Origin of the sequence: Cellulomonas gelida (assembly GCF_006538725.1) — a bacterium.
Lineage (GTDB): Bacteria > Actinomycetota > Actinomycetes > Actinomycetales > Cellulomonadaceae > Cellulomonas > Cellulomonas gelida.
The window spans coordinates 1-50,853 of sequence record NZ_BJLQ01000026.1; the positions used below are offsets into that span (position 1 = coordinate 1).

General features: G+C 74.0%; 41 protein-coding genes, 1 tRNA gene and 1 pseudogene. 10 read left to right on the forward strand and 33 right to left on the reverse strand.

Annotation, left to right across the window (positions count from 1 at the left end; genetic code table 11):
- From CGE01nite_RS11690 to CGE01nite_RS11700, 3 genes are all read left to right on the forward strand, one after another.
- Positions 1-891, forward strand: an 891-nt coding sequence (locus tag CGE01nite_RS11690; RefSeq protein WP_141371115.1) for a polysaccharide pyruvyl transferase family protein, incomplete at its 5' end; no start/stop codon positions are given.
- On the forward strand, positions 888-2,132 hold the full coding sequence (locus CGE01nite_RS11695) for a Coenzyme F420 hydrogenase/dehydrogenase, beta subunit C-terminal domain (RefSeq protein ID WP_218022622.1): 1,245 nt from the start codon (positions 888-890) through the stop codon (positions 2,130-2,132). The genes CGE01nite_RS11690 and CGE01nite_RS11695, both read left to right, overlap by 4 nt.
- A complete protein-coding gene (locus CGE01nite_RS11700; RefSeq protein ID WP_141371117.1) occupies positions 2,129-3,613 on the forward strand; it encodes a lipopolysaccharide biosynthesis protein in 1,485 nt (494 codons plus the stop codon). Before CGE01nite_RS11695 ends, CGE01nite_RS11700 begins: the two co-directional genes overlap by 4 nt.
- A 65-nt stretch (positions 3,614-3,678) precedes the next feature.
- Here the strand turns inward: CGE01nite_RS11700 and CGE01nite_RS11705 are convergent, their stop codons facing one another.
- Complete coding sequence (locus CGE01nite_RS11705) at positions 3,679-4,608, reverse strand: glycosyltransferase family 2 protein (protein ID WP_141371119.1); 930 nt, start codon at positions 4,606-4,608, stop codon at positions 3,679-3,681.
- Positions 4,609-4,763: 155 nt separating this feature from the next.
- Here CGE01nite_RS11705 and CGE01nite_RS11710 point away from each other — a divergent pair, with 155 nt between their 5' ends.
- Together CGE01nite_RS11710 and CGE01nite_RS11715 are read left to right on the forward strand one after the other, a co-directional pair.
- Positions 4,764-5,939 carry a glycosyltransferase gene (locus CGE01nite_RS11710; RefSeq protein ID WP_229747256.1) on the forward strand — a complete coding sequence of 392 codons (1,176 nt, stop codon included), beginning with the start codon at positions 4,764-4,766 and terminating at the stop codon, positions 5,937-5,939.
- Complete coding sequence (locus CGE01nite_RS11715) at positions 5,936-6,802, forward strand: glycosyltransferase family 2 protein (protein ID WP_141371121.1); 867 nt, start codon at positions 5,936-5,938, stop codon at positions 6,800-6,802. Before CGE01nite_RS11710 ends, CGE01nite_RS11715 begins: the two co-directional genes overlap by 4 nt.
- On the opposite strand, the gene CGE01nite_RS11720 is transcribed toward CGE01nite_RS11715, so the two are convergent.
- The 4 genes from CGE01nite_RS11720 to CGE01nite_RS11735 form a co-directional block, all read right to left on the reverse strand.
- Positions 6,748-7,713, reverse strand: coding sequence for a glycosyltransferase family 2 protein (locus tag CGE01nite_RS11720; protein ID WP_141371123.1), 966 nt, complete (start codon positions 7,711-7,713; stop codon positions 6,748-6,750). The genes CGE01nite_RS11715 and CGE01nite_RS11720 overlap by 55 nt on opposite strands.
- Before the next feature lie 49 nt (positions 7,714-7,762).
- Positions 7,763-9,070, reverse strand: coding sequence for a hypothetical protein (locus CGE01nite_RS11725; protein WP_048342202.1), 1,308 nt, complete (start codon positions 9,068-9,070; stop codon positions 7,763-7,765).
- A 268-nt stretch (positions 9,071-9,338) separates the two neighbouring features.
- Positions 9,339-10,085 (reverse strand): CDP-alcohol phosphatidyltransferase family protein, encoded by a 747-nt coding sequence (locus CGE01nite_RS11730; RefSeq protein WP_307722641.1) that lies wholly within the window; start codon positions 10,083-10,085, stop codon positions 9,339-9,341.
- Positions 10,078-11,253: a DUF1972 domain-containing protein gene (locus tag CGE01nite_RS11735; protein ID WP_141371125.1), complete on the reverse strand. Its 1,176-nt coding sequence runs from the start codon at positions 11,251-11,253 to the stop codon at positions 10,078-10,080. The genes CGE01nite_RS11730 and CGE01nite_RS11735 overlap by 8 nt, the downstream gene beginning before the upstream one ends.
- Before the next feature lie 571 nt (positions 11,254-11,824).
- Here CGE01nite_RS11735 and CGE01nite_RS11740 point away from each other — a divergent pair.
- The gene (locus CGE01nite_RS11740; RefSeq protein ID WP_170210960.1) at positions 11,825-14,359 is read left to right on the forward strand and encodes a PKD domain-containing protein; all 2,535 of its coding nucleotides are present in this window, start codon (positions 11,825-11,827) and stop codon (positions 14,357-14,359) included.
- Between the two features lie 57 nt (positions 14,360-14,416).
- On the opposite strand, the gene CGE01nite_RS11745 is transcribed toward CGE01nite_RS11740, so the two are convergent.
- From CGE01nite_RS11745 to glmU, 6 genes are all read right to left on the reverse strand, one after another.
- On the reverse strand, positions 14,417-16,267 hold the full coding sequence (locus tag CGE01nite_RS11745) for a DUF4012 domain-containing protein (protein WP_141371129.1): 1,851 nt from the start codon (positions 16,265-16,267) through the stop codon (positions 14,417-14,419).
- A 2-nt stretch (positions 16,268-16,269) separates the two neighbouring features.
- Positions 16,270-17,664 carry a sugar transferase gene (locus CGE01nite_RS11750; RefSeq protein WP_229747257.1) on the reverse strand — a complete coding sequence of 465 codons (1,395 nt, stop codon included), beginning with the start codon at positions 17,662-17,664 and terminating at the stop codon, positions 16,270-16,272.
- 286 nt (positions 17,665-17,950) lie between these two features.
- Complete coding sequence (gene pth / locus CGE01nite_RS11755; protein WP_141371133.1) at positions 17,951-18,571, reverse strand: aminoacyl-tRNA hydrolase; 621 nt, start codon at positions 18,569-18,571, stop codon at positions 17,951-17,953.
- A gap of 102 nt (positions 18,572-18,673) precedes the next feature.
- The gene (locus CGE01nite_RS11760; RefSeq protein ID WP_048342206.1) at positions 18,674-19,264 is read right to left on the reverse strand and encodes a 50S ribosomal protein L25/general stress protein Ctc; all 591 of its coding nucleotides are present in this window, start codon (positions 19,262-19,264) and stop codon (positions 18,674-18,676) included.
- A 295-nt stretch (positions 19,265-19,559) separates the two neighbouring features.
- Entirely contained in the window at positions 19,560-20,546 is a 987-nt protein-coding gene (locus CGE01nite_RS11765; RefSeq protein WP_141371135.1) for a ribose-phosphate diphosphokinase, read from the reverse strand.
- Entirely contained in the window at positions 20,543-22,210 is a 1,668-nt protein-coding gene (gene glmU / locus CGE01nite_RS11770; RefSeq protein WP_048342208.1) for a bifunctional UDP-N-acetylglucosamine diphosphorylase/glucosamine-1-phosphate N-acetyltransferase GlmU, read from the reverse strand. Before glmU ends, CGE01nite_RS11765 begins: the two co-directional genes overlap by 4 nt.
- 276 nt (positions 22,211-22,486) lie before the next feature.
- Here glmU and CGE01nite_RS11775 point away from each other — a divergent pair, with 276 nt between their 5' ends.
- A complete protein-coding gene (locus CGE01nite_RS11775) occupies positions 22,487-24,385 on the forward strand; it encodes a carboxypeptidase regulatory-like domain-containing protein (RefSeq protein WP_141371137.1) in 1,899 nt (632 codons plus the stop codon).
- Here the strand turns inward: CGE01nite_RS11775 and CGE01nite_RS11780 are convergent.
- Together CGE01nite_RS11780 and CGE01nite_RS11785 are read right to left on the reverse strand one after the other, a co-directional pair.
- Entirely contained in the window at positions 24,357-24,932 is a 576-nt protein-coding gene (locus CGE01nite_RS11780) for a hypothetical protein (RefSeq protein WP_141371139.1), read from the reverse strand. The two genes, CGE01nite_RS11775 and CGE01nite_RS11780, sit on opposite strands and share 29 nt — an antisense overlap.
- A 92-nt stretch (positions 24,933-25,024) precedes the next feature.
- Positions 25,025-25,099, reverse strand: a tRNA-Gln gene (locus CGE01nite_RS11785).
- Between the two features lie 396 nt (positions 25,100-25,495).
- Here CGE01nite_RS11785 and CGE01nite_RS11790 point away from each other — a divergent pair.
- Positions 25,496-26,158, forward strand: coding sequence for a TetR/AcrR family transcriptional regulator (locus CGE01nite_RS11790; RefSeq protein WP_141371166.1), 663 nt, complete (start codon positions 25,496-25,498; stop codon positions 26,156-26,158).
- Positions 26,159-26,241: 83 nt separating this feature from the next.
- Entirely contained in the window at positions 26,242-26,763 is a 522-nt protein-coding gene (locus CGE01nite_RS11795) for a MarR family winged helix-turn-helix transcriptional regulator (protein WP_048342211.1), read from the forward strand.
- 78 nt (positions 26,764-26,841) lie between these two features.
- Here CGE01nite_RS11795 and CGE01nite_RS11800 read toward each other — a convergent pair whose 3' ends face one another.
- From CGE01nite_RS11800 to rsmI, 18 genes and pseudogenes are all read right to left on the reverse strand, one after another.
- Complete coding sequence (locus CGE01nite_RS11800; protein ID WP_371857583.1) at positions 26,842-28,215, reverse strand: ABC-F family ATP-binding cassette domain-containing protein; 1,374 nt, start codon at positions 28,213-28,215, stop codon at positions 26,842-26,844.
- 2 nt (positions 28,216-28,217) lie between these two features.
- Positions 28,218-28,683, reverse strand: a pseudogene (locus CGE01nite_RS17560) (ATP-binding cassette domain-containing protein); the annotation flags it as partial.
- Positions 28,684-28,723: 40 nt separating this feature from the next.
- Positions 28,724-29,188: an SRPBCC domain-containing protein gene (locus CGE01nite_RS11805; protein ID WP_048342213.1), complete on the reverse strand. Its 465-nt coding sequence runs from the start codon at positions 29,186-29,188 to the stop codon at positions 28,724-28,726.
- Entirely contained in the window at positions 29,185-29,520 is a 336-nt protein-coding gene (locus CGE01nite_RS11810) for an ArsR/SmtB family transcription factor (protein ID WP_141371143.1), read from the reverse strand. Before CGE01nite_RS11810 ends, CGE01nite_RS11805 begins: the two co-directional genes overlap by 4 nt.
- 60 nt (positions 29,521-29,580) lie before the next feature.
- Positions 29,581-30,528, reverse strand: coding sequence for a 4-(cytidine 5'-diphospho)-2-C-methyl-D-erythritol kinase (locus CGE01nite_RS11815; RefSeq protein ID WP_048342215.1), 948 nt, complete (start codon positions 30,526-30,528; stop codon positions 29,581-29,583).
- Positions 30,525-31,484 carry a 16S rRNA (adenine(1518)-N(6)/adenine(1519)-N(6))-dimethyltransferase RsmA gene (rsmA, locus tag CGE01nite_RS11820; RefSeq protein WP_141371145.1) on the reverse strand — a complete coding sequence of 320 codons (960 nt, stop codon included), beginning with the start codon at positions 31,482-31,484 and terminating at the stop codon, positions 30,525-30,527. Before rsmA ends, CGE01nite_RS11815 begins: the two co-directional genes overlap by 4 nt.
- Positions 31,485-31,584: 100 nt before the next feature.
- A complete protein-coding gene (locus CGE01nite_RS17475; RefSeq protein WP_141371147.1) occupies positions 31,585-32,826 on the reverse strand; it encodes a resuscitation-promoting factor in 1,242 nt (413 codons plus the stop codon).
- A 352-nt stretch (positions 32,827-33,178) separates the two neighbouring features.
- On the reverse strand, positions 33,179-34,384 hold the full coding sequence (locus CGE01nite_RS11830; RefSeq protein ID WP_048342218.1) for a resuscitation-promoting factor: 1,206 nt from the start codon (positions 34,382-34,384) through the stop codon (positions 33,179-33,181).
- Positions 34,385-34,625: 241 nt separating this feature from the next.
- The gene (locus CGE01nite_RS11835; RefSeq protein ID WP_048342219.1) at positions 34,626-35,555 is read right to left on the reverse strand and encodes a TatD family hydrolase; all 930 of its coding nucleotides are present in this window, start codon (positions 35,553-35,555) and stop codon (positions 34,626-34,628) included.
- Positions 35,555-37,339: a methionine--tRNA ligase gene (metG, locus tag CGE01nite_RS11840; protein WP_141371149.1), complete on the reverse strand. Its 1,785-nt coding sequence runs from the start codon at positions 37,337-37,339 to the stop codon at positions 35,555-35,557. Before metG ends, CGE01nite_RS11835 begins: the two co-directional genes overlap by 1 nt.
- A 169-nt stretch (positions 37,340-37,508) precedes the next feature.
- Positions 37,509-37,673: a hypothetical protein gene (locus CGE01nite_RS17010; protein ID WP_156186558.1), complete on the reverse strand. Its 165-nt coding sequence runs from the start codon at positions 37,671-37,673 to the stop codon at positions 37,509-37,511.
- A 54-nt stretch (positions 37,674-37,727) separates the two neighbouring features.
- Positions 37,728-38,855 (reverse strand): glycosyltransferase family 2 protein, encoded by a 1,128-nt coding sequence (locus tag CGE01nite_RS11845; RefSeq protein ID WP_141371151.1) that lies wholly within the window; start codon positions 38,853-38,855, stop codon positions 37,728-37,730.
- Positions 38,856-39,071: 216 nt separating this feature from the next.
- Positions 39,072-41,672: a helix-turn-helix transcriptional regulator gene (locus tag CGE01nite_RS11850; protein ID WP_141371153.1), complete on the reverse strand. Its 2,601-nt coding sequence runs from the start codon at positions 41,670-41,672 to the stop codon at positions 39,072-39,074.
- A 9-nt stretch (positions 41,673-41,681) separates the two neighbouring features.
- The gene (locus tag CGE01nite_RS11855; protein ID WP_053071565.1) at positions 41,682-42,536 is read right to left on the reverse strand and encodes a hypothetical protein; all 855 of its coding nucleotides are present in this window, start codon (positions 42,534-42,536) and stop codon (positions 41,682-41,684) included.
- The gene (locus CGE01nite_RS11860; protein WP_141371155.1) at positions 42,533-42,838 is read right to left on the reverse strand and encodes a hypothetical protein; all 306 of its coding nucleotides are present in this window, start codon (positions 42,836-42,838) and stop codon (positions 42,533-42,535) included. Before CGE01nite_RS11860 ends, CGE01nite_RS11855 begins: the two co-directional genes overlap by 4 nt.
- A gap of 172 nt (positions 42,839-43,010) precedes the next feature.
- Entirely contained in the window at positions 43,011-44,003 is a 993-nt protein-coding gene (locus CGE01nite_RS11865; protein ID WP_307722642.1) for a PQQ-dependent sugar dehydrogenase, read from the reverse strand.
- A gap of 443 nt (positions 44,004-44,446) precedes the next feature.
- A complete protein-coding gene (locus CGE01nite_RS11870; RefSeq protein WP_141371157.1) occupies positions 44,447-45,046 on the reverse strand; it encodes an isochorismatase family protein in 600 nt (199 codons plus the stop codon).
- A 196-nt stretch (positions 45,047-45,242) separates the two neighbouring features.
- The gene (gene rsmI / locus CGE01nite_RS11875) at positions 45,243-46,109 is read right to left on the reverse strand and encodes a 16S rRNA (cytidine(1402)-2'-O)-methyltransferase (protein ID WP_048342224.1); all 867 of its coding nucleotides are present in this window, start codon (positions 46,107-46,109) and stop codon (positions 45,243-45,245) included.
- Between the two features lie 165 nt (positions 46,110-46,274).
- Here rsmI and CGE01nite_RS11880 point away from each other — a divergent pair, with 165 nt between their 5' ends.
- Entirely contained in the window at positions 46,275-48,119 is a 1,845-nt protein-coding gene (locus CGE01nite_RS11880) for a dolichyl-phosphate-mannose--protein mannosyltransferase (RefSeq protein ID WP_229747258.1), read from the forward strand.
- Positions 48,120-48,146: 27 nt separating this feature from the next.
- On the opposite strand, the gene CGE01nite_RS11885 is transcribed toward CGE01nite_RS11880, so the two are convergent.
- Both CGE01nite_RS11885 and CGE01nite_RS11890 read right to left on the reverse strand, forming a co-directional pair.
- On the reverse strand, positions 48,147-49,637 hold the full coding sequence (locus tag CGE01nite_RS11885) for a beta-N-acetylhexosaminidase (RefSeq protein WP_141371160.1): 1,491 nt from the start codon (positions 49,635-49,637) through the stop codon (positions 48,147-48,149).
- 103 nt (positions 49,638-49,740) lie between these two features.
- On the reverse strand, positions 49,741-50,748 hold the full coding sequence (locus CGE01nite_RS11890; RefSeq protein ID WP_307722643.1) for a bile acid:sodium symporter family protein: 1,008 nt from the start codon (positions 50,746-50,748) through the stop codon (positions 49,741-49,743).
- Between the last annotated feature and the right edge of the window lie 105 nt (positions 50,749-50,853).

The window sequence follows — 50,853 nt, forward strand, 5'->3', positions numbered from 1 at the left end:
GAGCCGCTGCGCGACTGGCTCGCCGGGTTCGACCTGGTGGTCGACACCCGTGCGGGTGACAGCTTCAGCGACATGTACGGCCTGCGGCGGCTGGCCACGCACAGCCTGCTCGCCCGGCTCGTCGCGAGCACCAGCACGCCGCTGGTCATGGCGCCGCAGACCATCGGGCCGTTCGCCTCGCGCCGGGCCCGGGCGGTCGGGCGTCGTTCCATGAAGGACGCCCGACTCGTCATGTCGCGCGACTCGGCCAGCGCCGCGTACGCGCGCTCGCTGCGCCGCCCGGTGGACGTCGAGTCGACCGACGTCGTGTTCGCGCTGCCCCGGCCCGCCGTCGCGACGAGCCGCGACGTCGTGCTCAACGTCTCGGGGCTGCTGTGGGCCGAGAACCCGCACGTCGACCACGTCGCGTACCGGCGCGCGGTCACCGACGTGGCGCGCGGGCTCGTGGCCGACGGCCGGCGCCTGAGCCTCCTCGCGCACGTGCTCGACTCGCCCGTCGCGGACAACGACGTGCCCGCGGTCAAGGAGCTCGCCGAGCTGCTCGACGACGGCGACGTCGAGCTGGTCGTGCCCGACGACCTCGACGACGTCCGCGCGGTCACCGCCTCCGCGCGTCTCGTCGTCGGCTCGCGCATGCACGCGTGCCTCAACGCGCTGTCGACCGGCACGCCCGCCGTCCCCCTGGCGTACTCGCGCAAGTTCGAGCCGCTGCTGAAGGACCTCGGGTGGCAGCACACGGTCGACCTGCGCACGGCCGAGGACCCGGCCGCCGCGGTGCTCGCCCTCTCGCGCCTGGACCTCACGAGCGAGGTCGACCACACGCTGGCCCGCGCCCAGGAGCTGCTCGGGCGCGCGGTGGTCGCGCTCGGGGAGGTCGGGGGCGTCAGGTGAGCGAGCCCGCCGCCGCACGCCTCGACGCCCTGATCGACCGCGTCGTGGGGACCGGGTGCTGCACGGGCTGCGGGATGTGCGCGCAGCTCGACGACGGCCTCGCGCTCACCCTCGACGCGCACGGCTTCGCCCGACCGCACCGCGTCGGCGCCTCGACCGCCGACGACGAGGCGGTGCGGACGTTCCGCGCGGCGTGCCCCGGGATGACGGTGCGCGCGCAGCGGCCCGGGCGCGGGGCCGCCCCCGCCGCGACCTACCACCCGCAGCTCGGCCCCGTCCTGGCGTGCTGGGAGGCGGCGGCCACCGACCCGGATCTGCGGCACCGCGGGAGCTCGGGCGGCGTCCTCAGCGCGCTCGCGGCGTGGGCGACGAGCACCGGCGAGGTGGCGCAGGTCGTCGGGGCGCGCGCGGCGGCCGATCCCCGCCGGACCGTGTCGGTGACGATCCGCACGCGCGCCGAGGCGCTCGCCTCCGCGGGTTCCCGCTACGAGCCCGCCTCGGCGGCCGCTCACCCGCTCGCCACCGACGCGGGCGGCGCGACGATCGGCAAGCCCTGCGAGGCCGCGGCCCTGCGTGCACTGTCGCGCGCGCAGGGCGCCCCCGCGCCGCTCCTGCTGTCCTTCTTCTGCGCGGGGACGCCGTCGGCGCACGCGACCGACGCTCTCGTCGAGCAGCTCGGGCTCGCGCCCGGACAGGTCCCCGACGAGCTCTGGTACCGCGGTCGCGGGTGGCCCGGCCGGTTCACGGTGCGCGGGCCGGGCGGCGAGCAGGTGTCGGCCTCGTACGAGGAGTCGTGGGGCGGCGTGCTGGGCCCCGCCGTCCAGTGGCGGTGCCGGACCTGCCCGGACGGCATCGGGGAGAGCAGCGACGTCACGGCGGGCGACTTCTGGCGCGCCGACGAGCGCGGTTACCCGGTGTTCGACGAGTCCGACGGCTGGAGCGCGCTCGTCGCACGCACCCCGCGCGGCCTCGACCTCGTGCGGCGCGCAGTCGCCGCGGGGGTGCTGACGGTCCGCCCGATCACGCCCGACGAGGTCATGGCCGTGCAGCCGTCGCAGCGCAAGCGTCGCCGGACGCTCGCGGGCCGGTTGCTCGGCGCGCGCGTCGCCGGTGCGCGGGTGCCGCGCTACCGCGGCTTCGGCCTGGTGCGGCTCGGCGGGCAGCACCTGCGCGAGTCGGTGCAGACCGCCCGCGGCACGTTCCGTCGGGTGCGCTCAGGCGCGCTGCGGCGGTCGGCATGACCGTGTCGCTGCAGCAGAGCGCGGCCCGCGGCGTCCTGCCCACGGGCCTGGGCCTGGTCGCGCGCCTGCTCATCCAGGTGCTCACGGTCGTCGTCCTGGCGCGTCTGCTCGACCCGCGCGACTACGGCCTGGTCGCGATGGTCGTGGCGATCGTCGGCGTGGGCGAGATCCTGCGCGACTTCGGCCTGAGCTCGGCCGCGATCCAGGCCGCGACGCTCAGCCGCGAGCAGCGCTCCAACCTGTTCTGGCTCAACTCCGGGATCGGCGCGGCGATCGGGGTCGTGGTGTTCGCGCTCGCCGAGCCGCTCGCCGCGCTGTACGACGAGCCCGCGCTCGTCGCGATCACCCGCGCACTGTCCGTGACGTTCCTGCTCAACGGGATGATGACGCAGTACCGCGCCGACCTGGTGCGCGCGATGCGGTTCGGCGCCGTGGCCCGCACCGACGTGCTCGCACCAGCGCTCGCGCTGGCCACGGGCGTCGCGCTCGCTCTGGCCGGGGCTGGGTACTGGGCGCTGGTCGCGCAGCAGCTGACGCAGTCCGTCGTCGCGCTCGTCGCCTTCGGCGCCTCGGCCCGCTGGCTGCCCGGCCGGTACGACCGCAGCGCCCCCATGCGCGGCCTGTACCGGTTCGGCCGCAACCTGCTCGTCAGCCAGCTGGTCGGTTACCTCGCGAACAACGTGGACTCGCTCACGATCGGGTACCGGTTCGGCCCCGCGCCGCTCGGCATCTACAACCGCGCGTTCCAGCTCCTGATGAACCCGCTCAACCAGGTGCGCGCACCGAGCGTGACCGTCGCGCTGCCCGTCCTCAGCCGGGCGGGCATCTCCCCCGCGTTCGACCAGGTCGTGCGCACGGGCCAACTCGTGCTCGCCTACCCGGTGACCGTCGCGCTCGCCGTGCTGACGGGTGTGGCCGTCCCGCTCGTCGCGATCCTGCTGGGCGACCCGTGGGCGCAGGTGCCGCCGGTGCTCCGCCTGCTCGCGGTCGCCGGGATCTTCCAGACGCTGTCGTACGTCGGCTACTGGGTGTACCTCGCCCGCGGTCTCACGCGCGACCTCATGCAGTACACGCTCGTGTCGGCCGCGATCCGGATCGTGTGCATCGTGGTCGGCAGCACGTGGGGCGTGGTCGGCGTGGCCGCCGGGTACGCGATCGCCCCGATGCTCGCGTGGCCGATCTCGCTGTGGTGGCTCAGCCGCGTCACGCCCGTGCCGGTCCGCAGCCTGTACGGCGGCGCCGGGCGCGTGCTCGCGGTCGGCGCGCTCACCGCGGCGGCGACGTGGCTGGCCGTGGACCTGCTGCACGAGGCGGGACCGTGGTGGCAGTGCGTCGTCGGGGCGTCGGCCGGGCTGGCCGCCGCTGCCGTGTGCGCGCTCGTCGTCCCCGCGCTGCGGCGTGACGCGCAGACCCTGCGGCGGGCGGGCACGCTCGCGCTGCGCCGCACCGGTCGCGGCACGACGCCGGCGACCGACGGCTGAGGGCTGACGGCTGAGAGCAGCGGGCCGCGGGGCCCGTCGGCCCCGTTCCGGCAGGCCGACGCGCGTCAGACCCGCTCGTACTCCGAGACCACTCGGCCCGCGGCACCCGCGAGCATCCCGACCCCGCGCTGCGTGGTGCGTCGTCCCATGAGCTGCTCGACCGGGTCCCGCCGTACGGCCCCGAGCGCCGTGCGCACGAGCCCGCCCGCGACCCGCACACCACCGCGCACCGCGTAGCGCACGACGACGAGCGCCCGCTCGACGCCCGGCCGCGCGACCGCGTGCTCGGCACGAGCCGCCGAGTTGCCGCTGCGCCGTGCGCGCCGCAGCACCCACCCGGCCGTCATGCGGTCGGCCGGGATGCGCTCACGAACCACGGCCTCGTCGCAGGTCACCAGGCGCAGGCCCCGGGCGACGAGCGTGCGCGTGAACATGGTGTCGCTGCCACCGCTGAGCCCGAACCGCTCGTCGAACCGCACGCCGAGCGGTCGCACCGCGCGCAGGTCGAGCAGGAGGTTGCCCGTGCCGGCGGCCTCGAGCTCGGTGCCGGTGCGCAGCCGGCGCCGACCGAAGAACGGGGCCGCGGTCATCCACCCCTCGGGCGGCTGCTCGTAGTCCGCGACGACCGCCCCGACGACCACGGGCGCCCCGGTGCTGCGGTGGTAGCCGAGCATCGCCTCGAGCCAGCCCGGCTCGGGCCGTTCGTCGTCGTCGACGAACACGAGCACGTCGGCGTCGGCCGTCTCGTCGAGCGCGCGGTTGCGCGCCGCGGCGATGCCGGGACGCGGCTCGTGCGCGTACCGCAGCCGTGCGTCGTCGTAGGCCGTGACCCACGCACGCGCCGACCCGTCGGGGTCGTTGTCGACGACGAGCAGCGTCGCGCCCTCGTCCTGCGACGCCGCGAGGAAGGCCGGGACGGCCTCGCGCAGGTCGTCCGGTCGTCGGTACGTGAGCATCGCCACGACGACGCGCTCCGTGCCGCACCCACCCTGCATCGTCCCGCTCCCCGCCTCGACCACCCGTCTGACCACCCGTCTGACCACCGAGTTCACCCTCGACGGCCCGGTGGGGACAGTACCGACTTCGATAGCATCCAGCGGTCCCCTTCGCCCGCTTTCCGCGGAATTCGCCCGCTCACCGGAGGTTCACCGTGGGATCGCGCACGACGAGCGGGACGCGTCGGCTCGTCGTCGCCCACCCGTCCACCGAGCTCTACGGGGCGGACCTGCAGATGCTCGAGTCCGTCCGCGCGGCGCTCGCGGCGGGGTGGACCGTCACCCTCGTGCTGCCGGCCGACGGCCCCCTCGCGGAGCGCGCGCACGGGCTGGGCGCGGACGTGGTGATCGCTTCGTTCCCGGTGCTGCGCAAGTCGCTGCTGAGCCCACGCGGTCTCGTCGGGCTCGCGGCACGGTCGGCGACGGCCCTGGTGCGCGCGGCCAGGTTCCTGCGCTCGACGCACGCCGACGTGCTCTACGTGAGCACCGTGACGATCCCCGTGTGGCTCGCGGCCGCCCGGCTCGCGCGCGTGCCGTCGCTGTGCCACGTCCACGAGGCCGAGGAGGACCAGCCGCGCGCCATCACCGCAGGCCTGACCGCCCCGCTCCTGCTCGCCGACGCGCTCGTCGCGAACAGCGCCGCGGCGCAGCGCGCCCTCGGGGGCGCGTTCCCGAGCCTCGCGCGGCGCACGACCGTCGTCGTCAACGGGGTGCCCGGCCCGCCGGTGGACCCGTCGCCGCGCGAGCAGGACGGCCCGCTGCGCGTCGTGCTCGTCGGCCGGCTCTCACCGCGCAAGGGCACCGACGTCGCGGTCGAGGCCGTGCACCGGCTCGTCCGTGACGGCTACGACGTGCGCCTGCGCCTGGCGGGCAGCGTGTTCGAGGGGTACGAGTGGTTCGAGGACGACCTGCGCCGGCGGATCGCCGAGCACGGGCTCGGCGACCGCGTCGAGCTGCTCGGGTTCGTCCACCCGGTGTGGGACGAGCTCGAGCGGGCCGACGTCGCCCTGGTGCCCTCGCGCGTCGAGCCGTTCGGCAACGCCGCGGTCGAGGCCCTGCTCGCGCACCGCGCGGTCGTCGCGTCGCGCGTGCAGGGGCTCGCGGAGATCGTGCGGGACCACGAGACCGGCCTGCTCGTCCCGCCCGACGACCCGACCGCGCTCGCTGCCGCGGTGCGCGCGCTCGCGGACGACCCCGACCTGCGCCGACGCCTGGCGGCCCAGGGCCGCGCGGACGCGCTCGCGCGGTTTGGCACGCAGCGCTACGGCGACGCCGTGGCGTCCGCCCTCGACGCCCTGGCCGGCCCGCGGGTCGCGGCGGACGTCTCATGAGCCTGCCGCGCGTGCTCGTCGTGGTCCCGGCGCACGACGAGGAGCAGGTGATCGCCCGCTGCGTCGGTTCGCTGCTGGCCGCGCCCGGCGTCCAGACGCGGGTCGTCGTCGTGGCGAACGGGTGCACGGACGGCACGGCCGATCGCGTGCGCGAGCTGGGCGAGCCACGCGTGACGGTCGTCGACCTGCCGACGAGCGGCAAGGCCCAGGCGGTACGCGCGGGGCTCGCGCACGCGGCGGACGAGGACGTGGTCGCGGTCGTCGACGCCGACGTGGTGCTCGACGACGCAGCACTGCCCGGGCTCGCGGCCGCGCTCGCCGGCACCGAGCCGCGCGTCGGGGCGCCTGCGCTCGAGCTCGACCTGTCCGCGTCCTCGTGGGCCGTACGCCGGTACTACGCGGCATGGCTGCACGAGCCGCACGTGCGGACGGGCGACATCGGCGCGAGGGGCGTCTACGCCGTGAACCGCGCGGGCCTGCCGCGCCTCGCGGACCTGCCCGACGTCATCGCCGACGACGGCTGGGCGCGCGCGGTGTTCGCCCCGCACGAGCGCGTCGTGAGCGCGGGGACGTCGACGGTCCGCCCGCCCCGGACGCTGCGCGCCCAGGTGCGCCGACGCGCGCGCATCATCGCCGGCGGCCGTGAGCTCGCCCGGGTCCTGCCGCCCGACCGCCGTCCGGCCTCCCCCACCCAGGGCGCGTTCCCGCGCGCCCCGCGCACGTGGCGGTCCCGGCTGGCCGACGACGGCCTGGTCGGGACGGTCGTCTGGTACGCGGTCGAGCTACCCGCGCACGCGATCGACCGTCGTCACCGGCGGCGCGGCTCGGCCACGCCGTGGGGCCGGGACTCCACGACGCGCTGATCGCCGCCGGGCGCGCGTCGCCCGAGCAGGAGCCAGGCGCCCGCGCACGACCCCCGCAGCGCGGGCCACAGCGTGGTCGCCGGGTGCCGCAGCGCGTGCCCCCGGCCACCGCCGCGCGTCCCCACGTCCCAGGCGTAGCCCGGCGCGCCCGCGAGCCAGCGCAGCGCTGCGCGACGCGGGAGGTTGCGGCGCGCGAACAGCAGGCGGTTGCGGCAGTTGTAGTAGCGGTACAGCGCCGACTTGCCCGTGCCCTGCGTCCCGCCGACGTCATGGGTCGCCACGACGTCGTCGCGCACGACGAGGCGAGCGCCCGCCCGGTTGGCGCGCACGCTCAGCTCGAGGTCCTCCCAGTACATGAAGTACGCGGCGCTGAAGCCGCCGATCCGCTCCCACAGGCCGGCGGACAGCGCGAGGCACGCGCCCGTGAGCCACGGCTCATGGTCCGGGTCGAGCGGGCCGCGGGTCGCCAGCGCACCGGTGCGCAGGTCGAGCGTGCCGCGCGAGAACGCGGGCCGCCCGTCGCCGTGCCGCACCGCGGGGGCGATCATCAGGGCGTCGTCGGCGGCAGCCTGCGCGAGCAGGTCGGCGGCGGCGTGGGGGTCGATCTCGACGTCGGGGTTGAGCAGCAGCAGGGCCCGGCTGCCGAGCGCCAGCGCGCGTGCGGCGCCGGCGTTCATGCCCGCCCCGAAGCCGACGTTCGGCTGGGTGACGAGCTCCCAGCCGTGCCGGTCCGCGAGCGCGGTGATCGCTGCGCGCTCGTCGGGCGAGCTCAGGTTGTCCACGACCACGACCCGCACACCGGGGGTCGCGGCGAACGCGCTCAGGTTGCGCGCGAGCAGCGCGGACGAGCCGTAGTTGACGACGACGACCGCACCGTCCGCGGGTGTCTCGTCAGGGGCGGTCTGCGGCATGTGCCCGATCGTAACGACGCGACCCCGGGGCTGGTCGTGGATCGGTCGGTCAGCTGCGCGGCCGCGCCTTGACGGCTGTCCCGTCGGACCAGACGTTGCCGGACAGGACGAGCGCGTTGAGCGTCGCCTGGTCCGCGACGATCGCGCAGCCGGCGTGGATCTGGGTCCGGGTGAACACGTTGCTCTTCAGCGCCACGGGGCTGATCTGGCCGTACCCCTTCTCGGCGAGGTTCACCGCGCAGCCTCCGTCGCTGATGTGGTTGCCCACCATCGAGAGGTTGCTGACCGCACCCTGGTCCTGCGTGACCATCACCGACGCACTGTGCGAGCCGGAGAACGTGTTGCGCAGCAGCTTGATGCCGTCGCCCTTGCTGATCTGGACGTTGTCGTCGTGCGTCCAGTCACCGCCCTGGTTCGGGTCGTTCGCGAACCGCACGTTGTCGTGCAACCACGAGTCCTGCACCAGGACGTCGCCGTCCGTGACCATGAGCTGGTCGGTCACCGTGTGGATGTCCACCCGCGTGAGCGTGAAGTTGCTGCCGATGACGCCGCGCAGGTGAGGCGAGGGGATCCGCGCGTAGAGCTCGGAGTCCTCGATCGTGACGCTGCCGCTGCCCTGCACCATCACGAGGGCGATGCTGGCGCTGACCGCACGGCCGTTGATCACCGAGTTGCGGATGACCGTGCCGGGCGCCTGGACCCAGACGATGCCGCGGATCTCCTTGCCGTCGATGACGGTGCCGGGCTCGGTGACCTTCACGTCGCCGTCGACGACCGTCAGGCGCGTGCCGGTGGGGACGCCCGTGTTGCCGGGCCCGGGACGCCCGGTGGACGGCGCGCTCGGCGACGGGCTGGGCGTGCTCGGCGGGCGCGTCGGGGACGTCGTCGGCTGCGGGGCCGGGCTGGTGCTCGGCGCGGGCGACGGCGTGGCCGAGGCTGTCGGGCTCGGCGACGCGGTCGCGCCGGGGCTGGGGGTCGTCGACGGGCTCGGGGCCGGGGTCGTGATGCCCGGCCGGTTCCGGGAGATCGGCTGGTCGACGCCCTCGCACCGCCAGAAGCGGACCAGGCAGACGGTCGCCTGGTTGCGTCCCTCGTCGGCGTTCTCGAACCGCACCTCGGTACCGAGGGACCCGGCCGCGGACGAGCCGCCCGCGGCTCCCGCAGCGGCACCGCCGTCGGTCGCACCGGCCGGTGCGACGCCGTCAGCGAGGGGCGCCGGACGGGCGGCGACGTGGGGCGCCGGGGCACCGACCTCGTCGAGGACGACCTGGGCCGAGGCCATGCCGCCGGCGACCATGCCGACCAAGAGCGCGCCGACGACGGTCGCGACCGCCGAGAGTGCTCGTTGTCCGATCATCGCCCCAGGTTCTCTGTCCGGCTGCTTCACTGTCCGACTGCGCGACGACGGCGCTGCGAGGGCGCCGTCGTTGGTTCGGGAGCCTAGGGCGAGCACACGGACGAGTGAATGGGACCCGGCGATCGGGTGTCCTGATCGCCGGCGGACGGGCGAGCGCCTGGACGCGCGCCACGCGGGCCCACCAGGCATGACGGCGCAATCGTGACATCGCCGACATCGAGATGTGACCTTCGTCACAGCCGTTATCGAATTGCGACCAAACCGACAATCAGGAGAGCTCGCGGAACCACTTCACCAGGGCCGCGAGGACGAACAGGGTCGTGGCCAGCACGAGAGCGCCGTACACGACGAGGAACGCGACGGGCAGACCGAGCAGCAGGAACGACAGGCACAGGACGCCGTAGTCCGTGGGCACCAGGAGCAGTGCGCGCAACCGGCCCGCCTGCCCCGGCTCCGCGACGCTCGTCGTCCCGCGCGCGCGGCGCATCTGCTCAGTGAGGATCATCGCGAAGAACAGCACGGTGCCGACGACCGCGTGCAGCAGCGGGATCGCGAGCCACCCGTCGTCGACGGCGTCGAACCGGTAGAGCCCGACGAGCAGCGCGAGCGGCAGTGTCACGACCTTCGTGGCATCCACGACGTGGTCGAGCCACTCGCCCGCCTGGCTCGAGGTGCCCGACAGCCGCGCGACCTGCCCGTCGGCCGAGTCGAGCGCGTAGCCCAGGACGAGCGCGCCGGCCACGACGACGCCCAGCCACCACGTCTGCGGCAGCAGAGCGAGCAGCGCGATGCCCGTGAACGTCGCGAGCGCGCTGAGACCGGTCACCTGGTTCGGGGTGAGCCCGCGGGAGTACGCCCACGCGGCCAGGAACCGCCCCAGACGCCGGTTGACGAACCGCGAGTACGCGGGTGCGCCACGTGCGGCCGTCTTCTGCGCCGCGACCAGGCGCGCGTACGCCTCGCGGTACGAGCTCGACCGGTCGGCCGCGGGCACGGGCGCGGTGCGCTCACTCACCGTGCGCCACCGCCGTCACGGCGACGGACCGGGCACCGTCGCGTCCCGCGTCGCCCCGCCTCCGCACCCGCTGCGGGCCGGGCGCGCTGCGCGCGACCAGGTCGCGGGCCAGCGACTCGTACCCCGTCGCGACGTCGTCCCAGTCGAAGTCCCGCGCCCGCTCGCGCAGCGACGCACCCGCCGACGCGGTCGCGGTCGGGTCGGCCTCCGCGGCCTCGACCGCACGGGCCACTCCCGCGGCGTCGCCGAAGTACTGGCCGTGCTCGCGCAGCACGTCGCGGTTGAAGGAGACGTCGTAGGCGATCGTGGCCGTTCCGGCACCGATCGCGCGCAGGAGCGACGGGTTCGTCCCGCCGACGCTGTGGCCGTGCACGTACGTCGCGGCGTTGGCGTAGAGCTGGTCGAGCAGCTCGGCGTCCCACACCCCGCCGAGGAAGCGCACGCGCGGGTCGTCGGCGGCCGCCGCGTGCACCCGGTTCGTGTAGTCGTCCGCGTACGGCGCCGAGCCCACGACGACGAGAGGGCGCTCCGCCGCGCTCGCGACATACCCTGCGACCGCGAGCTCGACGTGGTTCTCCGGCTCGAACCGCGCGACGACGAGGTGGTACCCCCCGGGCGTCAGGTCGAGCTCACCGAGGCGACTCGACTCCTGGGCGATCACCGGCGCGCCGTACGCGAGGTACCGGGTCGGCACACCGAACTCGTCGGTGTAGTAGCGGGCGATCCCCGGCGCGTCGGCGATCAGCGCGTCCGACCAGCGCACCGCGAGCTCCTCGGCGCGGCGGTAGTAGCGCTGTCCCGTGGGACCCCACTTGGCACGCTTCCACTCCAGTCCGTCGACGTGGGTCGCGACCGGGATCCGCGCGGTGCGCAGGGCCGGCAGGAGCGGGGCGTTGGCGGCGTTGAAGACGAACGCGGCGTCGACCCGGTGGCCGAGCACGTGGCCGACCGAGAGCGCCGTGTGGCTCAGCGTCTCCAGGGAGCGCTTGCGCAGCGCGGGCAGCACGACTCGGCGCATGCCCAGGTAGGTCGGCAGACCCTCGTCGTCCGGGTGCGAGCGGCAATAGACGACGACGCGGTGCCCCCGCTCGGCGAGCCGGCGGCCGACCTCCTCGACGGCCGTCTCGAAGCCTCCGTAGCGCGCCGGGACACCGCGCGTGCCGATCATCGCGATCGACAACGGTGCCGGCCGCGGACCGGCCCCCTGCCGTGCCCTGCCCAACGTCATCAGCTCCTGAGGTAGGCGACCTGGTGAGGATATCGACCACTTTGGCGCCGTTCACTGCACCTTGTCCGGTTTCACCCGCTTGGCCCCGTGCCGAGCCCGGGTACGCCGGCGCCCGGGGGCCCCGCCGCGGCCGGCGGCGCCCCCATTCTGTGATGCACGTCACTTCTTGACGGGTGCGCATTTCGTGATTCAGGTCACGGGTCAATTCGGACAGATCGCGCAATAGGAGCGATTTGGTGCCGGTTTACGCGATTCGTCGGGGACGGGCACGGGATCTCCACAAGTCCGAATTGCTCCGCGGTTCGGCGCCTTGACCTGCGGCGTTACCTCCCGTGCTGGGCGAGAAGGGCGTACATAGGCCTTTAGGGCCAGAAATCCCGTCCTTACAGACCGGTAACTTTTGAGTCGGTTCCACCGATTGATCCGCCAAGAGGTGCATTTCCTCGGGCGAGGCGACAAAGGCGTCGCGCGTCAATTTCACCCGTTCTTTCACCCCCTCATGGAGCACGCAATGAAGCACGTCCCCCTGCCCCGCGTGAACGCCGGCACACCGGCCGCGCGGCGCATCGGCGCCACCGCGGTCGCGGCACTCCTCGCGACCGGGCTCGCGCTGCCCGCACAGGCGGCCGCGACGTCCGCGACCACCGCGACCCCGACCGCGACGGTCTCCCCCACCGTCCGCCACGAGTGGCGCACGGTCGCGGCCGACACGTTCTCGCGCACGACCTCCGACGGCTGGGGCGCAGCCGAGACCGGCGGCGACTGGCGGCACACCGGCACCGCGACGCAGTTCTCGACCGTGGGCGGCAAGGGCGTCCTGACGGTGACGCGCGCCGGGTCCACGATCACGTCCGCCCTGCCCTCGGCGACGTCGACGAGCACCGTCCTGACCGCGACGACGACCGCACAGGCCGCGCAGACGGGCAGCGGGACCCACCTGTCGTACCTCGCACGCCGCGTCGGCGCCGCGAGCTACGGCGCCAAGGTCCGGCTGCAGGCCTCGGGCGTGAGCACCCTCGCGCTCGTCGAGAGCGGCACGTCGCTGACCACCGCGACGCTGCCCGGGACGTTCGGCGCCGGGGACCCGATCACGGTCCGCGTCGAGGCCGCGGGCACCAGCCCGACGACGCTGCGCGCGAAGGCCTGGCGCGCAGGCACCGTCGAGCCGAGCGACTGGACGCTCACCGCGACGAGCTCGACCGCGGCGCTGCAGACCGCGGGCGACGTCGCTGTGAACTCCTACCTGTCGGGCTCGGTCACGAACCTGCCGCAGCCGTTCGCGTACGACGACGTCACGGTGTCGCAGCTCGTCGACGTGCCGAACGCCCTGCCGAACGCGCGCTTCACGAGCACCTCGACGGACCTCGCCGCGACGTTCGACGCCACAGCCTCCGCGGACGACGACGGCACGATCGCGCAGTACAGCTGGGCGTTCGGCGACGGCGAGATCGCGACCGGTGCCACCGCCGAGCACAGCTACGCGCAGGCCGGCACCTACGCGGTGACGCTCGCGGTGACCGACAACGACGGCGACACGTCGACCACCACGCAGGACGTCGTCGTCACCGAGCCCGCGCCCCCGGCGCTCGCCGCGGACGACTTCGACGTCACCCGCACCGGTGGCTGGGGCACGGCCGACGAGGGCGGCGCCTGGACGCACGCCGGCTCGGTCGCCAACTACGCGGTCGCCACCCCGAACGGCCGCCAGGTCGTCACGGCGGCCGGGTCCACCCGGACGTCCGAGCTCACCGCGGTGTCCAGCACCGAGACGGACCTCACCACGACGGTGAGCGTCGACAAGCCGGCGACCGGCTCCGGGGTGTACCTCGCGGCGATCGGCCGCAAGGTCGCGACCAACAGCTACAGCGCCCGCGTGCGCCTGCTCGACACGGGTGCGGCGCAGCTCGGCGTGGCGATGAACTCCACGACGCTGTCCTCGACCAGCCTCCCCGGCTACTCGACGGGCGACAAGCTGCAGGTCCGCGTGCAGGTCTCCGGCACCAAGCCCACGACTCTGCGCGCCAAGGCCTGGCGCCAGGGGACGACCGAGCCCGCCGACTGGCAGGTCGTCGCGACCGACAGCACCGCGTCCCTCCAGACGGCCGGCGGCGTCGGCGTCAGCACCTACGTCGCCAGCAGCGCCACCAACGCGCCGCTGACCGCGCAGTGGACGGACCTGCTCGCGACGTCGATCGACGACGACCCGGCCGTGAGCCCGGAGCCCTCGCAGCCCGACGACGACAAGGGTGAGCAGACGCCCGAGACCGGTGCGGCGCAGCCCGGTCCCACGAACACCGGCGCACGCCAGAGCGTGTTCTCGAAGGTGCACGAGGGCAACCTCGTGATCAGCACCGACGGCACCGTGATCGACGGCTGGGACATTCGCGGCTACGTCAATGTCAAGGCGAAGAACGTGGTCATCCGCAACTCCATCATCCGTGGTTCCGTTCCTGCTCAGCGCAATGATCTGGTGCGCGTCCAGGGCGACGACTACTCGGTGACGATCGAGGACTCGACGTTGCGCCCGAGCGAGCTGTCGCCGAACGTCGACGGCGTCAAGGGCTGGAACTTCACCCTGCGTCGCGTCGACATCTCCGACGTCGTCGACCCGGTGCACATCCACGGCGACAACGTGACGGTCGTCGACTCGTGGCTGCACGACAACTCGCACTACGACAACGACCCGAACTGGAGCGGTGGCCCGAGCCACGACGACACCATCCAGATCCAGGGTGGTGCGAACATCACGATCCACCACAACACGCTGGAGGACTCCTACAGCGCGGCACTGATGATCACGCAGGCGACCGCAGCGGTCACCGGCATCAGGATCACGGACAACTGGATCGACAACGGCGGGTGCAGCATCAACATCGCCGACAACGCGACGCGCGGCGCCCTGGCCGGTGCCGTCATCACGGGCAACACGTTCGGCCGCGGCCAGACGTACAAGAACTGCGCCATCCGGGTCCCCACGGCCTGGACGCTCGACGTGGCCGGGAACGCCTACGTCGACGGTGTGGCGGTCGCGCGCACCAACTTCTGACGCCGACCGACGAAGGGCGGGCGCGCTCGAGGGCGCCCGCCCTTCGTCATGCGCGGATCAGGCCCCGCACGCCAGCTGCGGGCCGTGCCGGCCGGCATCGAGGGTCGGCGTGCGCTCGATCTCGAGAGTCTCGACGCCCGACGCAGTCGTGACGCGCGCCTGCACGCTCGTCGTCTGCCCCGGCGTCAGCACCACGTCGAGCGCCGCCACCTGGCGGCCGTCCTGCTCCTGCCGGCGCGGTCCGACCGTCACCGGCGCACCGCCGTCGACGCTCACCGTGACCTCGTCGAGCGTCCCGCCGCGCGGCGCGTACAGGAGCACCTGCGTCGCGATGCTCCCCGCGGGCACGCCGTTGACCCCGCCCCCGGTGACGTAGACGGGCAGCGTGCCGGCGGCGTCGGCGGGCGCGTTGCTGGTCAGGGTCAGCTCGAGCTGCGTGGCGGCGCCGGCGGACGAGCACGTCAGGGCATCGGCCGCCAGGTCCGTCGCCAGGTAGTAGTCCATCTTCGAGATCGTGCGGTCGTTGAGGAACACGCCCGCCGTGCGCGCCGCGCGCTCGGCGTCGCCGAGGAAGTCCCGCAGCAGCCCCGCGTCCCGGAGCCGGGCGGTGACCGCGTCGTCGGCGGTCCAGACCGCGGCCCGCCCGTCGCCGGCCGCCTCCCGGACCGTCTCCACCAGGGCCGTCCCGTCGTACCCCCCGGCGAGGGTCGCCGCGGTGACGGCCTGCGCGACCGCCGCGAAGTACGCGTCCGAGTCGTCGCCGTCCGGGTACTGCAGGTACACGCCCGACAGCAGCGTCTCGAGCGCGTTGCCCGCGTCGAGCACCGCGCCGTCGGGCGTCGTCGTCGGGCCGATCACCGACAGGAGCGAGCCGAGCACGACGGGGTCGACCGTGATCACGCCGTCGACGTCGCGCCCCGTGTCGAGCGTCCACAGCGCGCGGGCGAGCTCGGCGGTCCGGCCGAAGTCGGGCGTGGCCGTGACGGACTGCATGAACCGCGCCGGTGCGTCGCCGAACAGCGTGAGCTCCGCGGCGCTCCACGGCAGCACCGTCGCCTCGGGCCGGGCCAGGGAACGCGCCGGTCGCTGGTCGCCGAGCTCGATCTGGCCGTCGACGGCGTGCACCTCGAGCACCGAGCCGACGATGCCACCCGCGCTGCGGAGCTCGGCGGGGTTGAGCACGAGGACCAGGTAGCTGCGCGGCCCGTCCGCACCCAGCAGCGTCGGGATGGTCGCGAGCGCGGTGTCGGCGCCGTCGAGCTGCGTCGCCAGGTCCGCGAGCTCGTCGCGCACGGGGACGAACCTGTCCGCGAGCGTTCCCACGAGTGCGTCGACGTCGACGTCGCGCAACCTCGCGACCGCCGCGTCGGTCGCGGCGCTGGCCTGTGCGACCGCGGGCGCGGCCGTCCGCAGCGCGGCGACGTCGATGCGACCGTCACGCGGCACGAGCGCGTCGAGCGAGAGCCCGTCGGACGCCTCGACGAGCGGCGGGAGCGCCCCCGTGGCCATGCCCTCGAGCGCGTCGGCCACGGCGGACGCCGCACCGAGCTGCTCACCGAGGAACGGCACGTGCTCCGCGACGCGCCACACCGGGTCACCGGTGGCAGCGCTCGCGCGCGCAGCCGCGTCCTGCAGACCGGGGACGAGCGGGTCGAGCGCGGCGACGTCCCCGTCGGAGACCGCGGCGCGCGCGGCCGTCAGGTCGTCCTGCGCGTCCCGCAACGCGCCGACGAGCTGGATGCCGCGCCACACGAGCCAGCCGCCCGCGACGACCAGCACCAGCAGGACGACGCCCAGTCCTCGACGGACCAGGCGGGTCCACCCCCGTCGAGGGCTGGGCGCCGGGTCGACGTCCGAAGCCCCGGCGACGTCCCCGGGAGGATCGCCGACGGACGCCTCGGAGTGCACGGTCAATACGCTCCCGTCCCTGCCAGCACGGCGCGTCCGGTCTTCCACAGGATCATGAGGTCCATCGCGACCGACCAGTTGTCCACGTACCGCAGGTCGAGCCGGACCGACTCCTCCCAGTCGAGGTCGGAGCGGCCGCTCACCTGCCACAGGCCCGTCAGCCCGGGCTTGACGTGCAGGCGGCGCTGGACGCTGTCGTGGTAGTCGGCGACCTCGGACTCGAGCGGCGGGCGCGGCCCGACGATCGACATGTCGCCGCGCACGACGTTCCACAGCTGGGGGAGCTCGTCGATCGAGAACCGCCGCAGCACGCGTCCGACGCGCGTCACGCGGGGGTCCTGCCGCATCTTGAACAGCACGTCGTTGCCCTCGGAGAGCTCCTGGAGCTCCGAGCGGCGCCGGTCCGCGTCCACGTACATCGTGCGCAGCTTGTAGATCGTGAACGTGGAGCCGTCGATGCCGACGCGAGTCTGCTTGTAGAACGCGGGCCCGCGCGAGTCGAGCCGGATCGCCACGGCGCTGACCAGCACGATCGGCAGCGCGACGATGCTCGCCAGGACGGACACGGCGAAGTCGAGCAGGGACTTGCCGATGAGCTTGCGCCGCGGCTGGTCGACCTGGACCTCGAGCAGCGAGAGCCCGGCGGTGGGACGCACCGACAGCCGCGGCCCGGCGACCTCGACCAGGTCGGGCGCGACCACGAGGTGCGCACCCGCGCGGCCGAGCGCCCACGACAGCCGACGCAGCGCCTCGCCGTGGACCGAGGCACCGGTCACGACGACGACCTCGGCGGCCCGGTCCGCGACGACCTGGACGACGTCCGCGATCGCGCCGACCACGGGCACGCCCTCGACGAGATCCGCGTCGTCGACGGACGGCAGGCACACGCCGTCGACCCGGTAGCCGTGGTGGACCGCGGCGGACAGGTCCCGCACCACCCGGCCGGCCGACTTCTGGTCGCCCACGACGATCGTGCCCATCATCGCGGTGCCCGAGCACCGCTGGCGGTGCAGCCGCAGCCGCATCGCGTACCGCTGGAGGCCGGCGAGCACGACGACGCCGGGGATGCCGAGCAGCACGACGTGCCGCGGGACGTCGACCCACGTGAAGTAGGCGAGCGCCATCACCACGACGCCGAGGGTCACCGCCGCGCGACCGAGCGCCTGGAACTCCGTCGGCCCGTCACCCAGCACGTTGCGCCCGTACCCGCGGCACAGGCCCACGGCCGCGACGAACAGCGGCGCGGCGAGCAACGCCACGACCGCGGTGCGCGAGGTCGGGACCGCCGAGACGGCGACCGCGGCACCCACGAGCGCCGCGGCGACGACGTCGCTCAGCATCGCCAGCAGCGCGTAGCGCACCCCCATGTGCTGCCACAGCACGCGGCGCGCGCTCATCGAGTTGAAGATCGTCTCCCGGGGGACGAACGGCTCCGGTGACGCCCAGGACCGGCGTGGCTCGACCGCACGTCCTCGGCGGTCGGGCAGTCCTGGAACAGCGGCCGGGGCTCTCCCCACGGTGAGCGTCATCAGCGATCTCTCCCCCATCAGCACCTGGAACGTCCCGCACGACGTTCCAGTGACAGAAGGAGGCTATTCGCCCGCTTAGATACCGTCAGCGTTCTTTGTCCGTTTTCACCCGGTTCGCGACCCGTTTGGACCCCATCGGGTGAGGGGGCGGGCGTCAGGCCTTGGTGTGGTACCTCTGCTGCGCGGCCTCGAGCCCCTCGAGCACCACGGCCTCGACGGCGTCCGCGGCGTGGTCGAGCAGCCAGGGCAGCTCCTTCGCCTCGGTCTTCGAGAAGTCCTTGAGCACGAAGTCGGCCGGGTCCTGGCGGCCCGGCGGCCGCCCGACGCCCACGCGCACCCGCACGTAGTCCTTGGTGCCGAGCGCCTTGCTGGTGTCCCGCAGGCCGTTGTGCCCGCCCTCGCCGCCGCCGCGCTTGAGCCGCACGTCGGCGAACGGGATGTCGAGCTCGTCGTGCACCATCACGACGCGCTCGGGCTCGACGCCGTAGTACTTCGCGAGCGCGGCGACGGGGCCGCCCGACACGTTCATGTACGTGGTCGGCTTGGCCAGGACGACGCGCGGGCCGGGGGCGCCGCCGGGCAGCACGCCGAGGCGCGCCTCGGCGACCGCGGCCTGCGGGCGGCGCGACAGCAGTCCGCCGGCACGCGCCCCGAACGGCACGCCCGTGCGCCGCGCGAGCTCGTCGAGCACCATCTGCCCGACGTTGTGCCGGTTGCCCGCGTACTGCGGCCCGGGGTTGCCGAGGCCCACGACGAGCCAGGGTCCGTCGGTCACGGAGGTCCTCCAGGTGGGAGCGTGGCGGGTCCGGACGCACGGACGCCCGGTACCGCGTGTGACGGTACCGGGCGTCGGCGTCGATCAGGTGCGAGCGGAGGCTCAGGCGCCTGCGGCCTCGGCGGCCGCAGCGTCCTCGGCGAGGTCCTCGGCCGACGCGCGCGGCGTCGAGATCGCGACGATCGCGAGGTCCGCGTCGTCCGACAGCGTCGAGCCCGTGGGCAGCGGGATGTCGCTGGCCTTGACGATCGTGCCGTCGGCCAGACCCGTGATGTCGACCTCGACGGACGAGGGCAGGTGCGTGGCCTCGGCCTCGAGCGCCAGCGTCTGCGTCTCGACGACGTGGATCGTGCCGGGGGCGGACTCGCCGACGACCACGACGGGGATCTCGACGAGGACCTTCTCGCCCTTCTTCACGATGAGGAGGTCGACGTGCTCGATGACGTTGCGGACCGGCTCGCGCTGGACGTCCTTGGCGAGGGCGAGCACCGGCTTGCCGTCGATCTCGATCTCGAACAGCGCGTTGGCCTGCTTCACCGCGAGCATCGTCTGGTGGCCCGGCAGGGCGACGTGCACCGGCTCGGTGCCGTGCCCGTACAGGACGGCGGGGATCTGACCCGCGCGACGCAGGCGGCGCGCGGCACCCTTGCCGAACTCGGTGCGGGCGGTGGCGGCGAGCTTGACCTCGGACACGATGACTCCAGTGGTGCAGGGCGCACGGTGGCGCGCGGAACTGACGAAGGCTGGCGCTTGGGCCGGTGGTCCCACGAGGGGACGGAAGTTCAGGCGCAGCCTCGACGCGGGGCGCAGGACGGGCGTCACGCACACACGCGGAGGCGCTCGCCCAGTCGATCACGGACTGAACGGTGCGGTGGGTGGTGCTCCAACCGGCCGTCCGACGTCCCTCGCCGAGGCAACCCGAGGATCTTACAGGCTGCAGGGACCAGGCCCCAACCGGGGCCCGGTCACCGACCGGGCGACGTTCGGCTCAGGCGTTGCCGTCGAACAGGCTCGTCACCGAGCCGTCGTCGAACACCTCACGGATCGCGCGGGCGATCAGCGGGGCGATCGACAGGACCGTGAGCTGCTCGAAGCGCTTCTCGTCCTCGACCGGCAGCGTGTCCGTGATGACGACCTCACGCACGCCGCACGAGCTGAGGCGCCCCACGGCCGGCTCCGACAGGATGCCGTGCGTCGCGGCGACGATCACGTCCTTCGCGCCGGCCTCCTTGAGCACCCGCACGGCTTCGGCGATCGTGCCGCCCGTGTCGATCAGGTCGTCGACGAGCACGCACGAGCGGCCCTCGACGTCACCGACCACGCGGTTGGCGACCGACTTGTTGGCGGTGCGCACGTCACGCGTCTTGTGCACGAACGCGAGCGGGCCTCCGCCGAGCTTGGCGGCCCACTGCTCGGCCACGCGGATGCGACCGGCGTCGGGTGAGACCACGGTGACGTTCGTCAGGTCGACGCGCGAGCGCACGTAGTCCACAAGGATCGGCATGGCCCACAGGTGGTCCACAGGGCCGTCGAAGAAGCCCTGGATCTGCGACGTATGCAGGTCGACCGACATGATGCGGTCCGCACCGGCGGTCTTGAACATGTCGGCCAGCAGGCGCGCCGAGATGGGCTCACGGCCGCGGCTCTTCTTGTCCTGGCGCGCGTAGCCGTAGAACGGCGCGACGACCGTGATCGTCTTGGCCGAGGCGCGCTTGAGCGCGTCGACCATGAGCAGCTGCTCCATGATCCACTTGTTGATCACGGGCGAGGCGTGCGGCTGCAGGACGAACGCGTCCGCACCGCGCACCGACTCCCCGAACCGCGTGTAGATCTCGCCGTTGGCGAAGTCGTACGCGGTGGTCGGGACGAGCTCGATGCCGAGCTCCTCGGCCACCGATTCGGACAGCTCGGCGTGCGCCCGGCCCGAGACGACGACCAGTCGCTTCTCGCCGTCGTGGGAGATGATCCCGGTCATCGCGTGTGCGTCCCCTCGGTGCCGTTCTCGGTGGTCCGTGCCGGGTCCGGCAGGTGGGCGGGCTGGTCGGGCAGGGTCGGCGGCGGCGTCACCGGGATGCCACGGGCCGCGGTCGCGGCGCGCTCGCGCTCGGCACGGGCCTGCGGCGACAGGTCGTCGTCACCCGTCGAGCCGGTCGCCTTGGCGGCGGCCTCGGCCGCGGGGGTGCCCGCGCGTGAGCGCTGCACCCAGCCCTCGATGTTGCGCTGCGCACCCGCGCTCACGCCGAGCGCCCCGGCGGGGACGTCACGGCGGATCACCGAGCCGGCGCCGGTGTACGCGCCGTCGCCGATCGTGACCGGCGCGACGAACATGTTGTCCGCGCCCGTGCGGGCGTGCGAGCCGATCGTCGTGCGGTGCTTGTGCACGCCGTCGTAGTTGACCGTCACCGACGCGGCGCCGACGTTCGAGTGCTCGCCGATCGTCGCGTCCCCGATGTACGACAGGTGCGGGACCTTCGAGCCGTCGCCGATCTGCGCGTTCTTGGTCTCGACGAACGTGCCGATCTTGCCCTTGCGGCCCAGGACCGTGCCGGGGCGCAGGTAGGCGAACGGTCCGACGCTGGCCTTCTCGCCGATCACCGCGAGGCTGCCGTGCGTGCGCGACACCGTCGCGCCCTTGCCGACCTCGACGTCGGTGAGCGTGGTGTCCGGGCCGATCTTCGCGCCCTCGCGGACCACCGTCGCGCCGTGCAGCTGCGTGCCGGGCAGGAGCGTCACGTCACGCTCGAGCTCCACGTCGACGTCGACCCACGTCGTGGCCGGGTCGACGATCGTGACGCCCTCGCGCATCCAGTCCTCGAGCAGGCGGCGGTTGAGCTCGGCTGCGAGCGCCGCGAGCTGGACGCGGTCGTTCACGCCCTCGACCGCATACGGGTCGTCGGTGCGCAGCGCACGCACGTGGCCGCCGTCCTCACGCGCGATCGCCAGCACGTCGGTCAGGTACACCTCGCCCTGCGCGTTGTCGCGGCCCAGACGCCCGAGCGCGCTGCGCAGCACCGCGGCGTCGAACACGTAGATGGAGGAGTTGATCTCGCCGATCGCACGCTCGTCGTCGGACGCGTCCTTGTGCTCGACGATCCGCAGCACGTCTCCCGTGCCGGGCTCGCGCACGATCCGGCCGTAGCCGGTCGCGTCCTCGAGCTCGGTGGTGAGCACCGTGACGGCGTTGCCGTCGGCGTGGTGGGCCGCGAGCAGCTCGCCCAGCGTGCCCGCGTCGAGCAGGGGGACGTCACCCGCGACGACGACGACCGCGCCCTCGAGCAGCACGCCCGACGCGGACCCGGGCACGCCCGGGCCGTCGAGCGCGGCCACCGCGCCGGCCTGCGCGGCGGCGTCGAGCGCCGACATCGCGACCTGGACCGCGCGGCCCGTGCCGGGGATGGCGTCCTGGTCGGCGATCAGCGCCTCGGGCGCGATGTCCGCGACGTGCGCGGCGACCTTCTCGCGCTCGTGCCGCACGACGACGACCACACGGGCCGGGTCGAGGGACTGAGCGGTCGCCAGCGCGTGCCCGAGCATGCTCCGGCCGGCCAGGGTGTGCAGGACCTTGGGTGTCGCCGAGCGCATCCGTGTTCCTTCGCCTGCGGCGAGGACGATGACGGCGGCTGGGCGGGGGGTGGTCACCTGTGGGTGCTCCTCGCGGGGTGTGCCCGACGAGCCGGGCGGCGGAACCGTGCGCGTCCGTCACTCTACCGCCGCGCTCCCCCGCTCCCGGACGGTCCGGGAGTCCCGGCCGTCCGGTGTGACCAAGGACCCACCCGCGTGCCGGGGCGACGACGACACGACCCCGACGCGCCGACCTGCGGCGGCACACCACCCGTTCGCCGGATCGACCGGCCGCCCCCGCTCTGCCACGGTGCTCACGGCGCGCACCGGGCGCGGCAGACAGGGGGCCTCGACATGAGGACACGCATTGCCGCGTCGATCGGCGCACTCGTACTCTCGCTCGGGGTGCTCCTGGCACCCGCTGCGTCCGCCGCGGACGAGACCTACACCGTCACGGCGACCGTCACGACGCGCGGCGGCACACCGATCCCCGACGAGGACGTCAGGCTCCTGCCTGCCGGCGGTACCGACGAGGACCCGGTCGACGAGGGTGCCACCGACGCCTCCGGCGTCATCACCTTCCGGGACGTCCCCGCGGGCGACTACGTCGTCTCCTACCACAGCGTCTGGGAGCAGAGCGCGCCCGCGACGGTCGCCGTCACCGTCGACGGCAGCGAGGAGGTGTCCTTCGTCCACCCGCGCCTCGTCGCCCTGTCGGGCCAGGTCGTCGACGACCTGACCGGCACGCCGGTCCCGTACGTGATGATCTCGGGCTACCGCGAGCTGCGCACGGCCGACCTCACGCTCGCGACCGACGTGAACGGTCGTGGAGCGACCTTCGCGCCGGCCGGCTCGTACACCGTGCGCTTCGACGAGTGGAACGAGGTCTACCGCCGCACCGTGCTCGCGAAGCTGACGCTGAAGGCGGGCTCCGACGTCACGGGCAGGGTCTTCCGGCTCGTCCGCAAGTCGCACGTGACCGGGCGCGTCACTCTCGGGGACAAGGCTGTCGACGACGCGCGCGTCCACATCGGCAGCGAGTACGTCCAGACCTCGTCGTCGGGCCGGTACTCACGGGACGTCGAACCCGGCTCCTACTCCGTGCGGGTCGCCGGCGACTCCGAGCGGCGCTGGTTCACGACGTACTTCGGCAATACGGTCCGCAAGCCGGACGCGAAGAAGGTCGTCGTCCCGCTCGGCCGAGACGGCGTCGCGGACATCGCGCTCGTGCGCTCCGCGACCATCACGGGCCGCGTCGTCGGCCGTGACGGACGCGCCGCCAAGGGCATCACGGTGTACGCGTGGAACACCGACCGCGAGGGCCAGGTGAGCGCCCGGACGAACAGCGACGGCCGGTACATCCTGCGCGGGCTCGCCACCGGCGAGGTCGGGCTGCAGGCGCAGGGCGGGACGTCGTCGCTGCCCGCCGAGGGCAAGGCGACCGTGTGGGCGCGTCAGGGCGAGACGGTCGCGGCCAAGCAGATCACGCTGATGGACGACGCGATCATCTACGGCCAGGTCAAGACCACGGGCTCGAGCCCCACCAAGCAGGACGTCTCGCTGTCGACCTCGTCGGGCGAGTTCCTCGGCACGTTCCGGCCCGACGCCGACGGCTGGGTCGGCTTCGCGGCGCTGCCCGCCGGGACGTACTACGTGCACGTCGACGGCTCGAACCTGCGCCGTCAGGTCGTCGTCCGCGCGCACAAGACGGCGACGTTCGGGACCCTCACGCGCGGCGAGCTGCGGACCGTGTCCGGCAAGGTCACCGACTGGGCGGGCAAGCCCGTCGCCGGGGCGTCCGTGCACGTCTACGACCAGTACGGCACGGCGTACGCGACGGTGCGCACCGGGTCCACCGGCAGGTACACGATCCGCAGCGTGGTCTCCGGCAGCTACCAGGTGAAGGTCACGCCGAAGGCGTCCAGCCCGCTCGCATGGGGGCAGGTCGCCCTCAGCGTGCGCGCCGGCAAGGACTCCGTGCGGGACGTGCGGCTCGGCAAGGGCGCGACCGTCACCGGGCTCGTCGTGAACACCAAGGGCAAGCCCGCGATCGGGGTCACGGTCTGGTCGCAGGAGGGCCACAAGGCCACCACCGACGCGACCGGCCGCTACACCCTCACGGGCGTCAAGCCGGGCCGGCAGACCCTGAAGATCACCGACCCCGACTACGTGGGCGGCTACCGCGACGCGACGACGACCGTGACCGCCAAGGGTGGCGCGACCGTCACCGCCGCGCGAGCGACCGTCCGCTGACCTCGTCCCCGCCTCGCCCGAGCGTCCACCGCCGGGCGAGGCGGCGGGCAGTCACCGCACCGACGACCACGGTCGCGCCGAAGCCGACGAGCAGCAGCGCGACCAGGTCAGTCTCGCGCCCCTCGCGCAGCGGGTGGTCCGCCAGGTCCACGAGCGCGGTGGTGGCGGTCCCCCACCCGAGCACGACGCTCGTCGTCAGCACCCCGACGAGCCCGACGACCGCGCGCCGCGTGCGGGCCTCGATCGCCCCGCCGGCCGCGGCGGGCACCATCAGCACCGAGAACACGATCGCGATCCCGAGCGTCCCGACCACCGAGAACCCCGTCTCGGCGTCGACGACGCCCGCGACGAGCCGCATCAGCACCCGCGCGACGAGCGCCGTGCCCAGCCCGACGACGACCGCTGCCCCGCCCGCCGCGCCGACGGCCCTTCCCCACGCGGGCCTCGTGCGGTCCGTCCTCTCGGAGCGGTCGTCCGCAGGGGCGGGCTCGGAGGCGCCGAGCGGCGTCGTCGGATCGGCGGTCAACGTGGCTTCGTCAGTCGTCATGCCGTCCCATGAGCCGACGACAGCCCGCGAGGTACCCGCGCACGCCACGATCACTCGTTCGTGTCGAGGTCACCGCCGCCGGACTGGATGGATGGCTCCGCCCCCAGGATTCGAACCTGGACCGCAAGGCTCCAAAGGCCTGCGTGCTGCCGTTACACCAGGGCGGATCGTCGGTCGCGCGCGGCGCCGACGGCGCCCCAGTCTGCCAGCCCGCCCCCCACAACCCGCACCGCCGCCCGCCACCGCTCAGCACGGCGTCGAGATCGGCAGTTCGGCGTGAGATCGGCAGTCCGGAGTGCCGATCTCGCGCGAGAGTGCCGACCTCGCGCGGGGCGCCGATCTCACGGCGGGGCGCCGAGCTAGCGCGGGGTGGCGACCTCGCTCGGGCGCCGGGGGCGCGCCCCGGTGTCGGGCCGCGCCAGCCCCGACCCGGCGGCTCGTGCAGGGATCGGCGCGGGGGCGGGGGCTGGGCGAGCAGGGTGCTGGTGAGAAGCGGGGCTGGTGAGGGGCGTGGGCACGGCATGATGGTGGCCGTGGCGGAGAAGCGAGCACCTCGGTCCCGGATGACCGGGGTCCAGCGGCGTGCCCAGCTGCTCGACGTCTCGCGCAAGCTGTTCGCCGAGAAGGGGTTCGACGGCACGAGCGTCGAGGAGATCGCGGCGCGCGCCGAGGTGTCCAAGCCGGTGGTGTACGAGCACTTAGGCGGCAAGGAAGGCGTGTACGCGGTCGTCGTCGACCGGGAGATCCAGGGCCTGACCGGCGCGCTCACGGGTGCGCTCGAGGGCGGCGGGCACCCGAAGGTGCTGGTCGAGCGGACCGCGCTGGCGCTGCTGTCGTACATCGAGTCCAACGAGGACGGGTTCCGGATCCTCGTGCGGGACTCCCCCGTGGCGCAGGCGACCGGCACGTTCTCGAGCCTGATCGGCGACGTCGCCACGCAGGTCGAGCACCTGCTCGCCGACGAGTTCAAGAAGCAGGGTCAGGACCCGAAGGCCGCGCCCATCTATGCGCAGATGCTCGTCGGGATGGTGGCCCTGACGGGGCAGTGGTGGCTCGACGCGCGCCGGCCAGGCAAGACGGACGTCGCCGCCCACCTCGTGAACCTCGCGTGGAACGGGTTGTCCGCGCTCGAGCGCCGGCCCTCCCTCACGAAGGTCACCGTGGTCGAGTCGGCGCACGCGACGCCCGACGCCGCGGGGCGCGCGACGGCCGTCGACGCACCCTGACCCCAGCCGGCCCTGGAACTCCACCCGCCGCCAGCTCGACAGGTCCGGGCGGGAGTTTGTCGATGTCGAGTAATCTCGTCGGCATGGCACCCGACGACGGCACGCCCCACGACGAGGTGGACCGGATCGTCGCTGCCTGGCAGCGCGAGCGGCCCGACCTGGACGTCCGCCCGCTCGAGGTGCTCTCGCGCGTGAGCCGCCTCGCGCGGCACCTCGACCTCGCCCGGCGCGGCGCGTTCGAGCGCCACGACCTGGAGACGTGGGAGTTCGACGTGCTCTCCGCGCTGCGGCGCGCGGGTGCGCCGTACCGCCTGTCCCCCGGCGCGCTGCTGACGCTCACGCTCGTGACGTCCGGGACCATGACGAACCGCATCGACCGGCTCGCGGACAAGGGTCTGGTCGAGCGTCAGCCGTCGCCCGACGACCGGCGCGGCGTGCTCGTGCAGCTCACCCCGAGCGGCCTGGCGCGCGTGGACGCCGCGTTCGCGGACCTGCTCGACACCGAGCGCACGCTCCTGGGCGACCTGGCCGAGCCGGACCGCACGCAGCTCGCCGCGCTCCTGCGCGAGGCCCTGCTCCCGTTCGACTCCCCCCACACCCCCTGACCCACCGCGCGACCCAGCACCTGCTGCGGCCAACACCGGCGTGTCGCGCGAGCAAGCGCTGGGTCGCGGGCGGTGGGGTCAGGTGGTGAGCTCGGCGGCCTCCAGCCAGGCCTCTTCGAGCTCGTCGCGCTCGGCGGCCAGGGCGCGCAGCTCGGTGTCGAGACGCTGGATCGCCTCGTAGTCGGTGGCCTGGGCCGCGAGCTGGGTGTGCAGCGCGGACTCGAGCTCGGCGATCTTGGCCAGGCGGCGCTCGATGCGGGCGACCTCCTTGCGCGCGGTGCGCACGTCCGCGGCCGAGCGCGCCGGGGTCGGTGCCGCGCCGGCGCCGGTGGACGCGGTCTCGTCGGACGACGAGGGCTGCGCCGACGATCCCGACGACGGCCCCGACGACGGTCCTGACGACGAGCCCGCTGTCAGCGCCGTACGACGCAGCGCGAGGTACTCCTCGACGCCGCCCGGCAGGTCGCGCAGGTTCCCGTCGCCGAGCAGCGCGAGCTGGCGGTCGCACACGCGCTCGAGCAGGTAGCGGTCGTGCGAGACGACGATCAGCGTGCCCGGCCAGCCGTCGAGCAGGTCCTCGAGAGCTGCGAGCGTGTCGGTGTCGAGGTCGTTAGTCGGCTCGTCGAGCAGCAGCACGTTCGGCTCGCCGACGAGCAGGCGCAGCAGCGACAGCCGGCGGCGCTCGCCGCCGGACAGGTCCCGCACGGGCGTGCGCGCACGGTCGCGCGTGAAGCCGAGCCGTTCGACGAGCTGCGCCGCGGTGAGCTCCTTGCCGCCGACGACGACCGAGCGCTTCTCGGCCTCGATGACCTCGATGACCCGCAGGTCGGCGACCTCGTCGAGGTCCTCGACGTCCTGCTGCAGCTCGGCGACCTGGACCGTCTTGCCGCGCTTGACGCGGCCCGCGTCGGGCTTGAGGCGGCCGGACAGCAGGCGCAGCAGGCTCGTCTTGCCCGCGCCGTTGACGCCGACGAGCCCGTACCGGTCGCCCGGCCCGATCCGCCACGTGACGCCGTCCAGCAGCGTGCGGCCGCCGAACGCGAGCGTGACGTCCTCGACGTCGAGCACGTCCTTGCCGAGCCGCGCGGTCGCCATGCGCGACAGCTCGAGCGGGTCGCGCGGCGGCGGCTCGTCGGCGATGAGCGCGTTGGCGGCGTCGATGCGGAACTTGGGCTTGGACGTGCGTGCGGGAGCGCCGCGGCGCAGCCACGCGAGCTCCTTGCGCAGCAGGTTCTGCCGCTTCTCCTCGGTGACCGCCGCGGTCCGCGACCGCTCGGCGCGCGCGAGCACGTAGGCCGCGTAGCCGCCGTCGTACTGGTCGACCCCGCCGTCGTGCACCTCCCACGTGCGCGTGCAGACCGCGTCGAGGAACCAGCGGTCGTGGGTCACGACGACGAGCGCGCCCGAGCTGCGCGCGAACCGCTGGACCAGGTGATCGGCGAGCCAGGCCACACCCTCGACGTCGAGGTGGTTGGTGGGCTCGTCGAGCACGAGCACCTCGTCGTCGCGGACGAGCAGCGCGGCCAGGGCGACGCGGCGTCGCTGACCGCCGGACAGCGTGGCGACGTCGGCCTGCGGGTCGACGTCCGGCAGCAGGCCCGCGTGCACCGCGCGGATGCGCGGGTCCGAGGCCCACTCGTGCGCGTCCGCCGAGCCGTGGATCGCGTCGAGCACGGTGCCGGGTGCCAGGTCGTCGCGCTGGTCGAGCATCGCGAGCCGGACGCCACCGGCGCGCGTGACACGGCCGTCGTCGGGCTCCTGGACGCCCGCCAGGACGCGCAGCAGCGTGGACTTGCCGGCGCCGTTCGGGCCGACGACGCCGATGCGCTGCCCGTCGTCCAGCCCGAGGCTGACCTCGTCGAGGAGGACACGGGTGCCGAGCGCGAGGGTGACGCGATCCGCGCCGAGCAGGTGAGCCATGAGGGTACGAGGCTACCGGCCCGGCGCGGCACGTCCGCGCTCAGCGGGACAGGTACGCGCCCAGGGCGTCGAGGATGCTCGCGCACCCGGTCTCGCGGTTGACGGCGTCCTGCTCGCCGCCGGTGTACACGCCCTGCTCGATGTAGGTGAGCCGCGTCCCGCCGTCGACGGCCTCGAAGAGCGTGGTGACCAGCGACGTCGAGAAGTACTCCTCGCCGATCCACATGTCGTAGGTGTGCACGATCCGCCGGTTCTCGACGAGGTCGCTGTACCGGGCGACGAAGCGGCTGCGCGGGCCGTCGTGCCACACGCCGTCCTCGACGGTCGTCCCGCCGACCCGGAAGTCGTGGCTGGCCTCGCTGGTCTCGAAGCCAGGGTCGTTGCCGAACCACTGCGCGCGCTCGTCGGCGTCGGCGTGCGCGGCCCACACGCGCTCCACGGGGACGGGGTAGGTGCGCTCGAGGGTGAACGTCGCGTGGGCGAGGTCGGTCGTCGTGCTGGTCATGGCTGCTCCTGGGGTGCGTCGACGAGGTGCTCGCCGAGGCGGTCGAGGCGGCGCTCGGCCGGCGTGCGCTGGTGCTGGAGCCAGGCCGTCGGTCCGACGAGCGCGTCGGGGACGAGCGTGCAGGTGCGGACGCGGCCGACCTTGTGCGAGGTCACGATGCCCGCGGCCTCGAGCACCGCGAGGTGCTGCAGGACCGCCGGGAGCGACATCGCCAGGGGTTCGGCGAGCGTGCCGACCGTGGCGGGACCGCGGACGAGTCGTTCGACGATCGCCCGGCGGCTCGCGTCCGACAGGGCGCGGAACGCCGTGTCGAGATCGGAATGGTTAAGCATCTCCTTAAGTATCAGACCCGACGAGGCCACCGTCAAGAGGTGCGTGCGATCAGGAGGCGGTCAGTCGGTCGAGACGACGCGGGCACCGGGCACCGGGCCGGACGCCGTGAGCACCCGGTCCGCCGCACCCGATGCGGTGAACGCCGCCGCGAGCACGAGCGCGTGCTGCCGGCTGCGCGCCAGCGCGGCGACCGTGGGGCCCGAGCCCGAGACGATGACGCCCAGGGCGCCCGCGTCCTGCGCGACCGCGAGCGGCTCGGCCAGGCGCGGGTCGAGCTCCAGCGCCGCCGGCTGCAGGTCGTTGTGGAGCGCCGCGCCCAGCGCGCGGGCGTCCCCCGCGCGCAGCGCCTGCAGCAGCGGCACGTCGTCGTCCAGGTCCGGCGGGAGCGCCACGTCCTGCGCGTCCGCGCGCAGCGCGTCGAGCGCGCCGTACACCACGCCCGCCGACAGGCCGCGGTCCTGCACCGCGAACGCCCAGTGGAACTCGCCGCGCCCGAGCACCGGCGTGAGCAGGTCGCCGCGGCCCTGACCGACCGCGGTGTGACCCTGCAGGACGAACGGCACGTCCGAGCCGAGCCGCGCGGCCAGCGCGAGAAGGTCCGCGCGCGACAGCCCGGTCTGCCACAGCGCGTCGCACGCGAGGAGCGCCGCGGCGGCGTCCGCCGAGCCGCCGGCCATGCCGCCCGCCACGGGCACGCCCTTGTCGATGTGCAGGTGGACGCCCTCGTCGATCCCCGCGGCCTCGGCCAGCAGCTCCGCGGCACGCAGCGCGAGGTTCGACGCGTCGGTCGGCACGAGCTCGTGCTGCGGACCCGAGACCGTCACCACGCGCTCGTCGGACGTGCGCGCCGTGACCTCCTCGAACACCGAGACGGCTTGGAAGACGGTCGTCAGCGCGTGGTAGCCGTCGCGGTCGACCGGCCCCACGTGGAGCGAGAGGTTGACCTTGCCGGGGGCGCGCACACGCACCTCGCGCGTGGTGGCGACGTCCACCGGGCTCAGCGTCACGGCTCCACTGTGCCAGCCCGCGACCGACCGCGCGGGTCAGGCCGCAGGCTGACCTCCGGAAGGCGCTCCGCGATCCGGGCGAACCCCCCGATGTCGACCGTCTCACCGCGCGCCTGCGCGTCGACCCCGGCATCGGCCAGGGCGGTCACCGTGGCCTCGCCCGAGCCGAACAGCGGCGCGAGCGCCGCGCGCAGCATCTTGCGACGCTGCGCGAACGCGGTGTCGACGACCTGGAACACCTGCTCACGCGTCGCGGACGTGCGCGGCGGCTCGCGGCGGTCCAGCCGGACGAGCGCCGAGTCGACGTTCGGGACCGGCCAGAACACCGAGCGCCCGATCGTGGACGTGCGGCGGACGTGGGCGTACCAGGCGGCCTTCGCCGAGGGCACGCCGTACGTCCGGCTCCCCGGCGGCGCAGCGAGCCGGTCGGCGACCTCGGCCTGCACCATGACGAGCCCGTGCTCGAGCGAGTCGAACCGCTCGAGGAACGTCAGCAGAACGGGCACCGAGACGTTGTAGGGCAGGTTCGCGACGAGCGCGCGCGGCGGCGGCCCGGGGAGCTGGGTGACCTCGAGCGCGTCGCGCAGCACGACCGTGAGCCGCGCGCGGCCCTCGTCGTCCCGCAGCACCGCGTGGCCGTCCTCGTCGTCGACGCGGTGGAGCCCCGGCACGTGCGTGGCGACCGTCTCCGGGAGCAGGCGCGCGAGCACGGGGTCGATCTCGACCGCCACGACGTCCGCGTCCGCCTCGAGCAGCCCGAGCGTGAGCGACCCCAGGCCCGGTCCGATCTCGACCACGCGCATCCGCGGCTCGACGTCGGCCTGACGCACGATCTTGCGGACCGTCCCGCCGTCGAGCACGAAGTTCTGCCCGAGCGTCTTCGTCGGCCGCACGCCCGCACGCTCCGCGAGCTCGCGGATCTGGGCGGGCCCGAGCAGCGTCACGGACGAGGTCATGCTCGCAAGCCTACGAGGGCGCCCGCCCCGGTCACGCCACCACACCCCTGGCGGGTGCGGGACGGACCAGGACGGGCGCCCTCGTCGTGCGGGTGTGCGCTCAGCTGAACAGGCGCGGGCCGCAGTGCGGCCACTGCCCGGCGCCGGAGCGCAGGTAGAGCATCTTGGCGCGCGACGTCTGCTCCGCGGGCGACGCCTGCGAGGGCAGGCCCGCGCCGCCGACCGAGCGCCACGTGCCCACCGAGAACTGGTAGAGGCCGTGGTAGAGGCCGTTCGCCGAGACGATCGACGGGTTGCCGCCCGACTCGCACTTGGCGAGCGCCGCCCAGTTCAGCGAGTCCGCGTCGCGCGTGTCACCGATCGGGCCGGCCTTGCCGGAGCCGCCGCCGCCCGTGGTCACGGGGCGCTTCTTGGTGCCGACCGCGACGACCTCGTCGACCGGGTTGCGCGTCTGGGTGTCGGCGACGAGCACGCGCGCGGTCTCCTTGCCGTCGACCGTCGTCACGCGCTCGACGATCGTCCGCGCACCCGCGACACCCTTGGTCGCGACGACCTTGGTGCCCTGGTAGCGCGACGCGTCGTCCTTCGTGCTCGACGAGAACGCGACCTCCTCGGTCCGCGTCACGGTCTGGATCGTGACGCGCTGCACGACGACGCGCACGTCGCCGGAGTCGTCGTTGTCGAGCGCAACCGTGTCGTAGGCGCCGAGCTCGATGCCGGCCGACTCGAGCGCGTCCGCGACCGTGGTGCGCGCGTCGTCGACCGCGACCTCGCCGCCGTCGACGACGATCGTCGCCGGGCCGCGCAGGGACAGGTCGAGCGCGAGCTCGGGACGGCCGCCACCGGACCGCGAGGCCACGATCTGGACCGCGGGGTCGCGCACGGCGAGCAGGTCGAGCGCCTCGTCGGCCGTGAGCGCGGTGGTCCACACCGTGCGCTCCTTGCCGTCCTGGGCGACGGTCACCTCGCGCGCGTGGCGCACGGTGACCACGTCGCCGTCGGACAGGCCGCCGGTCGGGCTGACCGCGTCGCGCTCGGCGACCACGACGCCCTCGTCGTCGAGCAGCCCCTCGACGGAGCCGGAGAACGTGGAGACCTCGCGGGCCTGACCGTCGACGTCGATCGTCACGGTCTTGTGCGCGTGGGCGAAGGCGGCGGTGCCGCCGGCCAGGACGAGTGCACCGGCCGCGATCGCGGCGGGCAGGGCCAGGCGTCGGCCCGGTCGGCCGCCCTGGTTCTCGGTGCTGGGGTTCGTCGTGGGGTCCACGGTGCTGTCCGTGGCGTCCGACGAGGTGGCGCGCTGGCGCGCGAAGGGGCGGACGATGCGGGTCGAGAAGGTCACGGGGCTCCAGCCGTCGTGATTCCCGGGCACGGGGGGCGGAGCGCGTCCAGCACGGACGCCCGACGTGCCTCGCCGGCAGGAGCCGGTGCGTGCCGTGACGGCTGGAGGGAGCCGTCACCGTCGGTTCCGGATCCCCGATCCGGCTGACAGTGGCCTGGCCCGCACGTGCCGGGCCGACCTCGCCGTGTCTCCGGTCCGCAGGACGCACGGGACACGAACGGAGTAACGACAGGCGACCGTAACCTGATCGTGATCCGGCCGCCAACCGTTGTTGCCCCGGGCTGCGGCGCGGTCAGACCATGCGGAAGCCGCCCCGGACCCGCGCGCAGGTCGAGCGATGGTCAAGAAACCGTCAGTACCAGTGCTTCTGGGTAAAGTGCGCCCACGCCCCGCACGGGGTCTTGTAACGGCTCTTGATGTAGTTCAGGCCCCATGTGATCTGCGTCGCAGGATTCGTCCGCCAGTCGCTCGCGATCGAGGCCATCTTCGAGCCCGGCAGCGCCTGCGGGATGCCGTACGCACCCGAGCCCTTGTTGTGGGCGTCGACCCGCCAGCCGCTCTCGTGGTTCCAGAGCGTGAGCAGGCAGGCGAACTGGTCGTCGCCCCAGCCCCGAGCCGCGGCCATCTCCTTGCCCAGCGCCTGCGCGCTACCCGGGGAGACCTTCGCGTTCGTCGGGAGCTGCGACGTCCCGACCTTGACGATCTGCGTCACGGGCGTCGTCGTGATGATCGACGTGACCACCGTGCGGCCGACCACGACGCCACCGACCACGTCGAGGTCGTACGTCGTGGTGCGCACGCCCGCACGCCCGGCCTGCGTGACGATCCGCGTGCCCTTGATGAGGTCGTCGTCCTCGATCTCCTGCGTCTCGAACGGCAGCGCCTCGGTGACGACCTCGCCACCGGTCTGCCCGCGCGTGACCAGCACCGCGAGCCCGTCGACCGCCGCGGCGTCGAGCGGCACCGAGAGCTGGTCGCCCTCGTTCATCACGAGCCCGATGTCCCGCAGCGCGTCGCGCACGGTGCTCGCCGTGGAGACGCCGTCGATCACCTGGCCGTCGACGACGAGGTGGATGGTCTTCTGCGTCGAGACGTGCAGGGTTCCGCGCCCGAGGGACGACGAGCGCGACGCCGACAGTCGGACCTCACCGTCGCGCAGCCCGAGCGCCTCGACGGCCTCGCCGACGGTCAGCGCCGTGGTCCACACCGTCTCCGGGGCGCCGTCGACCTCGACCTGGAGCTGCCGCGCGTGCCGCACGACGATCTGCTCGCCCTTGGCCACGGCCTCGCCGGTGCCGGGTGCGACGAGGTCGCGCTCCCCGACCGCGATGCCGCCCGCGGCGAGCACCTGGCCGACCGTGCGACCGAAGCCCTCGACCTGCACGAGCTGACCGTCGACGTCGACGGTCACCTCCTTGTGCAGCACCGCGAACGCGCTGGTGGCCCCGACGACGAGCGCGACGACGAGTCCCTGCGCGAGCCGCGCACCCGCTCGGCGTGAACCGCTCGCCGACCCCGCGGCAGCACGGCGCCTGGGGCTCTGGTGCGCGGAGCTCACGCTGCGAGTCCTTCCGCCGTCGGGTCTGAGATCGGGTCTGTCCTGCTCGTCAGCCCTGCCCCGGCCGGACGCTGGACCGACCGTAACTGATTCGTGATCGGCCGCGGTAGCCGGTCGCTGGACAGTTCCACGGGCTGGTCACCCGGTCGCGCGACGCCGTCCGGCGTGTCGCTCGGCGTGTCGCGCTGAGGGGTGTCCTGCCGTGCGAGCGGCGGCGTCCCGCGCTGCGGACGCGGGGCGATCACCACGCGCCGTACACCGCCTCCGACGTCCGTGACAGGGTCGCGCACAGCTCCGCCAGGTCCGCACCGCGCGCGTCGGCCAGCGCCCGGACCGTCCCGGGCAGCAGGTACGGCGCGTTCGGCCGGCCGCGGTGGGGATGCACCGTGAGGTACGGGGCGTCCGTCTCGACCAGCAGGAGCTCGGCGGGCAGCGCGCGCGCCGCGTCCCGCAGGTGCTCGTTCGACGGGAACGAGACGGGCCCCGCGAACGAGCAGAACCAGCCGTGCTCGGCCGCGACCGCGGCGAGCCCCGGACCGCCCGAGAAGCAGTGGAACACCGTGCGCTCGGGGGCGCCGTCACGCAGCAGCACCTCGACGACCTCGTCGTGCGCGTCCCGGTCGTGGATCTGCAGCGCGAGCCCGAGCTCCTTGGCGAGCGCGACGTGCGCGCGGAACGCCTCGAGCTGGACCTCGCGCCCGCGCGGACCCGCCCGGAAGAAGTCGAGCCCCGTCTCGCCGATCGCGCGGATCCGGGGGTTGCCGCGGGCCGTGCGCGCCACGAGGTCGAGCGCCTCGTCGAGCGCCAGGTCGTGGTGCGGCGCAGGGTCCGGGTCGAGGCCGTCCGGCGCGACCTCGTGCACGCCCGCGTGCAGCACGGCCTCGTTGGGGTGGATCGCGACCGCCCCGAGCAGCGCGGCGTGCTCGCGCACGACCTCGTCCGTCCAGCGCACGGCCGCCACGTCGCAGCCCACCTGCACGAGCCGCGGCACGCCCACGCGCGCGGCGCGCTCGAGCTGCGCGGCCAGGCTGGGCGGCGCGGACTCGTCCGTGCCGTCCCAGCCGGGCGCGCGCCAGCCGACGACCGTCTCGAGGTGCGTGTGGTTGTCGACGACCGGCAGCGGCAACGGTTCCGGGGGCGCGGGCCACCCGCGCTCACGTGCGCGCGCCATCAGCGGGCCTGGTAGCGCTCGAGCTCCTCCTCGACGATCGAGTCGTCGAGCTTGGTGAACACCGGCGTGGGCTTGGCCACGGGCGTCCCGGGCACCAGCCGCGCCGACGCCCAGGCCGGCACGTCGCGGTAGTCGCCCGTGATGACCGGGTAGTGGCGCGAGTCGTCGTCGAGGTCCGTGACCTCGTCGATGCGCGGCTGCGGCGCGAACACGCCCGTGCCACCCAGCGTCTCGTGCACCTTCTGCGCCGAGTGCGGCAGGAACGGCGCGAGCAGCGTGTTGGCGTCGCTCACGACCTGCGCCGCGGTGTTCAGCACCGTGCCCAGCCGCTCGCGGTCGCCCGTGAGCTTCCACGGCTCGGTCTCCGAGACGTACCGGTTGGCGTCCTGGACCAGGCGCATCGCCGCGTCGATCCCCGCGCGGTGGCGGTGCGTGCCGATCAGCTCGCCCACCTTCGCGAAGGACTCCGACGACTGGCGCAGCATCGCCGCGTCGACCTCGTGCAGCTCGCCCGCGGCCGGGATCTCGCCGAAGTTCTTGTGGATCATGCTCGCGGTGCGGTTCACGAGGTTGCCCCAGCCGGCCACGAGCTCGTCGTTGGTGCGCCGCAGGAAGTCCGCCCACGTGAAGTCCGCGTCCTGGTTCTCCGGACCGGCGACCGAGATGAAGTAGCGCAGCGCGTCCGGCTGGTAGCGCGCGAGCATGTCGCGCACGTAGATGACGATGCCGCGCGACGACGCGAACTTCTTGCCCTCCATGGTGAGGAACTCGCTGCTGACGACCTCGGTCGGCAGCTGCAGGTCCCCGAACACGCCGGGCGTGCCGCCCCGGGCGCCCTTCCCGTCGTAGGCCAGCAGCTCCGCGGGCCAGATCTGGGAGTGGAAGGTGATGTTGTCCTTGCCCATGAAGTAGTACGAGAGCGCGGCCGGGTCGTTCCACCACTGGCGCCACGCGTCGTCGTCGCCCGACCGGCGCGCCCACTCGACCGACGCCGACAGGTACCCGATCACCGCGTCGAACCACACGTACAGGCGCTTGTTCGGGTTCTCCTCCCAACCGGCCAGCGGCACGGGGATCCCCCAGTCGATGTCGCGCGTCATGGCGCGCGGGCGCATGTCGTCGATGAGGTTGAGGCTGAAGTTCAGGACGTTCGGGCGCCAGTCCTTGCGGCCGCGCAGCCAGATCTCGAGCGCGTTCGCGAACGCCGGCAAGTCGAGGAAGAAGTGCGTCGACTCGACGAACTTCGGGGCCTCGCCGTTGACGCGGCTGCGCGGGTTGATCAGGTCGATCGGGTCGAGCTGGTTGCCGCAGTTGTCGCACTGGTCGCCGCGTGCGCCGTCGTAGCCGCAGATCGGGCACGTGCCCTCGATGTAGCGGTCCGGCAGCGTGCGGCCCGTGCTCGGGCTGATCGCGCCCATGGTCGTCTTCTCGACCATGTAGCCGTTCTTGTGCACCGTGCGGAACATCTCCTGGACGACCGCGTAGTGGTTGCGCGTCGTCGTCCGCGTGAACAGGTCGTACGTCAGGCCGAGCGCCGCGAGGTCCTCGACGATCACGCGGTTGTACGTGTCCGCGAGCGCCTGGGGCGTCGTGCCCTGCTTCTCGGCCTCGACCAGGATCGGCGTCCCGTGCTCGTCGGTGCCCGAGACCATCAGCACGTCGTGACCCGCCATGCGCATGTAACGCGAGAAGACGTCCGAGGGGACGCCGAAGCCGGCGACGTGACCGATGTGGCGGGGACCGTTCGCGTAGGGCCACGCGACGGCCGACAGGATGCGGGACATGCGGTGATCCTAGGTGAGCCGCCGTCGCACCCGGGGTCGAGACCGGGGGACGGACCTCGAGTCGTCGCGATGCACGACGAGCGCGCCCCGACGGGCCGGTGCCCGTCCGGGACACGCCCGTCGGCTCAGCCCGGGTTCCGGCGCGGCGGCCGGGCGGTCGACCCGCGACTCATCGCGAGGACGGCCCCAGGGCGAGGCGCCGCTTGGCGACGCGAGCGACCGCGAGCGCCGCGAGGCCCGCCACGAAGAGGGTCCACCCGGCGACCCACCCCTGCGCCACGCTCGCGCCGGTCAGCGCCAGCGCGCCCATCGAGGTCGCGTCGAGCTCGTACATGGTGTTGCTCCTTCCTCGCCCGACAGCTCGGGCGTCCACGGGTACCGGCGCACGTCACGGCGCGCCGGTCGGGTTGGCGGTGACGTGGTTCCACGTCACGTCGCGCCGTGCGGCCGCGCACACGACCGCACGCAGGAACGCCGCCTGCAGGGCGGCGTCGTAGACGATCTCGGGGATCACCGCCGCGGCGAGCAGGCGACCGTCGCGGCCCACGGGCCACACGGTCACGAGCCGGTTGACGACGAAGACCCCGCCGATCGCCAGCCAGAAGGGGCTGACGGCGAACACCCCGGCGACGACCGAGGCCACGGTCAGCACCGTGAGCAGCGCGAGCGTCGCCATGCCGACGCCGATCATCAGCTGCTGCCCGACGTACCGCGCGGTGGTCCGCGTGAACCCGTACTCCCGCAGGTTGTCGAGCATCCCCTTGTACCAGCGCACGCGCTGGCGATGCAGGTCGCCCCACGTCGGCATGAGCTCGGTGAGGCACACGCACTCCTGCGGCGCCTCGAGCCGCCAGCCCAGCGTCTTGAGCGCGAGCGTGAGCTCGGAGTCCTCGGTGATGGCGGTGCGGTCGTACACGTCCCCGGGGCTGCCGGGCAGCCGCCGGCCGCGCTCGGCGGCCACCTCGTCGAGCGCGGTGAGGCGGAACATCGACGCGGTCCCCGTCACGACGCTCACGCGCTGCGTCGTGAGGATCTGCGTGCGGTAGCGCTCGTACTCGTTGGCCTGCAGCTGCTGCAGCACGGACCGCGGGCGCTCGCCCACGAAGATCCCGCTCACCGCGCCGAGCCGTACGTCCGCGTCGAGCCGGGCCAGAGCCGTCTCGACGAACGCGGGCGCCAGGCGCGTGTCCGCATCGACGACGAGGACGTACTGCGCCGGTGAGGTGCGCAGCCGGACCAGCGCCTGGTCGAGCGCGCCGGCCTTCCGCGCCGTGTTGGCGACGGTCTCGACGACCTCGGCGCCGTGCCTGCGCGCCACGTCGGCTGTGTCGTCGGTGCAGTTGTCGGCGATCACGACGACCCGCTGCGGGGCGCCCGTCTGCTCCGCCAGCGCCGCGAGCGTCCCGCCGATCGCGTCCGCCTCGTCGTGCGCGGGGACCAGCACGACGAGGCGGTCGGGCGGCACGCTCGTGCGCGTGCGCTCGCTCGTCCTCGTCTCGACCTGACCCCCGTGCATCGTGACCGTCCGTGCGTGCCGTGGCGGCCCCCTCGGCCGCGTGTGCCTCCATCGCACGTCCGGCGCACGGGGTGCTCAGCCACGGTCAGGCGCGCGTGAGCAGCGCCCAGCACGCGCGTGAGCACCCGGGGCGCGCCTGGCGGGTGCGCCGGTGCCCGCCGTCGTGCACCGGGATCGCTCGGGAGCCGGCAGGCGGGCGGGACCGGTCCGGAGCCGTCAGACGAGGCGGGCGAGGTCCTCGCGCGACGTCACGCCGAGCTTGCGGTAGATGCGGTACAGGTGGTTGTCGATCGTGCGGTCGCTCACGACGAGGCGCTCGGCCGCCTCCCTGTTCGTCAGCCCGGCTGCCACGAGGCGAGCGACCTCGAGCTCGCGCGGCGTGAGGTCCGCCGTGGGCGCCGCAGACGGCACCAGGAGAGCCAGCTCCTGACCGGACCCCGCGACGAGCTCCGTCAGCCGCGCGGCCTCGTGCACCGCGTCACCGGGCGGGCCTGAGCGGCGCAGCACGCGCACGGCACTCGCGTGCGCGAGGGTCGCGTGCAGCAGCAACCCGCCGGCCCGCAGATCGTCCGCCACCTGCAGCAGTGCGGTCGCCGAGCCCGCGGCCGCGGCCTCGAGGTAGCGACCGAGCAGCGGCAGCAGCGACCCTTGGGCGTCCTGCGCGAGCGCTGCCGCGCGCGCCGCGACCGCGGGGTCGACGTGCAGGTCCACGAGCAGCGCCGCGTCGAACACCGCGGCGAGCGCCCAGCCCTCGTCGACGAGCCCAGCGACCGCTCGCCACGCCGGAGCTGCGGCCTGCTCCGGGGGGAGGCCGGACGCGAGCGCGAGCGCGGCGTGCGCCGGGCCCGGCCGGGCGATGGGGAAGGGCAGGGCGCGCAGGTCGAGCGCCTCGAGCTGCTCGGTCATGCTGCGCGCGGCCGGCAGGTTGTGCTCGGCGAGCGAGAGGAAGGCCCCCAGGGCGAGCAGGCCCGCGCGCGGCTGCGGGCGCAACGGCGACGGCGCGTTGAGCGCGAACATGATCGTCAGGTGCTCACGCAGGTCCGTGAGCCGGCCCGCGAGCAGCAGGCCGAGCGCAACGGTGTAGCCGTGCGGCTCGATCTCCGCCTGGTCGAGGCCGCCCTGGGCCTCGTCGAACAGCCGCATCGCCGTGGACGTGCCCTCGTCCAGCGCTCCCGTGCACACACGCGCCAGCGGCCCCAGCGCCTCGCCGTCGCGTCGCGGCGAGGTCGTCGGCAGCGCGAGCCGCGCCAGCGCCGTCGCTGCGTCGGCCATCCGGCCCGCGGCTATCAGGTGCTCACCACCGATCAGCGCGACGACCGTCTCGACCTGCGCGTCCGCCGAGCTCGACGACGCGCTCGCGGGGTCGAGCCGGCCGACCAGGTCACTGCCGTCGTCGCTCGGTGGCGGGAACGCTCCCGAGTCGTCGACACCCAGCAGACGCAGGTGCTCCTGCGTCGCGTCGAACACCGCGCTCTGCTCGGGGTGCGCGCGTCGCGCCACGGCGAGGAGGCGGACGGCCGCCGGCGCGTCCCGCAGGACGAGCGCACGGTACGTCGCCTCCCAGGTGAGCACGAGGGCCTGCAGCGGCGCGTCCGAGGGTTGCGCCAGCTCGCGCGACTGGGCCAGCACCATCTCGATCGTCTCGGCAGGTGCGCCGTCGCCGAGCAGCGCGTCGAGGTACATCACGGTCGACCTGCCCGTCGGCTCGCGCTCCCACGCGTGCCGGCGCACCAGCAGGTTCGTCCGCGACTGCTCGCGTAGCAGCCGCCCGAGCACCGCCGCCGACTCAGGCGACGTGGACCACCGCAGCGGCGAGCCGAGCACAGCCCGACGCCCACCCGCGACATCCGTGCTCCGGCCGAACGCCGCGCTGATCTGCTCCGCTGCGCGCCGGCCACGGGCTCCGCGGTCAGCGTTCCGCAGGTGGTCCGTGAGCAGCGGCGGGAACAGCGCGACGACGAGCCGCCCCTCGGTCTCGACGAAGCGCAGGAGACCGTGGTCGTCCAGCTGCACGAGCACGGGCCAGGGCACGAGCTGCAGCGCCGCTGCGAGCTCGGTGGGCCCGAGCGCCGCGAGCAGGTGCAGGGCCTCGCGACCCGCCTCGTCCAGCCCTTCCTGCAGTCGACCGACGACGACCGCGAGGGCCGGCGTCACGAGGTCCTGCCGCGCGACCCAGCGTCCGCCCTCCGGCACGACCCGTCCCGCACGCCGGGCCGCGACGACGACCGTCCGCGCGATCCCCGGCAACCCGCCCGAGAGCGCGAAGACCCGGCCGACCACGTCGACGTCCACGCCACCCGGCAGCAGCTCGACCGTCATGCGGTGGACGTCCTCGAACGCGAGCGGGGGCACCGTCAGCAGTGCGGTGTCCCCGACACCCACGGCCACGTCCACGACGCGCGTGCCCGGCACCGGCGGGCGGGACGTCGCCACGACGCTCACGTCGGCACGCGTACGCACCGCCGCGAGGACGGCCGCCGAGGTCTCGTCGAGCCGCTCGGCGTCGTCGACGAGAAGGACGGTGCGCCGGGCGGCCACACGCTGCACGAGCTGGTCCGAGGCCGCCGCGAGCGCGCTCGGTGCGGCAGGTCCGGACAGCAGGCCCGCCAGCGCGAGGGACTCGAGCGGACGACCCTCCCCGCGCACGGCGTCGATCCTCAGCACGTCGAACCCGACGTCTGCGACGACGTCTCGCACCTGGCCGAGCAGCCGCGTGCGACCCGACCCGGGCAGGCCGACGACCACCACGTCCACCCGCGACTCGGCGGCCTCACGGACCTGGTCCACGAGGCCTTCGCGCGCGTCCGGGCCGCTCACGTCTCCACCCTAGGGCGATGCGGGCCGCGCGGCCGGGTCAGCCGCGGGCGGCACGAAAGGGGCGATGATCGTCGTGAAGTAGCCGATCATGTCGGTCCTGGTCGCGACCGCGCGCCCCGTGTCGATCGCTCCCTCGTGCTCCAGGAGGCGCCGGCTGGTGCGGATGAACGCGTCCAGCACGTCGTCCGCGAGGCCCAGCAGCGCGCGCACGGTGCGCGCGACCGCGTCGACCAGCGGGCTGATGTGCTCGGCCGCCTTGATCGCGAGCCGCGCCGCGCGGGCAGCGGCGGCCACCGGTCCGCACACCGACGCGACGAAGCACGCGATGATCTCTGCGAGCGTGTCGCGGATCAGGTCGTGCACGGCGCGCACGATCTGCGCGCAGACCCCGACGGCGGCGCCGACAGCCCCGGCCGCTGCCGCGAGCGCCTCGGTGGTCGAGGTCAGGACCGCGCTCGCGCCGACGTAGGCCGTCACCGCCGGCCCGCGCATGCCCGCGGTGTCCTGGCCCACGTCGCTGCGGTAGCGCGCGGCGACGTCGTCGAGCGCCCCGCTGATCGAGCCCCACGTCGCGGCGTAGGCGGCGACCACGTCCGCATCACCCGCGAAAGCGTCGAGCATGCCCTTGAGCGGTGCGACGTGGTCGAGCAGCCAGCCGGCCCCCCAGCTCACCGCCGCACCGAGCGGGTCGAACGCCGCGCCGGCGACCCCCGCACCGAGCGCGAGCCCGGACAGCGCCCCGTCGATCCACGCCCCGCTGTCGAGCGCCCGTGAGCAGCTCACGAGGTCGTCGATCGCGCCGGCGCCCGACCACGCCGACTCGGACGGCACCACGGGAGTCGGCACGACCACCACGCCGCTCATCGCAGCGCCTTGCGGAACGTGGCAGCCACGAGGTCGTCGACCTCGTCGCTGACCGCCGCCCCCGCACGCACGGCGTCCGCGGCGACGGCGAGCACTCCCGACAGCCCGTCGATCGCGCCTGCGGCGGCCCCCTGCACCAGCGACATCCGCACCCCCAGCGGCGCCAGGACGACGCCGTACGCGAGACGGTCCGCCGCCATCGCGCGGGCGCGGCCCGCGATCCCCGCCACGTCCTGGCCGTGCGCGTCGACGCGTCGCGCGTGGTCCCGCCATCGATCCGTGTCGACCTCGTACCCGTCCATCACAACCCCCTGCTCGTCCGGAAGGTGTCGTGACGGTAGCCGGACGCGGCCGAGCCCCGCGCGGAGCCTGTGGACAACCAGGAGTCACGCACTCACGGCGCGCTCGACGCACCTCGGGCCACCGTCGGCGCCCCGACCACGCGTGCGCTCTCGACGGACGGCCGTGCGCGCGTCAGCGCACGACGACCCGCAGGATCCGGTCGTCGCCGGGACGCGGGTCGCCGCGCCCGTCGGTGTTGTTCGTCGCCACCAGGAGCGACCCGTCGGCGGCCACGGCGACCGCGCGCAGCCGGCCGTGCTCGCCGGTCAGGAGCGCCTGCGGCTCGCCCACCCCGTCGGCGTCGGTCGCGCCCGCGGGCCTCAGCGGCACGCGCCAGAGCCGCTCGCCGCGCAGTCCCGCGACGTAGACGGCCTCGTCGGTCACCGCGAGGCCGCTCGGCGAGGCGTCCGCGGTGGCCCACACGGCCACCGGGTCGACGAACCCCTCGTCGGCCCCGCCCTCGCCCTCCACCTCGGGCCAGCCGTAGTTGCCGCCCGGGTGGATGACGTTGACCTCGTCGAACGTGTTCTGCCCGAACTCCGAGGCGAACATCCGCCCGTCGCTCACCCACCCCAGGCCCTGCACGTTGCGATGCCCGAGGCTCCACACGGGCGAGTCGGGGTCGGGGTTGCCCGGGGCCGGCCGGCCGTCTGCCGTGACCCGCAGGATCTTCCCGCCGAGATCCGCTGGGTCCTGCGCTCGCGCGACGTCACCCGCGTCGCCCGTGCTCACGTAGAGGAATCCGTCCGGCCCGACGGCGAGACGACCGCCGTCGTGGTTGCGCGCCGCGGGGATGCCCGTGAGCACAGCCGTGAGCTCGCCGAGCCTGCGGTCGCGCAGCGTGCCGCGCAGCACGCGGTTGTCGCCGGCCGCCGTCGCGTACAGCGCCAGGTCGATCCCCTCGTCGGACTCCCCCAGCACCGCGACGCCCAGGAGCCCGCCCTCGCCCTGCGGCTGGACGACGTCCTCGAGCTGGTCCGCTCCCGGTCCCGCGACGTCCCGGACCGCACCGTCCGGCGTCACGACGACGAGCCGCGCGGCGTCCCGCAGCGTCACGAGCACGCTTCCGTCGTCGAGCGGCGCCAGGCCCCACGGCACGTCGAGCCCGGTCGCCAGCGTGCTCACCGACGCCTCGACCGTGTCGGGCCCCGAGGGCGAGCCGGACGGCGCCGACGCCCCTGCCGACGGTCGGCCGCCGGACGCGCTCGTCGTCCCGGAGGTGCACCCCGCCACGACGCCCGCAACCATCACCACCCCGACGACACCGCGCCACCGCCCGCCCCCGAGACCAGCGCGGCCACGCCGCTCACCCCTCGCCCGACCCAGCGACCGCTCCGGCCCCCCGCCGCCATGCCCGGAGCAGCTGCTGGCTCGTCGCTCAGGTCCCGAGCGACGCAGCGACCGCTCCGGCTCACGCCCGCCGAGTCCGGAGTCACCGCTGCGTCGCCGCCGAGCCGCCGCGCGAGCCGTCGATGGCTCAGGCGACGTGGAGGGCTCGGCTGCGCGAGCGCTGGGTCGGTGGTGTGCGGGCTGCGTCGGTGCCGGAGGGACGGGCCGCATCTCGGACCTCAGTCGGTGACGTCGTCGAACGCCGAGACGCTGTCGACGAGCTCGACGCCCGCCGCGCGCAGGTCGTCGCGCGCCGCTGCGCCCAGCTCGGGCGTCACCGGCACGGTCAGGTCGGTCAGGACGCGGGTGTGCAGGCCCTCGGCGTGCGCGTCGAGCGCGGTCGCGCGCACGCAGTGGGACTCGGCGATCCCGACGACGTCCACGTCCGTCACCCGCTCGTCGCGCAGGACCGCCGCGAGCGCTCGGCCCTGCCCGTCCACGCCCTCGAACCCCGAGTAGGCCGCCGCGTACTGACCCTTGCGCACGCTCGCGTCCGGACCGAGCTCGGACAAGGCCGGGTGCAGCTCGGCCTCGGCGGTGCCCGCCACGCCGTGCGGCGGCCAGGTGTCGACGAAGTCGGGGTGCTCGGAGAAGTGCGCGCCCGGGTCGATGTGCCAGTCCTGCGTGGTGACGACGACGTCGTACCGGTCGCGCCGCGCGGCGGCGTAGCGCGCGATCGCCTCGGCCACGGCGTTGCCGCCCGCGACCGGCAGCGCACCGCCCTCGCAGAACGTCGGCTGCACATCCACGACGAGCAACGCCCGACGCTCCTGGTCCATCACGCCCTCCTGGCTCGACGCCCTCACTCCGTCGTCCCAGCCTCGCACGCCCTCACCTGCGACACCACGGCTCAGCCTCGGCGACGCGCTCCTGGCGTCCGCAGGTTCGACGCAGCGATGAATGCAGCGATGAATGCAGCGGCGATGCGTCAGCCGCGCACGTCTGCTGCCGTCATCCCTGCCTCCACCGGGGAGGTCAGGGGGCAGGGCGCGAGTGAGCGGCGGGGAGGGAGGCGTCGTAGAGGGTGCGGGTGGGCAGGCCGGCGGCGGTGGCCACCGCGCGCGCGGCGTCCTTGAGGCGCTCACCCGCGTCGACGCGGGCGCGGACCTGCGCGACCAGCGAGGTCAGGTCACCGCCACCCGCGGGCCGGGTCGCGCCGCCGACGACCACCACGATCTCTCCCCGCACCTCGCCCGCCGCCCAGGCCACGAGCTCGCCGAGCGAGCCCCGGCGGATCTCCTCGTACGTCTTGGTCAGCTCGCGGCACACCGCAGCGGGCCGGTCCTCGCCGAACGCCTCCGCCATCGCCGCCAGCAGCGCCCCGACACGGTGCGGCGCCTCGAAGAAGACCATCGTGCGGCGCTCGTCGGCCAGCGCCGCGAGCGTCCGCGCGCGCTCCCCCGGCTTGCGCGGCGCGAAGCCCTCGAAGCAGAACCGGTCGGTCGGCAGCCCCGACAGCGCCAGGGCTGTGAGCACGGCGCTCGGCCCGGGCGCGGCCGTGACGGGAAGCCCGGCCTGCACCGCGGCGGTCACGACACGGAACCCCGGGTCGGAGACCGCGGGCATCCCCGCGTCCGTCACCACCACGACCGTCCCGCCACCCGCGACGACGTCCAGGAGGTCTCCCGCGCGCTCCGCCTCGTTGTGCTCGTGGTACGAGACCACGCGACCGCGCACCTCGATCCCGAGGCGCCCGACGAGCGCCCGCAGGCGACGCGTGTCCTCGGCGGCGACGACGTCGGCGGTCGCCAGCAGCTCGCGCAGGCGCACCGACGCGTCGTCGACGTTGCCGATGGGGGTCGCCGCGAGCACCAGCCGGCCGGTCGAGGCGTCCACGTCCATGCCCCCACCCTGCCATCGCCGCGCCCGGACGACGGCCGCGCGCCGCCGCACCCGCACCCGGCCCGCGCGCAGCCGCGCACGCGCGAGCGACCGGGGGTGCGACGAGTGCGACGATCCGGAGACGGACGAGTCCCCACGAACTGGTCGCGCCCGTACCATGTCCGCGTGCCGCACACGCATGACGACGCCGTCGACCCCGCCCTGGGCGGTCCCGAAGGGCCGCCCGCGCGCGCGACCGGCGCTGCGCGGACGGTCGACGAGGGGCGGGCCACGCCCCCGCCGGGCAGCGACCAGTCGCCGTACGCCATGTCCGACGACGACGTGCGGCGCGCCGACGAGCGCGCCGCAACCGCTGCGGCAGCGGGCTGGCCCTCCACGACGGCCGTCCTGCCGTACCCCGCCGAGCCCGTCGCACCCCCGTCGCCCCCGGACAAGGACGAGCTGCTCGAGCGCCTGCTCGGTCGCGCGTCGCTCGCCCTCGACGCGACGCGCCGCAACCGGCTGATCGGCTGGGCGTGGACGCTCGCGATCACCGTCTTCGCGGGGATCCTGCGGTTCTGGAACCTGGGGTCGCCGCACTCGCTCGTCTTCGACGAGACGTACTACGTCAAGGACGGCTGGGCGCTCGTCACGCGCGGCTACGAGGCGGACTGGGGCGAGGACCCCAACCCGGGCTTCGAGTCGGGTGACGACTCGATGCTCGGCACCCGCCCCGAGTACTTCGTCCACCCGCAGGTCGGCAAGTGGCTGATCGGGCTGGGCATGAAGGTCGGCGGCGGCATGGAGTCGTCGTTCTCGTGGCGGCTCGCGGTCGCGCTGTTCGGCACGCTGAGCGTGCTGCTCATGGTGCGGATCGCGCGACGGCTGTTCGCGTCGAACGCGTGGGGCGCGGTCGCGGGCGGGCTGCTCGCGGTGGACGGCCTCGCGATCGTCATGTCGCGCACGTCGCTCCTGGACCCGTTCCTCATGTTCTTCGCGCTCGCGGCGTTCGGCGCGCTCCTGCTCGACCGTGAGCAGGCACGACGACGCCTCGCGGAACGCACCGCGAACGTGCTCGCCGCGGGCGGTGACCTCGGCTGGGGCCCGTCGCTCGGCATGCGATGGTGGCGCGTGGCCGCCGCGGTGCTGCTCGGGCTCGCGATCGGCACCAAGTGGTCCGGCCTCTACTTCCTGGCGGTGTTCGGGCTGCTCACGGTGATGTGGGACGCCACCGCACGCCGGACGGTCGGTGTCCGGAGGTGGGCGGTCGGGGCGCTCGTCAAGGACGCCCTGGTTGCCGGCGTGGTCATGGTGGGCACGGCGTTCGTCGTCTACGTCGCCACGTGGTGGTCGTGGTTCACGCACCCGCAGTCGTGGGGCCGCAACTGGGCGGCCGAGCACCCGGGCGAGGGTCTGACGTGGCTGCCGGGGCCGCTGCGCTCGCTGGCCGACTTCCACGTCCAGATGTGGAACTTCCACAAGGGCCTCGACACGCCCCACACGTACGAGGCGCACCCGCTGGGCTGGATCGTGCAGTGGCGGCCCACGTCGTTCTACTGGGGCGACGTGGCGAACCTGACCGGCGCCGAGGCGCAGGACGCGTGCGGCACGGACCACTGCGCGCAGGCGATCCTCGCGGTCGGCAACCCGATCCTGTGGTGGGCGGGGGCGGCCGCGATCCTCGTCGCGATCTTCTGGCTGATCCGGTACCGCGACTGGGTCGCCGGCGCGGTGCTGTCCGGGCTGCTCGCGGGCTGGGTGCCCTGGTTCTTCTTCGCAAGCCGCACGATCTTCGACTTCTACGCGATCGCGTTCACGCCCTGGGTGGTGCTCACGCTCGTGTACGTCCTGACGCTCATCGTCGGTCCGCCCACGCTGCCCGACCGCGCCCGGCGCGGCGCGATCATCGGTGTCGGGGTGTTCCTGGGGATCGTCGTCGCGGTGGGCGTCTACTTCTACCCGATCTGGGCGGGCTGGGTGGTCCCGTACGACTTCTGGCACCAGCACATCTGGATGCGCCAGTGGGTCTAGCCGGCTCCACGCGTGGCGCGGCCGAACCTACCGGCGGGTAGCGGAGCGCCAGTCGACCTGGGGGCTGGCGTACCAGCGCAGGCCGATGCGGTTCCACAGGTCGCTGTGGTGGGCGACGCGCGTGCGGAAGTCCTCCCAGTCGCGGCGCTCGGGAGCGGTCCACGCGACCTCGGCGACGGCCGCGAGGCGCGGCAGCAGCATGGTCGTGAGCCCGTCCAGGTCGCGGATGGTCTCGGTCCACACGGCGGCCTCGACGCCGATCACGGCGTCCGCGGGCACGCCGTCGATCAGCGTCGTGGGCTCCCACTCGTAGGCGTCACGCAGCTCGATGTGCCCGGCCCACTCGAGGCCCAGCTCGGTGTGCTCGTCGTACTTCATGTCGAGGTACGCCTTGGACCCGGGCGACATGAGGAGCTTCGCGCCGGCGTGGGCGGCCGCGACGAACGGGGCGGCCTCGACGCGCGTGTCCCAGTACTGCACGACCGTCCCGGGCTCGAGCGGGGTCGTCGCGATCTCCTGCCAGCCGACGACCTTCTTGCCGGCCGCGCGCACGGCAGCGGCAGCCTGCGCGACGAGGCGCGCATACTCGTCGTGGTCCATGGTCAGGACCTCGTCGCCGCCGATGTGCACGTACTCGCCCGGCGTCATGGTCGCGACGTCGTCGAACACCGCGCGCAGGAACTCGGAGGTCGCCGGCAGGTCCGCGTACAGCCGCGAGAAGCCGACCTCGATGCCCGTGTACGCGTCCGTGGGGACGCCGTCGGGCGTGAGCTCGCCGTACGCATGGGTCGCGGCGTTGACGTGACCGGGGACGTCGATCTCGGGGACGACCGTGATGCCGCGCACGGCGGCGTACTGCACGAGGTCGCCGAAGTCGGTGGGCGTGTAGTAACCGCCCGGGTCGCCGCCGACCGACGTGCCGGACGACTTGCGCGCCAGGTGCGGGCGGGACGGGACGTGCAGGCGCCAGCCCTGGTCGTCGGTGAGGTGCAGGTGCAGCACGTTGAGCTTGTAGTGCGCCATGAGCCCGATGACGACCTTGAGCGAGTCGACGGGCAGGAAGTGCCGGGCGACGTCGACGGACAGGCCGCGCCAGCCGAACCGCGGCGCGTCGTCGATGCGGACGCAGGGCGCGCGCCACGAGCCGTCGCCGTTGTGCTCGAGGACCTGCCGCAGCGTGACCACGGCGTGCGTGAGCCCCTCGGACGTGCGCGCGACGGCCTCGACGCGCTGGGGCGTCACGACGAGCCGGTACGCCTCGTCGCCCTCGAGGAGCCCCGGGTCGTCGGCGACGATCCGCAACCGGATCACGTCGCGCGCGCCGCGCGCCTCGTCGCTGTAGCGGACCTCGATCGCCTGTCCGGTCACGCGGCCCAGGAGGTCCGCAGCGAGCACGCCGTGGGCGATCAGGTCCGGACGCGGGTCGACGACGACGGTCGTGGACTCACCGACGACGAAGGCTGCCCCGTCCTGGGTCTCACAACGTGCGGGACGGGGGACGATCCCGAGCTGGGTCACGGTGCTCCCTGAGTGCGATCGCGTGGCGCAGCCGCGCGGACGGTGGTGCGCCGACCCGCACGGGCAGCGGCTGACCGAGCCGGGCGAGTCGTCAGGCGGCACGCTACCCGACCGCGCCGAGCCGCCGGGCGACCACGGCGCACGTCGCGAGCTGGATCTGGTGGAACACGATCACCGGCAGCGCGACGCTGGCCGCCACGACGGGCGAGAACAGCACCGCGGCCATGGGCAGGCCGGTCGCGAGGCTCTTCTTCGACCCGCACATGAGCAGCGCGATGCGGTCCCCGCGGTCCAGGCCGATCCGCGCGCCGCTCCACCACGTGAGCGCGAGCATCGCCGCGAGCAGCACGGAGCACACGACGACGAGCGCGGCGAGCGCCGCGAGGGTCACGTGGTCCCACGCGCCGGTGGCCTGCGCCTCGCTCACCGACGTGTACGCGACGAGCAGGATGACGAGCCGGTCGCACACGCGCGTGAGCAGCGGTCGCGCGCGCAGCCACGGCCCGAGCCACCGCTCGACGAGCTGGCCCGCGACGAACGGCAGCAGGATCTGCAGCACGACCCCGCGCACCGAGCCGGCGTCGAGACCGCCCGTCGTCGCGCCCAGGAGCAGCGTGACGAGCAGCGGCGTGAGCAGGACGCCGACGACGTTGGAGATCGTGGCGCCCGTGATGGCGCCCGCGACGTTGCCGCGCGCGAGCGACGTGAACACGATCGACGCCTGCACGGTCGACGGCAGCAGCGACAGGTACAGCAGCCCGGTCTGCAGCTCGGGCGCGAGGAACGCGTCGGGCACGAGCTGCGCCGCGAGGCCGAGCACGGGGAACACGACGTACGTCGCGGCGAGCATCGAGCCCTGCAGGCGCCAGTTGCGCAGGCCGCGCAGCACCTCGTGCGTGGGCATGCGCGCGCCGTACAGGAAGAACAGCACGACGATCGCGCCGGTCCGCACGACCTCGAGCACCTCGGCGAACCCGCCGCGCGCGGGCCACAGGAGCCCGACGACGAGCACCGCGACGATCATCACGACGAGCGGGTCGACCCAGGCCCGCACGCGGCTCAGCACGGCCGACGATCGGGGCACGGCGGGGCCGGGGTCGTCGTCGGGCACGACGTCATCCTGCCGCACGTGCCGCGGCGCCCCCTGCACGCCGCGGCACGCACTGTGCGCGCGTCCTCACGCGCCGCGCGACGGCGGCCGACCGCCCTCCCGGTC

What these genes read in the sequence shown, in the direction of transcription:
- CGE01nite_RS11700 (WP_141371117.1), top strand. Translation starts at nt 2,129, where the DNA reads ATGACCGTGTCGCTGCAGCAGAGCGCGGCCCGCGGCGTCCTGCCCACG.
- CGE01nite_RS11705 (WP_141371119.1), bottom strand. Translation starts at nt 4,608, where the DNA reads ATGCAGGGTGGGTGCGGCACGGAGCGCGTCGTCGTGGCGATGCTCACG.
- CGE01nite_RS11715 (WP_141371121.1), top strand. Translation starts at nt 5,936, where the DNA reads ATGAGCCTGCCGCGCGTGCTCGTCGTGGTCCCGGCGCACGACGAGGAG.
- CGE01nite_RS11720 (WP_141371123.1), bottom strand. Translation starts at nt 7,713, where the DNA reads ATGCCGCAGACCGCCCCTGACGAGACACCCGCGGACGGTGCGGTCGTC.
- CGE01nite_RS11725 (WP_048342202.1), bottom strand. Translation starts at nt 9,070, where the DNA reads ATGATCGGACAACGAGCACTCTCGGCGGTCGCGACCGTCGTCGGCGCG.
- CGE01nite_RS11735 (WP_141371125.1), bottom strand. Translation starts at nt 11,253, where the DNA reads ATGATCGGCACGCGCGGTGTCCCGGCGCGCTACGGAGGCTTCGAGACG.
- CGE01nite_RS11740 (WP_170210960.1), top strand. Translation starts at nt 11,825, where the DNA reads ATGAAGCACGTCCCCCTGCCCCGCGTGAACGCCGGCACACCGGCCGCG.
- CGE01nite_RS11750 (WP_229747257.1), bottom strand. Translation starts at nt 17,664, where the DNA reads ATGAGCGCGCGCCGCGTGCTGTGGCAGCACATGGGGGTGCGCTACGCG.
- CGE01nite_RS11765 (WP_141371135.1), bottom strand. Translation starts at nt 20,546, where the DNA reads ATGACCGGGATCATCTCCCACGACGGCGAGAAGCGACTGGTCGTCGTC.
- CGE01nite_RS11775 (WP_141371137.1), top strand. Translation starts at nt 22,487, where the DNA reads ATGAGGACACGCATTGCCGCGTCGATCGGCGCACTCGTACTCTCGCTC.
- CGE01nite_RS11780 (WP_141371139.1), bottom strand. Translation starts at nt 24,932, where the DNA reads ATGACGACTGACGAAGCCACGTTGACCGCCGATCCGACGACGCCGCTC.
- CGE01nite_RS11790 (WP_141371166.1), top strand. Translation starts at nt 25,496, where the DNA reads ATGACCGGGGTCCAGCGGCGTGCCCAGCTGCTCGACGTCTCGCGCAAG.
- CGE01nite_RS11795 (WP_048342211.1), top strand. Translation starts at nt 26,242, where the DNA reads ATGGCACCCGACGACGGCACGCCCCACGACGAGGTGGACCGGATCGTC.
- CGE01nite_RS11805 (WP_048342213.1), bottom strand. Translation starts at nt 29,188, where the DNA reads ATGACCAGCACGACGACCGACCTCGCCCACGCGACGTTCACCCTCGAG.
- CGE01nite_RS11810 (WP_141371143.1), bottom strand. Translation starts at nt 29,520, where the DNA reads ATGCTTAACCATTCCGATCTCGACACGGCGTTCCGCGCCCTGTCGGAC.
- rsmA (WP_141371145.1), bottom strand. Translation starts at nt 31,484, where the DNA reads ATGACCTCGTCCGTGACGCTGCTCGGGCCCGCCCAGATCCGCGAGCTC.
- CGE01nite_RS11835 (WP_048342219.1), bottom strand. Translation starts at nt 35,555, where the DNA reads ATGGCGCGCGCACGTGAGCGCGGGTGGCCCGCGCCCCCGGAACCGTTG.
- metG (WP_141371149.1), bottom strand. Translation starts at nt 37,339, where the DNA reads ATGTCCCGCATCCTGTCGGCCGTCGCGTGGCCCTACGCGAACGGTCCC.
- CGE01nite_RS17010 (WP_156186558.1), bottom strand. Translation starts at nt 37,673, where the DNA reads ATGTACGAGCTCGACGCGACCTCGATGGGCGCGCTGGCGCTGACCGGC.
- CGE01nite_RS11845 (WP_141371151.1), bottom strand. Translation starts at nt 38,855, where the DNA reads ATGCACGGGGGTCAGGTCGAGACGAGGACGAGCGAGCGCACGCGCACG.
- CGE01nite_RS11855 (WP_053071565.1), bottom strand. Translation starts at nt 42,536, where the DNA reads ATGAGCGGCGTGGTGGTCGTGCCGACTCCCGTGGTGCCGTCCGAGTCG.
- CGE01nite_RS11860 (WP_141371155.1), bottom strand. Translation starts at nt 42,838, where the DNA reads ATGGACGGGTACGAGGTCGACACGGATCGATGGCGGGACCACGCGCGA.
- CGE01nite_RS11870 (WP_141371157.1), bottom strand. Translation starts at nt 45,046, where the DNA reads ATGGACCAGGAGCGTCGGGCGTTGCTCGTCGTGGATGTGCAGCCGACG.
- rsmI (WP_048342224.1), bottom strand. Translation starts at nt 46,109, where the DNA reads ATGGACGTGGACGCCTCGACCGGCCGGCTGGTGCTCGCGGCGACCCCC.